41 protein-coding genes, 1 tRNA gene and 2 pseudogenes are annotated in these 47,688 nt (G+C 69.9%); 22 read left to right on the top strand and 22 right to left on the bottom strand.

Annotated elements, in window-relative coordinates:
- Positions 1-92: 92 nt before the first annotated feature.
- Together A5728_RS06140 and A5728_RS13490 are read right to left on the bottom strand one after the other, a co-directional pair.
- Positions 93-947, bottom strand: coding sequence for a hypothetical protein (locus tag A5728_RS06140; protein WP_156523394.1), 855 nt, complete (start codon positions 945-947; stop codon positions 93-95).
- Between the two features lie 350 nt (positions 948-1,297).
- Positions 1,298-2,458, bottom strand: a complete 1,161-nt coding sequence (locus A5728_RS13490; protein ID WP_082943279.1) for a TatD family hydrolase — start codon at positions 2,456-2,458, stop codon at positions 1,298-1,300.
- A gap of 170 nt (positions 2,459-2,628) precedes the next feature.
- Here A5728_RS13490 and A5728_RS06125 point away from each other — a divergent pair, with 170 nt between their 5' ends.
- Genes A5728_RS06125 through A5728_RS06115 form a run of 3 tightly spaced genes read left to right on the top strand, consistent with a single transcriptional unit; the run spans position 2,629 to position 7,663 of the window.
- The gene (locus A5728_RS06125; protein ID WP_064846193.1) at positions 2,629-3,579 is read left to right on the top strand and encodes a MoxR family ATPase; all 951 of its coding nucleotides are present in this window, start codon (positions 2,629-2,631) and stop codon (positions 3,577-3,579) included.
- Positions 3,576-5,162: a DUF58 domain-containing protein gene (locus A5728_RS06120; RefSeq protein WP_231885540.1), complete on the top strand. Its 1,587-nt coding sequence runs from the start codon at positions 3,576-3,578 to the stop codon at positions 5,160-5,162. The genes A5728_RS06125 and A5728_RS06120 overlap by 4 nt, the downstream gene beginning before the upstream one ends.
- Positions 5,159-7,663, top strand: coding sequence for a transglutaminaseTgpA domain-containing protein (locus A5728_RS06115; RefSeq protein ID WP_231885539.1), 2,505 nt, complete (start codon positions 5,159-5,161; stop codon positions 7,661-7,663). The genes A5728_RS06120 and A5728_RS06115 overlap by 4 nt, the downstream gene beginning before the upstream one ends.
- A 151-nt stretch (positions 7,664-7,814) precedes the next feature.
- On the opposite strand, the gene rsmI is transcribed toward A5728_RS06115, so the two are convergent.
- Positions 7,815-8,705 (bottom strand): 16S rRNA (cytidine(1402)-2'-O)-methyltransferase, encoded by an 891-nt coding sequence (gene rsmI, locus A5728_RS06110; RefSeq protein ID WP_064846192.1) that lies wholly within the window; start codon positions 8,703-8,705, stop codon positions 7,815-7,817.
- A gap of 81 nt (positions 8,706-8,786) precedes the next feature.
- Here rsmI and A5728_RS06105 point away from each other — a divergent pair, with 81 nt between their 5' ends.
- Entirely contained in the window at positions 8,787-10,412 is a 1,626-nt protein-coding gene (locus A5728_RS06105) for a dolichyl-phosphate-mannose--protein mannosyltransferase (RefSeq protein ID WP_064846191.1), read from the top strand.
- On the opposite strand, the gene A5728_RS06100 is transcribed toward A5728_RS06105, so the two are convergent.
- The 4 genes from A5728_RS06100 to A5728_RS14755 all read right to left on the bottom strand — a co-directional run bounded on the left by A5728_RS06100 (position 10,396) and on the right by A5728_RS14755 (position 13,725).
- Entirely contained in the window at positions 10,396-11,115 is a 720-nt protein-coding gene (locus A5728_RS06100) for a TIGR01906 family membrane protein (RefSeq protein ID WP_064846190.1), read from the bottom strand. The genes A5728_RS06105 and A5728_RS06100 overlap by 17 nt on opposite strands.
- A 9-nt stretch (positions 11,116-11,124) precedes the next feature.
- Complete coding sequence (locus A5728_RS06095; protein WP_064846189.1) at positions 11,125-12,414, bottom strand: Ig-like domain-containing protein; 1,290 nt, start codon at positions 12,412-12,414, stop codon at positions 11,125-11,127.
- Positions 12,415-12,490: 76 nt separating this feature from the next.
- Positions 12,491-13,150, bottom strand: coding sequence for a DUF3499 family protein (locus A5728_RS06090; protein WP_231885538.1), 660 nt, complete (start codon positions 13,148-13,150; stop codon positions 12,491-12,493).
- 5 nt (positions 13,151-13,155) lie between these two features.
- On the bottom strand, positions 13,156-13,725 hold the full coding sequence (locus A5728_RS14755) for a WhiB family transcriptional regulator (protein ID WP_064846188.1): 570 nt from the start codon (positions 13,723-13,725) through the stop codon (positions 13,156-13,158).
- A 233-nt stretch (positions 13,726-13,958) separates the two neighbouring features.
- On the opposite strand from A5728_RS14755, the gene A5728_RS06080 reads away from it, so the two are divergent.
- Positions 13,959-14,663: a TIGR03089 family protein gene (locus tag A5728_RS06080; RefSeq protein ID WP_064846187.1), complete on the top strand. Its 705-nt coding sequence runs from the start codon at positions 13,959-13,961 to the stop codon at positions 14,661-14,663.
- 98 nt (positions 14,664-14,761) lie between these two features.
- Here the strand turns inward: A5728_RS06080 and A5728_RS06075 are convergent, their stop codons facing one another.
- Positions 14,762-15,394 carry a GtrA family protein gene (locus A5728_RS06075; protein WP_064846186.1) on the bottom strand — a complete coding sequence of 211 codons (633 nt, stop codon included), beginning with the start codon at positions 15,392-15,394 and terminating at the stop codon, positions 14,762-14,764.
- A gap of 238 nt (positions 15,395-15,632) precedes the next feature.
- On the opposite strand from A5728_RS06075, the pseudogene A5728_RS15100 reads away from it, so the two are divergent.
- From A5728_RS15100 to A5728_RS06055, 5 genes and pseudogenes are all read left to right on the top strand, one after another.
- A pseudogene (locus tag A5728_RS15100) lies at positions 15,633-16,754 on the top strand (5-(carboxyamino)imidazole ribonucleotide synthase); the annotation flags it as partial.
- A gap of 12 nt (positions 16,755-16,766) precedes the next feature.
- Positions 16,767-17,363 carry a 5-(carboxyamino)imidazole ribonucleotide mutase gene (gene purE / locus A5728_RS15095; protein WP_318541281.1) on the top strand — a complete coding sequence of 199 codons (597 nt, stop codon included), beginning with the start codon at positions 16,767-16,769 and terminating at the stop codon, positions 17,361-17,363.
- A gap of 157 nt (positions 17,364-17,520) precedes the next feature.
- On the top strand, positions 17,521-19,233 hold the full coding sequence (locus A5728_RS06065; protein ID WP_064846199.1) for an LCP family protein: 1,713 nt from the start codon (positions 17,521-17,523) through the stop codon (positions 19,231-19,233).
- A 40-nt stretch (positions 19,234-19,273) separates the two neighbouring features.
- Positions 19,274-20,266, top strand: a complete 993-nt coding sequence (locus A5728_RS06060) for a peptidoglycan bridge formation glycyltransferase FemA/FemB family protein (protein WP_064846184.1) — start codon at positions 19,274-19,276, stop codon at positions 20,264-20,266.
- A complete protein-coding gene (locus A5728_RS06055; protein WP_064846183.1) occupies positions 20,263-21,018 on the top strand; it encodes an SDR family oxidoreductase in 756 nt (251 codons plus the stop codon). Before A5728_RS06060 ends, A5728_RS06055 begins: the two co-directional genes overlap by 4 nt.
- A 173-nt stretch (positions 21,019-21,191) precedes the next feature.
- Here the strand turns inward: A5728_RS06055 and A5728_RS06050 are convergent, their stop codons facing one another.
- Together A5728_RS06050 and glpX are read right to left on the bottom strand one after the other, a co-directional pair.
- Complete coding sequence (locus A5728_RS06050; RefSeq protein WP_156523393.1) at positions 21,192-22,745, bottom strand: hypothetical protein; 1,554 nt, start codon at positions 22,743-22,745, stop codon at positions 21,192-21,194.
- Between the two features lie 75 nt (positions 22,746-22,820).
- Positions 22,821-23,831 carry a class II fructose-bisphosphatase gene (gene glpX, locus A5728_RS06045; protein ID WP_064846181.1) on the bottom strand — a complete coding sequence of 337 codons (1,011 nt, stop codon included), beginning with the start codon at positions 23,829-23,831 and terminating at the stop codon, positions 22,821-22,823.
- Positions 23,832-23,971: 140 nt separating this feature from the next.
- Here glpX and A5728_RS06040 point away from each other — a divergent pair, with 140 nt between their 5' ends.
- The 6 genes and pseudogenes from A5728_RS06040 to A5728_RS06020 all read left to right on the top strand — a co-directional run bounded on the left by A5728_RS06040 (position 23,972) and on the right by A5728_RS06020 (position 30,626).
- On the top strand, positions 23,972-24,649 hold the full coding sequence (locus tag A5728_RS06040) for a DUF4245 domain-containing protein (RefSeq protein WP_064846180.1): 678 nt from the start codon (positions 23,972-23,974) through the stop codon (positions 24,647-24,649).
- 123 nt (positions 24,650-24,772) lie between these two features.
- Positions 24,773-25,423 carry a carbonic anhydrase gene (locus tag A5728_RS06035; protein ID WP_082943280.1) on the top strand — a complete coding sequence of 217 codons (651 nt, stop codon included), beginning with the start codon at positions 24,773-24,775 and terminating at the stop codon, positions 25,421-25,423.
- Between the two features lie 148 nt (positions 25,424-25,571).
- Positions 25,572-26,978, top strand: coding sequence for a class II fumarate hydratase (locus A5728_RS06030; protein ID WP_064846178.1), 1,407 nt, complete (start codon positions 25,572-25,574; stop codon positions 26,976-26,978).
- Between the two features lie 640 nt (positions 26,979-27,618).
- Positions 27,619-29,361: a pyruvate dehydrogenase gene (locus tag A5728_RS06025; RefSeq protein WP_064846177.1), complete on the top strand. Its 1,743-nt coding sequence runs from the start codon at positions 27,619-27,621 to the stop codon at positions 29,359-29,361.
- 394 nt (positions 29,362-29,755) lie between these two features.
- Positions 29,756-30,253, top strand: a pseudogene (locus A5728_RS15090) (sugar-binding domain-containing protein); the annotation flags it as partial.
- Positions 30,249-30,626 carry an FGGY-family carbohydrate kinase gene (locus A5728_RS06020; protein ID WP_082943276.1) on the top strand — a complete coding sequence of 126 codons (378 nt, stop codon included), beginning with the start codon at positions 30,249-30,251 and terminating at the stop codon, positions 30,624-30,626. The pseudogene A5728_RS15090 and the gene A5728_RS06020, both read left to right, overlap by 5 nt.
- A 117-nt stretch (positions 30,627-30,743) precedes the next feature.
- Here the strand turns inward: A5728_RS06020 and A5728_RS06015 are convergent, their stop codons facing one another.
- Together A5728_RS06015 and A5728_RS06010 are read right to left on the bottom strand one after the other, a co-directional pair.
- Positions 30,744-31,211, bottom strand: a complete 468-nt coding sequence (locus A5728_RS06015; RefSeq protein WP_064846198.1) for an NUDIX domain-containing protein — start codon at positions 31,209-31,211, stop codon at positions 30,744-30,746.
- Between the two features lie 41 nt (positions 31,212-31,252).
- Positions 31,253-31,792 (bottom strand): A24 family peptidase, encoded by a 540-nt coding sequence (locus A5728_RS06010; protein WP_064846175.1) that lies wholly within the window; start codon positions 31,790-31,792, stop codon positions 31,253-31,255.
- Between the two features lie 79 nt (positions 31,793-31,871).
- Here A5728_RS06010 and A5728_RS06005 point away from each other — a divergent pair, with 79 nt between their 5' ends.
- Positions 31,872-32,642: a hypothetical protein gene (locus tag A5728_RS06005; RefSeq protein ID WP_064846174.1), complete on the top strand. Its 771-nt coding sequence runs from the start codon at positions 31,872-31,874 to the stop codon at positions 32,640-32,642.
- Positions 32,643-32,801: 159 nt separating this feature from the next.
- On the opposite strand, the gene A5728_RS06000 is transcribed toward A5728_RS06005, so the two are convergent.
- Positions 32,802-34,157 carry a PhoH family protein gene (locus A5728_RS06000; RefSeq protein WP_082943275.1) on the bottom strand — a complete coding sequence of 452 codons (1,356 nt, stop codon included), beginning with the start codon at positions 34,155-34,157 and terminating at the stop codon, positions 32,802-32,804.
- A 142-nt stretch (positions 34,158-34,299) separates the two neighbouring features.
- Positions 34,300-35,061 (bottom strand): isoprenyl transferase, encoded by a 762-nt coding sequence (locus tag A5728_RS05995; RefSeq protein WP_064846173.1) that lies wholly within the window; start codon positions 35,059-35,061, stop codon positions 34,300-34,302.
- Positions 35,062-35,196: 135 nt separating this feature from the next.
- Between A5728_RS05995 and A5728_RS05990 the strand changes: the two genes are divergently transcribed.
- The gene (locus tag A5728_RS05990) at positions 35,197-35,910 is read left to right on the top strand and encodes a hemolysin III family protein (RefSeq protein ID WP_064846196.1); all 714 of its coding nucleotides are present in this window, start codon (positions 35,197-35,199) and stop codon (positions 35,908-35,910) included.
- Positions 35,911-36,024: 114 nt separating this feature from the next.
- Here A5728_RS05990 and A5728_RS05985 read toward each other — a convergent pair whose 3' ends face one another.
- The 3 genes from A5728_RS05985 to mca all read right to left on the bottom strand — a co-directional run bounded on the left by A5728_RS05985 (position 36,025) and on the right by mca (position 39,644).
- Positions 36,025-38,169, bottom strand: a complete 2,145-nt coding sequence (locus A5728_RS05985; RefSeq protein WP_064846172.1) for a thioredoxin domain-containing protein — start codon at positions 38,167-38,169, stop codon at positions 36,025-36,027.
- 192 nt (positions 38,170-38,361) lie between these two features.
- A complete protein-coding gene (locus tag A5728_RS14750; protein ID WP_064846171.1) occupies positions 38,362-38,730 on the bottom strand; it encodes a hypothetical protein in 369 nt (122 codons plus the stop codon).
- The gene (gene mca / locus A5728_RS05975; RefSeq protein ID WP_094067098.1) at positions 38,727-39,644 is read right to left on the bottom strand and encodes a mycothiol conjugate amidase Mca; all 918 of its coding nucleotides are present in this window, start codon (positions 39,642-39,644) and stop codon (positions 38,727-38,729) included. Before mca ends, A5728_RS14750 begins: the two co-directional genes overlap by 4 nt.
- 160 nt (positions 39,645-39,804) lie before the next feature.
- Between mca and A5728_RS05970 the strand changes: the two genes are divergently transcribed.
- The 3 genes from A5728_RS05970 (at position 39,805) to A5728_RS05960 (ending at position 41,449) form a co-directional block, all read left to right on the top strand.
- Positions 39,805-40,305, top strand: a complete 501-nt coding sequence (locus tag A5728_RS05970) for a DUF4307 domain-containing protein (protein ID WP_064846195.1) — start codon at positions 39,805-39,807, stop codon at positions 40,303-40,305.
- Between the two features lie 260 nt (positions 40,306-40,565).
- Complete coding sequence (gene greA, locus A5728_RS05965; protein WP_064846169.1) at positions 40,566-41,063, top strand: transcription elongation factor GreA; 498 nt, start codon at positions 40,566-40,568, stop codon at positions 41,061-41,063.
- Positions 41,064-41,233: 170 nt separating this feature from the next.
- Positions 41,234-41,449: a hypothetical protein gene (locus A5728_RS05960; RefSeq protein WP_064846168.1), complete on the top strand. Its 216-nt coding sequence runs from the start codon at positions 41,234-41,236 to the stop codon at positions 41,447-41,449.
- 30 nt (positions 41,450-41,479) lie between these two features.
- On the opposite strand, the gene ilvA is transcribed toward A5728_RS05960, so the two are convergent.
- Both ilvA and A5728_RS05950 read right to left on the bottom strand, forming a co-directional pair.
- Positions 41,480-42,727 (bottom strand): threonine ammonia-lyase, encoded by a 1,248-nt coding sequence (gene ilvA, locus A5728_RS05955; RefSeq protein WP_064846167.1) that lies wholly within the window; start codon positions 42,725-42,727, stop codon positions 41,480-41,482.
- A 150-nt stretch (positions 42,728-42,877) separates the two neighbouring features.
- Positions 42,878-44,302 carry an AI-2E family transporter gene (locus tag A5728_RS05950; protein WP_064846166.1) on the bottom strand — a complete coding sequence of 475 codons (1,425 nt, stop codon included), beginning with the start codon at positions 44,300-44,302 and terminating at the stop codon, positions 42,878-42,880.
- A gap of 72 nt (positions 44,303-44,374) precedes the next feature.
- Here A5728_RS05950 and A5728_RS05945 point away from each other — a divergent pair, with 72 nt between their 5' ends.
- Positions 44,375-44,977, top strand: a complete 603-nt coding sequence (locus tag A5728_RS05945) for a hypothetical protein (RefSeq protein ID WP_231885537.1) — start codon at positions 44,375-44,377, stop codon at positions 44,975-44,977.
- Between the two features lie 105 nt (positions 44,978-45,082).
- Here A5728_RS05945 and A5728_RS05940 read toward each other — a convergent pair whose 3' ends face one another.
- The 3 genes from A5728_RS05940 to A5728_RS05930 all read right to left on the bottom strand — a co-directional run bounded on the left by A5728_RS05940 (position 45,083) and on the right by A5728_RS05930 (position 47,518).
- On the bottom strand, positions 45,083-45,886 hold the full coding sequence (locus A5728_RS05940) for a Bax inhibitor-1/YccA family protein (RefSeq protein ID WP_035963708.1): 804 nt from the start codon (positions 45,884-45,886) through the stop codon (positions 45,083-45,085).
- Positions 45,887-45,998: 112 nt separating this feature from the next.
- A tRNA-Leu gene (locus A5728_RS05935) sits at positions 45,999-46,072 on the bottom strand.
- Between the two features lie 60 nt (positions 46,073-46,132).
- Positions 46,133-47,518: an NAD(P)/FAD-dependent oxidoreductase gene (locus A5728_RS05930; RefSeq protein WP_064846165.1), complete on the bottom strand. Its 1,386-nt coding sequence runs from the start codon at positions 47,516-47,518 to the stop codon at positions 46,133-46,135.
- Between the last annotated feature and the right edge of the window lie 170 nt (positions 47,519-47,688).

Here is a 47,688-nt window from a genome sequence, read left to right as displayed (position 1 = left end):
CTCACTCCCCCATACCCGAACCTTCCCTCCCACCCTCATTGGGCCCCGCGGCAATCCCACTGCACAACACGTGTGCCCCAGAACGACACCGATCACGGGATATGGATGCCTTTTCGGGACACGGATGTGCGAGCGCGAGATCCTGCTGCCGGGAAACGGGACACGACCCAGAGTTGGCGCCCCAACCAGGTGCGCCACTCGACTGAGCGGGCGGGATCTCGGAGATCGTCGAACACGATGATGCGAAGTTTCCACCCCAGATCTCGGAGCACCTCGTTGCGATACATCTCGTTCTTGTATGCGTGGTGGTTCTCGCTGTGCACCCGCCCGTTGAACTCAATGGCTGTCTGGTGTTCAGGCCACGCGAGGTCGAGCAGGCTGTAACCCAGGCGTGTGTCCACCCGAAAGTTCATAACGGGACACGGCAGGCCACACGCCAACAGCATCAACCGCGTCAAGGTCTCCATGGGAGAAAGCGTGGGAAATTGCGTGCTCTTCAATGCCGTGCGCACCGCCATGACCGCACGGGATGTGGGAGGCAGCGTCTCCAATGCCGAGTAGATGTCCGCCAGCGAGAGCGGCTCCCCACAGGATTGAGACGTCCACGCGGGTGTCGAGTCCACCGGCCTCAGATCACGATGCACCAGCAACGCATCCAGTGCGGCGGTGAGTGCCCAGCGGGACATCATGGGCGCGGGATGACACAGCGCCCGATCCGCCCATCGATAGTGGGGTCCGATCGGAATCCCAAGGACTTGTAGCGCGGTGATCCCCGTGATGCGGACGGACGATCCAGGGCTGTTGAGATGACGTTGCAGCAACATGGCCCGTTGCACGTGATCCGGGGGCGAATCGGCGCGGCACCACAGCCCGTGGGCCAGTTGACGCATCGAAGGATCACGGGTCAGCTGGTGTTTCCGCCGACCCAGTTCACCGGAAGTGGCCACGAGAGGTCGTGGGCCTCGGTAAGTGGCAGTGATTCGTGAGTCCATGCCAGGAATCTAGGAACGGACGACCTAAAAATCGGAGGGCCTGGACTGGATGGGGAGTGCGGATGACCTCACGCCCCCGATCTCGCAAACATCTGTGCCCCGAAACGACACCGGATCTGCCTCGCTCCTTGCTTTTTCGGGGCACAGGTGTGGTGCAGCCCGGTTGCCGCGGTGGGGAGGTGGGTGGGCTGGTTGTGGGAGCACGCATGAGAAACCAAGTGGGCGCAGGGTGTGGGTGGGCACGGTGGATGGGGTGCGGGGCGGGGTGGGAGCCCCTCAGAACTGCCCGCACACCCGCTCCGAATTCAGAACTGCCCGTACACCCGCTCCGAGTTCTCCCAGATCCGCCGGCACAGCTCCTCGAGATCCGCGTCCAGGATCTCCGCCATCCCCCGCACCGTGTAGTTGACCATGTACGGCGCATTGGGCCGGCCCCTGAACGGGTGCGGCGTGAGGAACGGCGCATCCGTCTCGCACAGCACGAGCCCCGGATCCGCTTCCCGCAGCGCTGCCTTGAGCGGTGCCGCGTTCTTGAACGTCACGGTTCCCGCGAACGACATGTACCACCCGTTCTCGTTGCACAACCGCGCGAGCTCCGCGTCCCCCGAGAAGCAGTGGAACACCGTACGTTCGGGAGCCCCGGCATCACGGAGGATGCGCACCACGTCCTCGTGTGCCTCACGGTCGTGGATCTGCATGGCCACCCCGTGCCGCTTGGCTATCTCGATGTGCGCCCGGAACGACTCCTCCTGCACCGCTAACCCCGACTCCGGGGTGTGCACACGATCCATTCCCGTCTCCCCGACGCAGCGCACCCTACGCTGCCCCGCCAATTCATCGATCACCGCGAGCGCTTCGTCCAGCGAGCGCCCGCCCGTTGAACCCGCGTCGCGTGCCCTCGTGAAACGCCCAGCCGCGGAAACTTCCCCTGGTCCATCGGACTCGAAGCGCCCCGCTCCGGACCCCTTCGCCGAGCCGTCACCCGCCGGAGCCGGTGCATCCAGGTCTCCGGAGACACCCGACCCGGCCAAGGTAGGGGCCTCGTTCGGGTGCAGCGCCACCGCTGCCAGCACCCTCGGAACCGTCTGCGCCGCTGCCACCGCGAATCGCGACGACTCCACGTCGCACCCTGCCTGGACCACCCCGCACACGGAGGCGTCCCTGGCCGTGGCCATCGCATCCACCACGGACACCCGTACCAACCCGTCCTGCATGTCCAGGTGGGTGTGGTTGTCCACCACGGGGTGCGGCAACGGCTCCGGCAGCGCAGGGAACGTGAGATTGCGACGTCGTCCTTGCGCATCCGTGTGCGCACGACGCTCCGTGCCCTCACCGTTGGGCACGTCGTCACCGGAATCGGCGACCGCGTACCGCTCCACGGTGTACGCCTCGGGCGTCTGTCCCGCCACGGGCTCGGGTCGGGCTGCGTGGTCCCACACGGATTCGGATACGGGTGTCTCGATCACCCCTCCACGATAGATGACGCGCTCCCGCCCGGCCCCGGGCAACCGCATCCGTGCGCCGCTCGGTGAGGAAGGGGCCCCGACCCCGTTCGCAATGCACCCGCACCTGGCAAATACCTGCGAACATGGGGACAAACACCCCCGGATCCCCCTGCCCGTGAGACGAGGAAATAATGGAGCAGTTCGCCGCCCGCACCAAGGCCATCCTTGACCGCATGAACTCGGTCATCGACGGCAAACCCGCCGAGACCCGCACGGCCCTGCTGACCCTGCTGGCCGGCGGCCACCTGTTGGTCGAGGACGTCCCGGGCGTGGGCAAGACCATGCTGGCCCGTACCCTGGCCGGCGCGGTGGGTGGGACGATCAACCGGATCCAGTTCACCCCGGACCTGCTCCCCACGGACATCACGGGTGTGTCGGTGTACGACCAGACCCGCAACCAGTTCGAGTTCAAACCCGGCCCGGTGTTCGCGAACGTGGTGATCGGGGACGAGATCAACCGCGCTTCGGCCAAGACCCAGTCCGCGCTGCTGGAGGCCATGGCGGAGGGCCAGGTCACGGCGGACGGCACCACGTACCGGCTGGCCGAACCGTTCATGGTCGTGGCCACCCAGAACCCGGTGGAGATGGACGGCACGTTCCCCCTCCCGGAGGCCCAGCGAGACCGGTTCATGGCGCGGATCTCCATGGGCTACCCGGACGCGGACGCCGAGGTCGCCATGCTGCGCGATCACGGCGCAGGCTCCCCGTTGACGGGTCTCGGGCCGGTCGTGGACATCGAGGAGGCCCGCGACCTCGTACGCCACGTGGCCTCGCTGCACGTGTCCACCCCGGTGCGCCGCTACGTGGTGGCACTGTGCCAGGCCACCCGCACGCACCCGCACCTGCGCCTGGGCGCGAGCCCCCGCGCGGCCCTGCAGTTGCAGGCGGCCGCCCGCGCGCAGGCCGCCCTGGCCGGACGCGACCACGCGCTGCCGGACGACGTCAAGGACGTCGCGGTGGCCGTACTCTCCCACCGCCTGCTCCTCGAGCGTCGCTCGGGTGCGGACAGCGCCCAGGACATCGTGCGCACGATCCTCTCCGACGTCCGCGTCCCCACCGAAGACGCCCCCCAGACCCGATGAAGGCCGCCGCTCCCGAGGCGCGGGTGGACTCACGCGCCAAGTTCACGGTGCGCGGGTGGTGTTTCCTGGCGGCAGCCGTGCTGTGCCTGGCCGCCGCCACGTGGCTCGGCCGCAAGGACGTCCTGGCGCTGTCCCTGTTCCTGGGCATGGTGCCGCTGCTTTCCTCCCTGGCCATGTGGCTCGTCAAACCTCGCGTCCTGCTCAAACGTTCGGTGGACCCGCCGCTCGTCACGCTCGGCGACGCCGCCCAGGTGGCCCTGCGCGTACGACGTCGCTCCGCCTTCTCCGCGCGCAACCGTACCTCGGGTGCCGGTCGAGCAGGCTCCACCCACGACCCGGTGGACCCCGCGGTCCACGATATGGGCACGGCAGGAGGCGGCCTGACGGGTGGCATGGGCGATGGCCCGGCGGATGCCGCGAACCCCGGCCGCGGGGCAGGCCCGGACACCACCGACGCGGACCGCAGGGGCACCCTCCGCTCGGGCCGCACGAGCGCCGTCGCCGCCGTGGACGTGCACGAGACCGTGGACCCCCTGCTGGGCCGGGACCAGGACGTCTCGGTACCGGTGTCCGGGGCGCCGGTCACGTACACGGTGCGCCCGCGGCGTCGGGGGATCCACGAACTGGGTCCGGCTACGGTGCGCGTGGGCGACCCGTTCGGCGTGGTGACCGAACTGCTGGACGTGGCCGAGCGGACGTCGCTGTACGTGGCCCCGGAACCCGAGGACCTCACCGAGCACGGGGTCACCATGGCGCGTGAATCCGGCAACGACCCGTCCCGGCGCGCCCAACCGCAACCGGGACCCGACAACGTGATGACCCGCGAGTACCGCCACGGTGACCCCATGCGCCGGGTGCACTGGGCGGCGTCCGCCAAGCACGGCCAGCTCATGGTGCGCCAGGAGGACCCGCGCAGCACGCGCAGCGCCGTCGTGGTCCTGGACTCCGCGGCCGAACACTGGCCGGGCGCTCGTGTGTGGGCCGGTGTGCTCGAATCCACCGAGGAGTTCGAGTGGGCGGTGCGCGCGGCGGCGTCCGTGATCGAGCACCTCACGCGCCGCGAGACCGTGGTGCACGCGCTCGACGACCAGGGCCGCGCAATGCCCCGCGGCGAGGCACCGGTGGCCGACCTGCGGGACACGGACGTCACCGACGACACCGCCACGGAAGTCGTCCACGGCCTCTCCCGAGCGGCCCTCGTGAGCCGGCCCGAATCCGAGGCGTCGACCGATCCCCTGACCGAGCGCCTCGAACGGGAGGGGCTCTCCCACCCGTTGTTGCTGCTCACGGGCCGACTCTCCCCAGCGGCCGCGCGGCGCTACGTCACGGCAGCGGCGGCGAGCACGGTGTGTTCGGTCATCATGGTGATCGACGCCCCCGCGCACCGCCCCGACAGCGCCGCGGTGTTCGAGTCCGCGGGGTGGTCCGTGGTGTTGGTGACGCGCTGGACGGACGTGGACGCCGCATGGCTCGCGACCACCCGCGGGGCCACCCTGCTGACTCCGCCGCCGCCCGACCCCGGTACCCGACAGCTGCGCATGGACGAGATGATGGGCCACGCCCGAGGGAGGGCCACCGCATGAGCGCCCCCGATCCCACGCCCCACGCGGACCACGACGCCACCTCCGCGGGGGCCCCCGCCGCGGCTGCGACCGCCACCGCGGCACCCACGGCTCAGGGCCGCTCGGTGACCCCCGACGCCACCGGCCTCCGGGCTGCTCAGGACGGCCGGAGCTCCGCCGGCCACTCCCGCACTCCGCACGATCAGCACATCCAGGGAGCGCGTCCGCCCCGGCCCCGCGTGATCGAACTCAGTCTGCTTCTGCTCGCCGCGATCGCCCTGGGCTGCGTGGGCATGGCCGGTGCGTTGAACGGCCTGTGGTGGCTGCCCTCCGTGGCGGCCACCGTGCTCACGGTGCTCGTGGTCACGGGCGCGGCCCGCTGGTTGCGCGTGCCCTCACCGCTCGTCACGGTCCTGGGCCTGGCCGCCCTGTTGCTCGCGTTGACCGTGGTGCACCTGCCTTCCCACGCCCTGCTGGGCTTCATCCCCACCGGGGAGACCTTCACCGCGGCCGGTGAGCTGTGGCGTTCCTCCGGCGACTTCATCTCCCGCGACGCCGCCCCCTACGGCCCGAACCCCGGGCTGGCCTTCGTGCTGTGCACCCTGGTGGGGCTGGTGACCGTGTTCATGGAAACCGTGCTCGTGGGCCTACGCATGGCCGGGCTCGCATGCCTGGGGGTCCTGGCGCTGCTCGTGCTCCCCGCGCTGACCCTGCCGGGCAGCGTCACTGCCCTCGGTCTGGCCGCGGCCGCGCTCGCCGCCCTGGCGCTGCTGGCCGGTTCACGGTTCTGGGGTGCCACGCGCGCCCAGCGCATCGCCCCGACCCCGGGAGGACTCCCCCGCGCCCTGCTCGTCATCGCCGGTGTACTCGCGGTGGTGCTGTTCATCCCCGCGGTCATGCCCGGATTCTTCAACGGGGCCTTCCCACAGGGCAGCTCGTTCACCGCCGAGCGCGCCTCCGGGGTGGGCCCGCTGCGCGCGGTGGGTCAGGACCTGCGCTCGGACGAGCACACCCGGCGGTTCTCCTACACGACCTCGGACGACCAGCCCCAATACATGCGGTTGCTCACCCTTTCCGATTTCGACCAGGACGAGTGGTTCCCGGACGTCGAGAACCTGGACGGCGATCTCTCGGGTCTGGCCGACGCCGCGCGCAACCCGGTCCCCCGCGGCACCGAGGTCTCGGCCAAGGTCATGTTCGACGACTTCTCCGAGCACTGGCTGCCCGCACCCTACGCCCCGGTGGCCGTGAGTGGACTCGGTGACGAGGGGTGGGCGTGGAATCCCCGCGACCTGTCCATCTTCAGCGAGTCCACGGGAATGTCCGGGGCCGAGTACACGATCACGTTCGCGCTGTCACGAGCCACCCCGGAGGCACTGCGGACGGCACCGTCGGCAGCGTCGGACCCGCAGCTCAGCGACTACCTGCGGCTGCCCGCGAACCGCCCGCAATCGGTCGCGGACGCCGCGCGCACGTTCACCGAGGGTGCGGACACGGACTACGACCGTGCCCTCGCGATCCAGAACCACCTGCGCGACGACTTCCGCTACGACGTGACCGCGCCGCTCGCCCAGGGCTACGACGCCGGCGGGATGGGATCACTCGACGAGTTCATGCGCACCCGCACGGGGTACTCGGGGCATTTCGCCCCGGCCATGGCCCTCATGGCCCGGGAAGTGGGTATCCCCGCGCGGGTCGCCGTGGGTTACCTGCCCACCGCCCCGGTCGAGGACCCGGACGGCGGCCGTTCCTTCCCCGTGAGCACGGGCGATTCCCACGCGTGGCCCGAGCTGTACTTCGAGGGCGTGGGCTGGGTCCGTTTCGAGCCCACCCCCGGGGTGCCCAGCACCCCCGATTACGCGCCGGATTCGGCCCAGGACCAGGGTGGGGAGGGTTCGCAGACCCCGGAGGAGACCGCGGCGCCGAGCAACGAGCCCGAACAACAGCCCAGCGAGGAACCCTCCGACCAGCCGTCCGATCAGCCGAGTGAACAACCCAGCGAGCAACCGGGGGACGACCCCTCGCAGGAGCCATCACCCCAGGACGAGGCGGCGCCGACCACCGCTGCGGTGCCGTGGTGGCTCGTGACCGGGGTGCTCGGTCTGCTCGCGCTGCTGGCCCTCGCGGCGACGCCGCGGGTGGTGCGCGGGCGGCGTCGTCGGGCGCGACTCGCGGCACTGCAGGACGCGTCCCTGACCCCGCAGCGCCGGGCCAACGCCGCGTGGGACGAGTTCCGCGCGCTCGCCGAGGACCACGGCGTCACCTCCCCCGCGTCCGACACGCCTCGCGTGCGGGCACGCCGGCTCGCGGCGGGGCTACCGGGTGCGCAGACCGCCGTGGATCACCTCGTCGCGGACCTGGAATCCGCGAGCTACGGCGCCCCGGACTCCCGCTGGACCCCGCGGACCACGCCGGAGGACCTCACGCTGGTCCGGGACGAGTTCCGGAAGCGGGCCTCGCGCGGCGGGCGGCTGCGCGCCGACTGGTGGCCGGCGTCGCTGTGGAGCGGCCCGCGCGGGTGACCACGACGCCGCGCGGGGGGGGCCACCCCCCCCGCGCGGAGGCCGGGGCCGCGCCGTCATCACTGCACGGAGACCGGCAAGTCCGACCCGAGGGGCACTCGTCGGCGAGACGGTCGTCCTACATATCTGCGCGCCATTACCGCGGGTCGGGTCAGTTCTGACCGCGCGCGGTGATCACGGCGTCGTAGAGCTTGCGTGTGCTCACCCCGTGCTCGGTGGCCACCTCGCGCGCGGCGGCCTTGAGCTTGACGTCGCTCGTGGCCACGAGGTGCTCGACCTCCTGAACGAGGTCCTCGGGCTCGGGAGCCACGGCCGGTGGGGCACCATGCACGACCACCACGATCTCCCCGCGCACCTGGTTGTTCGCGGCCCACTCGACCAGACCCGCGAGGTCATCGCGCAGCACCTCTTCATGCAGCTTGGTCAGCTCGCGGCACACGGCCGCGCGCCGGTCCGCGCCCAGGGCTTCCCGCAGCGCGGTGAGCATCTCCGCGAGACGGTGCGGGGACTCGTAGAAGACCATGGTGCGGGGTTCGTCCCGCAGGGTCGCGAGGTGGGCCGCACGCTCGCCCGTCTTACGCGGCAGGAAGCCCTCGAACGTGAACCGGTCGGTGGGCAGCCCGGAGACCGCGAGCGCCGCGAGGACCGCCGAGGGCCCGGGGAGCACACTCACGGGCAGGTCCGCCTCGGCCGCGGCGCGCACGAGCGGGAACCCGGGGTCGGAGACCGTGGGCATGCCCGCGTCGGAGAGCACGGCCACGGTACGACCGCGGCGCACCTCGTCCAGCAGTTCGCCGGTGCGCGCGTTCTCATTGTGTTCGTGGTGGGTGACCACCCGCCCGGTCACGGTCACGCCGAGCCCGGAGGCCAGGCGGTGCAGGGTGCGGGTGTCCTCCACGGCCAGCACGTCCGCGGTGTGCAGGACGTCCTTGAGCCGCTGGGACGCGTCCGAGAGGTTGCCGATGGGGGTGCCCACGACCACCACGGCACCGGGGCGGTGGTCCTCGGTGCCGGGGGTGGTCGTCGATGTCTGTGAACTCACCCGTCCACTCTACGAAGGTCCGTCGGTCGAACGCGGTGACGCCACCGTGGCCGGGCTGAATCTCCAGGGGTGCACCCTACGATGGGATCCGTGCCCTCGACTGTCTTCTCCCCCGCCTCGACCGCACCCGTGGCCCCCTCCGTGCGCGACCGCCTGCTCCCCGCGGTCACCCGGTTGCCCCGGTACTGGTGGGTCCCCCTGGCGCTCGTGACCCTGCTGGGCGGGGTGCTGCGCTTCGCGCACCTGTCGTGGCCGCACGCCGTGGTCTTCGACGAGACGTACTACCTCAAGGACGCCTACTCGCTGCTGCTCCACGGCACGGAGCAGCAATGGCCCGAGGGCGCGGACGAGGGTTTCGTCTCCGGGAACATCCCAGACACACAGGGTCACCCCTCTTTCGTGGTGCACCCGCCCCTGGGCAAGTGGCTCATCGCGATCGGGCTGTGGTTGTTCGGCGCGGACGACCCATTCGGGTGGCGCTTCTCCGCGGCCCTGTTCGGCACGGCGTCCATCGCCGTGATCTGGTGCGCGGGATGGTTGTTGTTCCGCTCGGTCACCCTGGCCACGATCGCCGGTGTGCTGACCTCCCTGGACGGGCTGCACCTCGTGGAGTCCCGCCTGGCCCTGCTGGACGTCTTCCTCATGTTCTTCCTGTTGCTCGCCTTCGTCTTCGTCCTGTTGGACCGCGACGACGGTCGACGCCGCCTGCTCGCCCGCGGCCCCGGCGGCGTCCTGGGCCCGTGGTTGGGCGTGCGGTGGTGGCGGATCGCCGCGGGCGTGGCGTGCGGTGCGGCCGCGGCCGTGAAGTGGAACGCGCTGTTCAGCATCGCCGCGCTCGGGATCCTGGCGGTGCTGTGGGACATGAACGCGCGGCGGATCGCCGGGGTCAAGAACTGGTTCGCCGGTGCGGTGCTCAAGGACGGCCCGTGGGGATTCCTGAGCATGATCGGCGTGGGCGCGGTGGTGTACGTGATCACGTGGACCGGGTGGCTCACCACGAGCACGGGCTACAACCGCAACTGGGCCGAGCTGAACCCGGGCGACGGCCCGCAGTGGCTCCCGCCCGCCCTACGTTCCCTGTGGGAGTACCACGTGGCGGCCTATTCGTTCCACGCGGGGCTGTCCTCGCACCACACGTACATGGCCGGCCCGGCCACGTGGCCGGTCATGGCCCGCCCCACGTCCTACTTCTACGAATCCCCCGGACGAGGCGTGGACGGCTGCACGGTGGACTCGTGCAGCCAGGCCATCCTCAACCTGGGCAACCCCGCCGTGTGGTGGGTGGGGATCCTGGCGGTGCTGCTGGGACTGTGGTTGTGGGCGGTGCTCCGTGACTGGCGCTTCGGTGCCCTCGTGGGCGTGTACGCGGCCGGTTACCTCCCGTGGTTCCTCTACCCGGAACGCACGATGTTCTTCTTCTACGCGCTGTCCTACTTCCCCGCCATGGTCCTGCTGATCACGGGGGCGATCGGGGTGCTCACAGGCAAGCTCGCGGTCCCCCGCCTGGGTGCCACCGCGGGCACGCCGTCCGCCGCGGTGCACGAGCAGGTGATCTCACCGGTGTGGGCGCGACGCTGGCGCAGGGTGAGCCTGGTGTTCCTGCTGCTCGTGGTGGTGCTCGCGCTGTTCTTCTGGCCCGTGTGGACCGCCCAGACCATTCCCTACGAGCACTGGCGCTGGCGGATGTGGTTCACCTCGTGGATCTGAAGGAGCGTGCTGCCCGCATCCGGCGGGTCGTGGCGAGCATGACCACGAACGCCCCGATGAGCGCCACGAGCGCCACGGCGATCGCGGCGTCGATCCAGAACTGGGTGGGATAGAGCCGGATCAGGGTGTCCGAGATGCTGAAGGTCCACGTCCCGGAGCTGAAGAACAAGGAGTGGAACGCCGCGAAGAAGCTCTGCCACCCCACCACCGCGAACACGGCCGTGAGCAGCAACAGGATGACGGTGAGCCATGAGCCCGCGAACCACGCGGAAGAGGCGGTCCCCGGGGTCGCCCGGTGCAGGTACCAGGCCGCCAGGACGCTCAGCACGAGCAGGACGAACGCGATCAGCAGCCCCCAGTACATCACGTGCTGGACGTCCCGCATGTGAGAGACCTCCGCCGGGGTGAACGCCATGCCACCCTCGCTGCTCACCAGGCCGCCCAAGTACTCGGGCGGGGCCAGGTTCATGATGTAGTCCATCCCGTAGGAACCGAACGTCATCCGTTCCTGCGTGCTCATCCCCCAGTGGTCAGCGGGGAAGCCGGGGCGGTGGTACTCGAGCCACAGGAAGACCGGGGTGGCCACGAGTCGTACCCCCAGCGCCACGAGCAGGACGGGCAGAGTGAGTGCCAGGAATCCCTGGAGGATGCGCTGCACCGCGGTGGGGCGGGGCCAGGGGCCGCGTGGGATGGAGGAGCTCACCGGGCTGTATCACCAGTTTCCGTGCCAGTCCTCGTCCGAGTAGTGCTCGAACGGGATGTTCCAGTCCCCGTAGCCATCGTCGGGATCGGCCTGGGGGTAGTCAGTGTTGACCACCTCCACCATGTCACCCGGGCGGAAGGTCTCAAAAATGTAGGCCGCACCCTCCGGCGGCATCCCCACGCACCCGTGGGACACGTTGGCCACGCCCAGCACGGGCATCGCGGACGGCAGCGCCTGGTGGATGAACTCGCCGCTCCACGTCAGCCGGGACACGTTGGACGCGTCGAACGGCGGGTAGTAGTGGGGGTCGCCGGGCTTGAGGTTCAGCGACGACGCCTTGAACTCGTAGGAGGCCGCTTGCTCGATGATGACCTTCTTGCCCGTGGTGGACGGCCAGTCCGGGTTGCCCAGGGTCACGGGCCAGCGACCGGTCTCCTTGCCGTTCACGTAGGCCACGAGGGTCTTGGTGTTGTTGTCCACGAACACCCGCTGCTCGGCACCGGTGCTGAACGACACCGTCTCGTTGCCGTTGCCGATCATCCCGTTGCCCAGATCCTTGCCCAGGATGTTAACGGTGACCGTGACCTTGGAGTTCGGGTCCCACGGTTGCTCCGGGCGGAAGCGCAGTTTGCGGTCCGAGTACCACCGGAACGCGCCGTCGCGGTGCGCCCCGTCCACGGTCACGGCCTTCTCGACCTCGTCCTTGTTCATGACGGGCTCGGAGAAGTTGAACTCCACGACCTGCCACACGCCGTAGGTCTGCCCGTCCTTGACGTTGAGGGCCACGTCCGCCTCGTGGGCGGCGTCCACCGTGCTGAACACGGACTGCCCCGTGCTGTCCCGGTCCCCGGAGCGCGCGGTGTAGTCCACCGTGTAGGTCTCGTCGAACGCAAGGGGCGCCTTCGAGCGCCACTCGTGGCCGTCCTGCGCGAGTTCGCCCTCGACCCGCTCCCCCGAGCCCGCGGCGCTCACGGTCACGTCCGTGAGTTCCCCGCCGTCCGCTGTGACGACCACGGGGTCCACGGGGTTGACCATGCTCGTGTCGGCGGCCGGGCTCACCTCGACCCGCACGGTCCCGAAACTCTTCGTGGGCGCGGGGCTCGATGGAGCGGCGTCGGCGGACGACGGCGCTGCCGGGGTGGCGTCGTTCCCCCCGGCGCACGCGCTCAGGCCCAGGAGCCCTGCGAGAGCGAGGCACGCGATGCCCGGACGACGACGCCGCGCGCTCGCCCCGGCGGGACGCGCGGGCTCGCGCGGTGTCCCGGGCAGCGGATCGCGGTGGCGGGAAGGGAGTCTCATGGGCACCTCACATCGGGGGGAGAACGGCGGCCGTGGGAATCACGGTCTCGCAGCCCACCCGGACGGGGCAACCGGGTTACGGCCGCCGCCAGTGCGGGGTGCGCAGGGCTGCGGGGAGGGGGACGAAGTCCATGCGCTGCCCCACCTGCGTATTTGCGTTCGCAATTGTACGCGTCGCTACAGAATAGCCGGTATTCACCCCGGAACGGCCCATGGGAACATGACGCGCCGGGCGCACGCCATTGGCGCCCGCGGAGCCCTCGGAACGGGGCATTTCGGCGGAACCGGAATCGCCCGCGGGGCCGGAGGAATCGGCGTCGGCCCGGGATTCGTCATCGCGGCCCTGGTAGGAGACGTCGCGCAACACGGGACCCCGTGACAGGGACGGGCCCGAGGGTCGCGCAGCCCCGGGCGGTCGCACGGCGCCCAGGAACGTACCGCGCGCCGTGCGGTGGGGTGCGGGATCCTCGTCCGGTCGGACGGCTTCCACCACGGCGTCGAGGTCGTCGTGGTTCCAGCCGTCCGGTGACTCCAGGCGCACCACGCGCCAGCCCTTGGGTGCCGTCAAGGAGTCCGCGTGCACGGGGCACAGGTCGTACGCGTGCGGTTCCCGCCGCGCGGACAGGGCACCGATCACCGCGGTGGAATCGGAATAGACATAGGTCAGGGTGCACACCGCGTCACGGTTGCACATCTGCTTGGAGCACGTGCGCCGCGGAGTCTCGGGAGCGGCCACGGGGTTCAGCGTCCCCGGCGACGCAGCCTGCGCCGCTCGCGCTCGGACAGGCCGCCCCAGATCCCGAACTTCTCGTCGTTGGCCATGGCGTAGTCCAGGCACTTGCCGCTCACGGGGCACGCCTCGCACACGCGCTTGGCGTCCCGGGTGGACCCGCCCTTCTCGGGGAAGAAGGCCTCGGGATCGGTCTGGGCGCACAGGGCGTCGGTCTGCCACGCGAGCTCACCCTCGGCGTCACCCTCGCTCACGGAGTACAGCCCGGCCACGGCCTGCCACACGGAGGCGTCCACGCTCTGTACGTCGTGGACCTCGGTGGTGCTCAGGTCTTGGGGGGTGCTCACGGGGGGTTGCGGTTCACGCGGCTTCTTGCGGTCGGAACGCAGGAGCACGTCCCCGGCGACCTCGGGGTGTGCGGCCAGGAAGGCCGTGGCGAGATCGTCCAGTGTGGTCACACCCGAGTCCCCCCGGGCTTGATCCACGGGATCCACGAACCAGTCCACGGGAGCTGCACCCCCGGTCGACCCGGGTTCGTAGTCCTCCCGAGCATCGATCTGGCGGCGTGCGGCCTCTCCCATGTCACTCCTTCCGTCCCACGCGTTCGCTGTTCAAATGTCCTCAACCAGCCCGGTTGTCCCGACCGAAAACGAGTCCGCCGCGTAGGGGCGTACACCGTCGATATCCCGGTGGATCCCCTAATTACACGCGTGTAAGTCCTATTGAGTCAAGCCGAGTATCCTGGGCTTCCCGGGTCCACCGGCGCGCCGTCCGGGAACCCATGGTTCCGTCACATACCCTAAGGAGTTTCCTCGTGGGACGCACACCGACAGACCTGACCCAGGCCCTGCAGACCGTGGCCGAGCGCCCCACCCCCGCTCTGATCTGGCGCGACGGCGCCGAACGGGTCGAGCTGTCCGGGCGGGTCCTCGTGAACTGGGTCGAGAAGGCCGCCGGGCTGCTCGTGGACGAGCTCGACGTCGGCGCCTCCGACGTCCTCACGATTTCCCCCGTGCCGCACTGGCGACTCGCGGTGCTCACGTTCGCGGCGTTACGCGCGGGTGCGCGCGTGGACTTCACGCGTCATCCCGAACCGGATTCGGTGGTCCATGCGTACCCGGAGTCTCACCCTGACGACGACGCCGCGGCCCAGACCCTGCTGGTGGTCGCCGAACCCGCACTGGCCTTCGAGTGCTCGGGGCCCCTGCCCCAGGGCGCGGTGGACTTCTGCGACGAGGTCCGGGCCCAACCGGACATGTACGGGGGTCTCGAGAACCCGGAACCCGACAGCGTGGCCCTGCCGTCCGGGGTGACCCACGCGGAGGTACTGCCGCGAGCGTTGGAGCTCGCCGGAACCGACGAGGGCACCGTGTACCTGCCGCTCACCGAGGGTTGGGGCGAGAACGCGGCCCTGCGGACCCTGGGGATCATCACGGCCGGTGGGGCGGTGTTGCTGACCGCGCGTCCCGAGGACGCCACGGCCGCTGTCCTGGACCAGGAGCGCGCAACCCGCGGTTGACACCGAAACACGGTGGCGCCTGCACCGGGCCGCGCGACCGGCGGTGGTCCGGCCGGCGTTTGTCTGGTGCAGGCGCCCTGTTCGACGGTCCTCGCGGATCAGGACGCGCGGCGCACGTCCTGCTCGGGAAGGGTGTTCGCCACCGTGTCCTCGGGCCGCGGCGCCGGGTTCCCGTGGTGGGATGCCGGGTCGTCGTGTCGGGGCGTCTTGTCCTCGCGCTGCGGGATCACGGGGATCTGCCCGGTGATGAACGCGAGTTCCTGGTCCGGGCTGCTCGCGAAGTCCGGGTCCTGGTCCAGCTTGGTGCTGAACACCCAGAAGCGGTAGGCGAAGTAGCGGAAGATCGTGCCCAAGATGGTACCGATGATCGTGCCGGAGATGAAGGACGCGGTCGCGGAGGTCAGGCCCAGGACGTAGTAGCTGACCCCGAGGCACCCGAGTTCGATCCCCATGCCGATGCCGTTGGCCACCAGGAACTGCACGAGTTCCTTGCGTTTGTCCTCTTGGCGCTTGTCCCGGAAGGTCCACAACCGGTTGGCGACCCACGAGAAGATGATGGCCACGACCGTGGCGACCACTTTGGCCTTGATGTGGCTTTCCGCGAAGTACTGCGTGTGCATGAGTACCCAGACCAGGCCCGCGTTGATGGCGAACGCAGCCGCACCCACAACCCCGAACTTCGCGAGTTCTTTGACGAACAGATTCCACAGCGCGTGTGCGCGATCAAACATTTTGTTCAAGATTCGATCCCAATCTGACGCTCGGGGAAGAGGGATGGGTGGCCGCACCGGCGTGGCCCGCCGCCGACCCGTGGCCCGCCACGACACGGATGATGTGGCCTCCGCAGGAAGATTGAGTGCATCGTACTCCGAAATGGCTGAACGTCCGCTGTGGCGCTAGCCTGAAACCGTGAATTCTCCCATTACCGGTCCTGTCATTGGTGTGGTGGGCGGCGGGCAGTTGGCCCGCATGATGGCCCCCGCCGCCGTCGCTCTCGGCGTGGAACTGCGCGTGTTGGCCGAGGGCCCGGAGGTCAGTGCCGTGGCCGCGGTGCGCACGGCACCCACAGGTGACTACACGGATCTCGAGACCCTGCAGCGTTTCGCCGCGGACGTGGATGTGCTCACGTTCGACCACGAACACGTTCCCACCGAGCATCTGCGCGCGCTCGAGGCGCAGGGTGTGGCGGTGCGTCCGGGGCCGTCCGCCCTGGTGCATGCGCAGGACAAGCTCGTGATGCGCCGCGCCGTCGCCGAGCTGGGCTTGCCCAATCCGCAGTGGCAGGAAGTCTACTCCCCGCAGGAACTCGTGGCGTTCGGCGAGCGCGTGGGTTGGCCCGTGATCCTCAAAACCCCGCGCGGCGGGTACGACGGCAAGGGCGTCCTCAAGGTCGACGGCCCGCAGGACGCCGGCACCGGCACCGCCGCCGAGTGGTTCGAACGCGCCACCGGCCAGGACGACGGCGCCGGGTTGCTCGCCGAGGAAGCGGTCGCGTTCTCGCGGGAACTGTCCGCGATGGTCGGGCGCCGGCCCTCGGGGCAGACCGTGGCGTGGCCCGTGGTGGAGTCCATCCAGGTGGCCGGGGTGTGCGACGAGGTCATCGCCCCCGCCCCCGGCCTGGATCCCCAGGTGGCCCACGCGGCACAGGACGCCGCGGTCCGGCTGGCCGAGGAACTGGGCGTGACCGGAGTGATGGCCGTGGAGCTGTTCGAGACCCCCGGGACGGACGCGGGTTTCGCGGTCAACGAGCTCGCCATGCGCCCCCACAACTCGGGTCACTGGAGCATGGACGGATCCGTCACGGGACAGTTCGAGCAGCACCTGCGCGCCGTGCTGGACTGGCCCCTGGGCGCCACGGACGTCGTGGCCGGGGCGGCCGTGATGAAGAACTACCTGGGCGGGGACAACCAGGACCTCTTCGCCGCGTATCCGCAGGCACTGAGCGCGGAACCCCGCGCCAAGATCCACAACTACGGCAAGTCCGTGCGCCCGGGGCGCAAGATCGGTCACGTCAACGTGGTGGGCGGCGCCCACGAGGTGCAGCGGCTGCGGGAGATCGCGACCCACGCGGCGAGCATCCTGCGCGACGGCGAGGACCGCGGGGTGCGACCCACCGACGTGAGCGATGCTCCCGAGCGGCAACCGTGGGGTGCGGTCCCGTCCGGTCAGGACGAGGCCCCGCGCGTGGGTCTCGTGATGGGCTCGGACTCGGACTGGGCCACCATGCGGGCCGCGGCCGAGGCCCTCGAGGAACTCGGGGTCCCGTACGAGGCGGACGTGGTTTCCGCGCACCGGATGCCCACCGAGATGCTCGAGTACGGCCGTACCGCCCACGAGCGTGGCCTGCGGGTCATCATCGCCGGGGCCGGCGGTGCCGCCCACCTGCCGGGCATGCTCGCGTCCGTCACGCCGCTGCCCGTGATCGGGGTGCCCGTGGCGTTGAAGACCCTGGACGGCATGGATTCCCTGCTGTCCATCGTGCAGATGCCCGCGGGGGTTCCCGTGGCCACGGTGTCGATCAACGGCGCCCGCAACGCCGGTCTGCTCGCCGCCCGGGTGCTGGGATCGGCGTCGGACGCGTCCGGGCAGGACCTGCGGGAACGACTGCGGGACTTCGCACAGGAGCTCTCGGAAGCGGCGCACCGGAAGGGCTCCGTGCTGCGTGACGCCGTGAGCCGCGGAACCGCCTCCCAGGACTGAGCGCCACCCCCTTCGGGGTGCATTGTCGGCCCGGACCCAGGCGGACAAGGCACAATGATCGGGTCGGGATCCGTTCTCCTCTGATGGATCCCGGCCCGGCGGGCCCGCACCCATGGCCCGTCGCAACACCGACTTCCCCTTCAGCACGGAGTTGCACGTGAACGGATCCAGCGACCGGCCCGACGACGCCGCCCCCCATCCCACGGCCACCAAGGCCTACGAGAGCGTGGCGTCGGGCTCCCACACCGCATCGGACGAGCCGCCCGCGGGCGCCACCGCCGAGCGTCACCCGGGCGACGGGCCGCGACGATCGCGTTCCCGCGTGGGGGATCCCCTCAGGAGTCCCCGGTTCGCTGCACCCGCCACCCGCACCAAGCGGGCCTGGTGGCTGCTGGGTACCACGCTGCTCGTGCCCGGTTCCGCGCAACTCGTGGCGGGCCGACGCGGCCTGGGGCGGATCGCCGTGCGCGTGACCGCCGTGGTGTGGGCGCTCGTGCTCGCCGCCCTGTTGTTGTGGGTCGTGTGGCGCAGCGCGCTGATCTGGTTGCTGACCAACACCGTGACCTCCGCGGTGCTCATGTACGGCCTCGTGGCGCTCGCGATCGGGTGGGTGCTGTTGTGGTTCGACACGCTGCGCCTGATCAGACCCGGGTTGCTCGGGGACGGGATGCGCCGGGCCGTGGTGCTCGTGACCGTGCTCGCGATGCTCCTGACCGGAGGGGGACTCGGCTACGCGGCGCACCTGGTCTCCGTGGCCCGCAACGCGGTCTCGGACATCTTCGGCGGGGGCATGCCGTTCGCCCCGGCGGACGGGCGCTATAACATCCTGCTCATGGGCGGTGACGCCGGTGACGACCGCGAGGGCCGCCGCCCGGACTCCATGACGGTGCTCAGCATCGACGCCTCCTCGGGGCAGACGGTCACGATCTCCCTGCCCCGCAACCTGCAGAACGTCCCGTTCCCGGCGGACTCCCCCATGAACGCGGTCTACCCCGAGGGGTTCAATTGCGGGGACGAGTGCATCATGAACGCCGTCTACACGGACGTGATGCAGAACCACAAGGACCTCTACCCGGACGTCGCCGATCCCGGGGCGCAGGCCACCAAGGAGGCCGCCGAGGGCGTCACGGGCCTGAAGATCCAGGCGTACGCGCTGATCGACATGGACGGCTTCGCGTCCCTCGTGGACGCGCTCGGCGGGATCGACATCAACGTGGGTGGCCGCGTACCGATCGGCGGCGGGACCAACCTGGACACGGGGCTGAAGAACCCCATCCTGGGGTGGATCGAGCCCGGGACCCAGCACATGGACGGCTACCACGCCCTGTGGTACGCCCGCTCCCGCGAGGGCGCCACGGACTACGACCGCCAGGCCCGGCAGCGTTGCGTCCAGGCCGCGATGCTCGCGCAGCTGAACCCGGTCGCGGTGGCCACCAAGTTCGACGAGCTCGCGAGCTCTGGCCAGCAGATCCTCGAGACGGACATCCCGCAGTCCTCGATCGGCTCCATGGTCACCGTGGCCACGAAGGCCAAGGACCACGAGCTGCAGGCGTACGCGGCGGGTCCTCCCTACTACGACCAGTCCTTCCCCACCTATCCGGACTACGCGCAATTCCAGTCCGACGTCTCCCGGGTCCTGGCGAACGCGAACGGCGACGACGCCCAGGCCGCCGGGGGCGCGCGCGGCGACGCAGCGGTGCCGTCCGCCGACACGCCCGGCACCGTGGGTTCCCAGGGTGCGGCGCGAACGGGCGGGGTGTCCGCGCTGGGCGGCGGTGCGGGCGTCGGGACGGCCGTGGTCGTGCCCGCCGCGCTCAAGGTACCGGCGCAGGAGCAGTTGTCGCCGAACGGGACGTGCTCGGTCCCCTGACCCGGCACCCCGGACCCGCGCACTCGGTACAGTTGGGGGCGTGGCGAACATCCTGCAGTCCCCCGAATGGGCACGGTTTCAGCAAAGCATCGGACACCGCGTGATCCAGGCGAATGGGCCGGGCTGGCGGTACCTCGCGACCGTCGAGGGCGGGCGCACCGGACGGTACCTGTACTGCCCGTACGGCCCCGAAGCGGACTCCCCGCACACGTTCGACGCCGCTCTGGCGGACCTCACGGCGCAGGCCGAGGCGCACCGGTGCTGGTTCGTACGTGTGGAGCCGATCAACGGTCACCCGGTGGACGGTCTGGAGACCCCGGAGGCATCGCTCAAGCGGCGAGGCATGAAGCTCGCGCCGCGCCAGGTGCAACCGGGACACACGCAGCTGATCGACCTGCGCAAGGACGCCAAGGACCTGCTCAAGGACATGAAGTCCACCAACCGCAATCTCTACCGCAACATCCACAAGAAGGGCGTGAGCATCGAGCGCTCCGAGGATCCCGCGGACGTGCGGTACCTGCTGACCTTCCTGGACGCGACCGCCAAGCGGCGCAACTTCAATCGGCAGCATGACGACTACCTGCGGGCCGTCGCGGAATCGCTCATGCCCGCGGGTGCCGCGAGCCTCTACCTCGCCAAGCTGGACGGTGAGCCGATCGCGGCCTCGCTCGTGTACGACTCCGAGGACACCCGCACCTACGCGCACGCGGCCACGGACCAGACCCACCGGAAGCTCTCGGCGGGGATCCCGCTCGTGGTGACCATGATCATGGACGCCAAGGAGAAGGGGCTCACGTGGTTCGACCTCTTCGGCACCGCTCCCGAGGGCGCGGGGCCCGAACACGAGTGGTACGGCTTCACGTCCTTCAAGAAGTCCTTCGGCGGCGAGCCCGTGTCCTACCCGGGGACGTGGGACCTGCCGGTCTCCCGCGCGGGCTACACCGCCTACGGTGCGGTGCGTGCGGGCCGTGAGACCCTCGGGGCGGCCCGGGGCAAACTGCGCACCCTGCGCGAGCGTAAGGTGGGCGCATGACTCGCACAGCCCTGATCACGGGTGCCACCGGTGGCATCGGACGTTCCTTCACCCATGCCCTGCACGAGCGCGGCTACGGCCTGATCCTCACGGGCCGCAGCACCGAGAAGCTCACGGAACTGTCCCAGACCGTCACGGGCGGCACCGCGCAGATCGTCGTGGCGGACCTCGGGACCACCGAGGGGATCGACACCATCGTGGACGTGCTGGAACGCAACCCCATGGACCTGCTGATCAACAACGCGGGCTTCGGCAGTCACGGCGAGTTCGCCCACCTGGACCTGGACCACGAGATCGAGGAGCTCACGGTCAACGTCCGGGCCCTCATGACGCTGACCCACACCGCCCTGGGTGCCATGACCGCCGCGGGGCACGGCGCGATCGTGAACATCGCGTCCGTGGCGGGCTTCCAGCCCCTGCCGTCCATGGCCACGTATAGCGCGTCCAAGGCGTTCGTGGACCGCTTCAGCCTCGCCGTGGGTGTGGAGGCCCGCAAGCACGGCGTACACGTGTTGAGCGTTAACCCCGGTCCCGTGGACACCCAGTTCTTCACGGTCGCCAATGCGCAGGCCATCGAGCTGGGCCGTTCCGCGAATCCGGACGACCTCGTGGCCGCGACACTCACGGCACTCGACAAGAAGCGGTCCCGGCTCGTGTTCCCGCGCGCGTACTACGTCCTGGACGCCCTCACGGGCGTGCTCCCGCGGTCGCTGGTCGCGCGTGCCGCGAACGTGGTCTCGGGCCGCAAGTAGTCCCACCCCGCGCCGGCAGAGTTCGTCCCGGGCGGGCGGGGCTCGTCTCCCGGGCGGGCACGTCTCGTCCCGGCCGCGCCGTGCGGCCAGGCACGGCCCTCTTCGCGCCGCGCGCCTCGGCTCGCGCGAGTCGTCCACACCGTCCACGGCGTGCGCCGCAGGTCAGGACCCGTTCACCAGCGGGCGGCGTCGCGGACCGCCGCCCGGCCCTCCTCGACGGCGCGACGCAGCAGTCCGGCGGCCGCGCTCTGACGCCGCGAAGCGCTCTGCGTGTCCCCGTCCGTGCTCGGGGTTCCGGTGACCGGTGTGCCGGTGGACTGCGCGGTCCGCTTGCGGCGGGCCAGCGGGCCCGGAAGCATGCCCGTGATCATGCCGCCCCGCGCCGAGCGTGGTGAACGGGCCGCCCCGGAGTCCTTCGATGTACCGCCCGGGAGCTGATCCGCGGAGCGCACCAGATCCGGATCGGCGTCCACCCCGGGGCTCGTCCGGGAGGACGGCGCGGCGTCGTCCTCACGGGACCGCGCTGCGGTAAGACTGTCGGATGGCTCGACGGGCGAGCCCTCGAAAGCCGCGGACCCGGCAGTCGCGTTCCCGGCGCGTGCCGGCTGGGGCACGTTGTGGGGGGCCGCGGCCGACGTCGTCGGCTCGGGTGCGGCGTCGTCGCGGACCGCGGGCTGCTCCGGCAACAGGTCGTCGGGGGCCGCGTTCTTCGAGCGTCTGCCCAGGAACCGGCGCCGGGTCTTCTCCACACGGCCGGCCACCTGGAACTCGCCGAGCAGCGGGTACTCCCACGTGCCGGGGGCCTCGTGCTCCTCGGTCGCGAGCTCGCGCAACACCATGGGTTGCGAGGGCCGGTCGGGGTCCCCCGCGAGCACCTTGTGCACCTGGCGCTGCTGCAGTTGGACCAGGCCCGTGAGCAGGAGGGCGTCGTCCACGCCCAGCTGGCGGGCACGATCGGTGAAACCCAGCCGGTAGATCATGGCGGATTCCCCGGTGTGCACGAACCACAGGTACCCCAGGGCGGTCTCCGTCCCGTCCTCGAGGTGCTCGGTGGCCACGAGGAACACGGAGTTCTCCCCCACGGCGCGTAACAGTTCACGGATGTACTCACTGCGCAGACCCACGTTGGACAGATCGCGGTCCGAGGCGCGCACCCGGCGCACCCGCACGCCGGAATCACGCAGCCCGGCGCGGCAGCGCTGCAGCGTGTCATCCGACAACCGCTTGGACAGCTCACCCTCGGTCTCGCCCAGCCGCACCACGAGGTGACGCGGTCCGGCCTCCCCCTTGCGGGGCTTGTCCGCGCGGCGGTAGCCCGCGCCGGTGAGCAGCTCGGTGAGTTCGGGGGTGGCGTCGGTGTCCGGGCTCACCCGTAACACGGCGGCCTCGTGTGCCGTGCGGGCGTGGTCCTGCAACGCGGCCAGGACCTCCGTGAGGTGGCGCGGATTCTTGACGTGCAGGGACCGGGCGTCCACCACCGTGTGCAGGTCCTCCCGCAGGATCACCAACTGGCTGTAGCCCACGGTCTGCTGACCCCGATCCACGGCCACGCGTTCGACCCTGGCGTCCTGCGCGGTCAGGGCCTCGGCGTCACCGATGCCCCACAGCAATTCGGGGTGTCCGCCCGTGACACGGACCCGGGCGTCCCAGGTCTTCCGATTTCCGCAGGGGGTCACGCTCAGCGCCACGGGGTTTCCTCTCCTCAGGCCCACAACGCGTTCCAGCATAGCCGGGCACATACCGCGCGCGTGCCCTCCCCGACCGGGGTGAACACGCGCGCGGTGTGTAGAGAGTGTCGGGGATCAGCCCTGGTTGCGCTCGTACTTCTCCCACTTCTTGGCCAGGTGCTCGGCCTCGACCATGCGCACCGTGCCCGAACGCGAACGCATCACGATGGACTGGGTGGTGATGGTGCGCCCGCGGTAGCGCACACCGCGCAGCAGGTCGCCGTCGGTGATGCCCGTGGCGGCGAAGAAGCAGTTGTCGGACGTCACGAGCTCGTCCGTGGTGAGGATCCGATCCACGTCGAGTCCTGCGGCGGCGGCCTTCTCCCGCTCGGCGTCGTCCGTGGGGGCCAGCCGGCCCTGGATCACACCGCCGGTGGCCTTGACGGCGCACGCGGTCACGATGCCCTCGGGCGTGCCGCCGATGCCCATCATGATGTCCACGCCGGTGCCCTCACGGCACGCGGCGATCGCCCCGGCGACGTCCCCGTCGAGGATCATGCGGGTGCGGGCACCGGTCGCGCGGATCTCGTCCACGAGGCCCTGGTGGCGGGGGCGGTCCAGGACGCACACGGTGACCTGGTTGGCCTTGACACCCTTGGCCTTGGCCACGAGGTGCACGTTCTGCTTGACGGGCAGGCGCAGGTCCACGAGATCGGCGGCCTCGGGGCCCACCACGAGCTTGTCCATGTAGAACACCGCGGAGGGGTCGAACATGGAGCCGCCGTCCGCCACGGCGATCACGGCTAGCGCGTTGTTCATGCCGAGAGCGGTGAGCCGGGTGCCGTCGATGGGGTCCACGGCGACGTCCGAAGCCGGGCCCTTGCCGTCGCCCACCTGTTCGCCGTTGAACAGCATGGGGGCCTCGTCCTTCTCGCCCTCACCGATCACCACGGTGCCGTTGAAGTCCACGGTGGAGAGGAACGAACGCATGGCGTCCACGGCCGCGCCGTCCGCGCTGTTCTTGTCACCGGCGCCCACCCAGTGGCCACCCGCGATCGCGGCGGCCTCCGTGACCCGCACCAGTTCCAAGGCCAAATTCCGGTCCGCCACATTGCCCGCTCTGCTCTGCTGGGTCGCTTCTGCCACGTTGTTCCTCACATTCGAGTTTCGGGTCGCCCCGGTGGCCGCCTGCCGGGCCCCGGCGGCACCACCATGACACGTACGTCCAGCATATCCTCGGGTTCCCAGGATTGGGCCGGTCCCCGGGAGCACGGCACAATGGGTCCGTGAGTTCTTCCGCTTCCGGTCCCGGTGCCGGGTCCTCCCCCGATCCCCGCGACGCGCACGCCGCGCCCGCCTCCGCCGCGGCCGACGACGCCGCCACCCCGGACGCGGGTCAGGCGCCGGTCCCGCAGCTCACCCGCAAGCAGGCCTCGCGGATCAACGCACCCATCCGCGGCATGGTCATCTCCATGCTCGTGCTCATCCTCCTGTTGTTGCCGTTTTTGTGGTTGCAGCCCAAGCCCGATGCCCAGCCCTACCGAGCACATGTGGACGTGAGCGAGGAGGCGCGCTTTGCGGGTGACCAGGCCCCGTTCACCCCCGCGGCCCCGGCGTTGGGGGACGGGTGGAGCGCCAACTACGCGCGCTGGGAGGCGCAGTCCCAGGACGGCGTCCCCCTGTGGAACGTGGGTTTCCTCTCCCCCGGTTACCACCTGGTGGACATGGCGCAGACCGCCCGGTCCAATCCCACGTGGCTCGCGCAGCGCACCCAGCTGATCCCGCCCACGGACGAGCGCACGGTCAATGGGATCACATGGCAGATCCATCACCGTGACGCCTCGGGCAAGCAGGACGAGTTCACCGCGTGGGTCGGTGAGCTCAAGGACTCCACGGTGGTGCTCAGCGGCCAGGCCCCGAGCGCCGAGTTCGAGCACGTCGCGGGGGCCGTGTCCGGGCAGTGACGCCGGGCAGCGGGACCGGGCGCAGCGACGTCGTCGAACCGAGGTCCCGGAACCGGGGCTAGTCTAGGACCCGAGCGAGCCGACCCGGCCCAGCCATCGTGCCTTCGAGATTTGGAGATCAGCGTGAGCACTCAGCCGTCTGCCGTGGAGAACACACCCCGCACCCCGTTGGGGGCCTGGCGGAAACTGCGGGAGGGCAACGCCCGGTTCATCTCGGGTGACACCCTGCACCCCCACCAGGACGCCCAGCGCCGCAAGGACCTCGCGCAGTCCCAGAAGCCGTTCGCGGTGATCTTCGGGTGCTCCGACTCCCGCCTGGCCGCGGAGATCATCTTCGATCTCGGGCTCGGCGACGCCTTCGTGATCCGCACCGCGGGCCAGGTGATCGACAACGCCGTCCTGGGCACGCTCGAGTACGCGATCGAGGTCCTCGGCACGCCGCTGATCATGGTGCTCGGCCACGACTCGTGCGGCGCCGTGACCGCGACCAAGGCCTCCGTGGAATCCGGGGAACTGCCCCGCGGTTTCCAGCGGGACCTCGTGGAGCGCATCACGCCGTCGGTGCTCGAGGCCCGGAGGCAGGGCCACACGGACCTACAGGACATGGTCGTGGAGCACACCAAGCAGACCGCGGCGCGCATGCTCGACCAGTCCGCGGCGATCTCCGGCGCGGTCTCCCGGGGCGAAGCCGCCGTGGTCGGCGTGTTCTACCACCTCTCGGACGGCCAGGCGGACCTCGTCTACAGCAACGACCCGGCGTTCCGGGACGCGTGAGTCCCCCTCCCGGATCTCACCTCCCATGCCCTGCTGAATGACGACGACGCCGCGCGCTCCCGGGCACACGGCGTCGTCGTCCTCCGCACCGCGGTAGTACGGCGACCGCGAAGGCTGAGGACGGGGCCGTGGGCCTAAACTGTGGGCCATGGCAGAAAACACCGAGTACCGCATCGAACACGACACCATGGGTGAGGTCCGCGTCCCCAAGAACGCGCTCTACCGAGCCCAGACCCAGCGCGCCGTGGAGAACTTCCCGATCTCCGGCACCACCCTGGAACGCGAGCACATCAAGGCGCTCGCGCAGGTGAAGAAGGCCGCCGCCACGGCCAACGAGGAACTGGGTGTCCTCGACGCCCAGCGCGCCCAGGCCATCCGCGACGCCGCGGACGCCGTGGCCTCTGGCCAGTACGACGAGCACTTCCCGATCGACGTCTTCCAGACCGGCTCGGGGACCTCCTCCAACATGAACACCAACGAGGTGCTCGCGACCCTGGCCACGCGCTCCCTCGAGTCCGAGGGCGTGGAGGTCCACCCCAACGACCACGTCAACGCGTCCCAGTCCTCCAACGACGTGTTCCCCACCTCGGTGCACGTGGCCGTGACCAACGCGCTGATCAACGACCTCAAGCCGGCCATGGACGTGCTCGCGATCTCCCTGGAGAAAAAGGCCTCGGAGTTCAAGGACGTCGTGAAGTCCGGGCGCACGCACCTCATGGACGCGACCCCCGTGACCCTGGGTCAGGAGTTCGGCGGCTGGGCCGCCCAGGTGCGCTACGGCATCGAGCGCATCGACGCGTCCCTGCCGCGCGTGGCCGAGGTGCCGCTGGGCGGCACGGCCGTGGGTACCGGGATCAACACCCCGGACGGCTTCTCCGCGCGTGTGATCGAGCTGCTCTCCGAGGAGACCGGTCTGCCCCTCACGGAGGCCCGCAACCACTTCGAGGCGCAGGCCAACCGCGACGGGCTGGTGGAGGCCTCAGGACAGTTGCGCAACATCGCGTACTCGTACATGAAGATCATGAACGACATCCGCTGGATGGGTTCCGGGCCGAACACGGGCCTGGGCGAGCTGCACATCCCCGACCTGCAGCCGGGATCCTCGATCATGCCGGGCAAGGTCAACCCCGTGATCTGCGAAGCAACCATCCAGGTGGCCGCCCAGGTGATCGGCAACGACACCACCGTGGCGCTGTCCTCCACCAACGGCGCGTTCGAGCTGAACGTGGGCATCCCCGTGATGGCCGCGAACCTGCTCGAGTCCATCCGTCTGCTCGCCAACTCCTCCCGCGTGGCCGCGGAGAAGATGGTGGACGGGCTGCAGGCCAACGAGGATCGCTGCCGCTTCCTGGCCGAGGCCTCCCCCTCGATCGTGACCCCGCTGAACAAGGCCATCGGCTACGAAGCCGCCGCGAAGATCGCCAAGCACGCCGTGGCCAACAAGGTCACCGTGCGCGAGGCCACCATCGAGCTCGGCTACGTGGACGGCGAGAAGCTCACCGAGGAGCAGCTGGACAAGGCCCTGGACGTCACCACGATGACCGGCAAGCACTGATCCGCTCGTCCCGTATGGCGCTCACCGGCCCCCGGTGAGCGCCCCGGGAAACAGGGGCGTGCTCGCGGCACCCCGTCAACGGCAGAACTCGGCCACCCGTTCACCGGGTGGCCGAGTTCTTCGTCGCGGCGGGGACCTCCTGACCGCCGAGCGGTCGGGGAGGTCCTACGGAAGGTCACGCCTTCCGGGGTGAGGAGGCCGCGCACCGGGAGACCCCGGTGGCGCCGGCCACGGCGCAGGAACGCTGCGCCCGTGCCACGGTTCGAGCACCCGCACCCGGGTGTTCCCCCACCGCCCCGCTGATGCGCGACATAGCCCGAGGCGCTCCCGCGTTCCCGCGGCCGCTCAGATGCACGTGGAACTGCGGCGCCGTGGTCCCCGCATGGGACACGGTGGGCTCACGATCGGACGGGGTAAGTGTGCGAATGCTCACGGGCTCCATCATGTCATGTACGGGGCGATCGCGCGGCGGCGCGGGACCGAGCGGCCGCGGGGCCCTCGTGGGACGCCGCACGCACCGGTGTTCCGTTGCCCACAGATCTCTTTGACCGCAAGGATCCGGGACTACCCTGGGTGGCAGAGACATTCGTGATGCCAGCCCGGGTGCTCCCGCGGCGGGCCGTTCCCCCGAGGAGACAGTGTGAAACTTGCAGAGCAGATCGTCCAGCAGCTAGTGGAAGCAGGTGTGGAACGGATCTACGGCGTGGTGGGCGATAGCCTGAACCCCATCGTGGACGCCGTGCGCCGCACCGGCGGCTCCGCCAAGGGTGGGATCGACTGGGTGCACGTGCGCCACGAGGAGGCCGGTGCGTTCGCAGCGAGCGCCGAGGCTCAGCTGACCGGCAAGCTCGCCGTGTGCGCGGGCTCCTGCGGGCCGGGCAACCTGCACCTGATCAACGGGCTCTACGACGCCAACCGCTCCGGTGCGCCCGTACTGGCCATAGCCTCCCACATCCCCTCGCAGTACATCGGCTCCGAGTACTTCCAGGAAACCCACCCGGACCGGATCTTCACCGAGTGCTCCGTGTACTCGGAGCTGGTGAGCACCCCGCAGCAGTGCCCCGCCGTGGTGAGCTCCGCGATCCAGTTCGCCGTCACCAGCCCGGGCGTCTCCGTGGTCACGCTGCCGGGCGATCTCGCGGACTCGGACGCCGCCGTGGAAGCCCGCCCGTTCGCCGTGCCGGCACCGAGCGCCGTGGTCCCCTCGGACGAGACGGTCGAGCGCATGGCCCAGGCCCTGAACTCGGCCAAGAAGGTCGCGATCTTCGCGGGCATCGGCGTGGCCGGCGCCCACGACGAGGTGATTGCCCTCGCAGACACCTTGAAGGCGCCCGTGGGCCACTCGCTGCGCGGCAAGGACCAGATCCAGTACGACAACCCGTTCGACGTGGGCATGACCGGGCTGCTGGGCTACGGCGCCGCGGCGGAGGGGCTGCACGACGCGGACGTGATGGTCATGCTCGGCACGGACTTCCCGTACGACCAGTTCCTCCCGGACGTCACCACCATCCAGGTGGACACCGATCCCACCGTGATCGGGCGCCGGACCGGCGTGGACATCCCCGTGCACGGTGACGTGAAATCCACGATCCTCAAGCTGCTACCCGAGCTCACGGTCAAGTCCGACCGCTCGTTCCTGGACAAGACCCTGGCCAAGCACGACAAGCTCATGAACAAGGCCGTGGGTGCGTACACCCGCAAGGTCGAGAAGATCACGCCTATCCACCCCGAGTACGCCGCGTCCATCCTGGACCAGGTGGCCGCCGAGGACGCCGTGTTCACCGCGGACACCGGTATGTGCAACGTGTGGAGCGCCCGCTACATCAACCCGCTCGGCACTCGTCGCATCCTGGGCTCCTACCTGCACGGGTCCATGGCCAACGCCCTGCCGCAGGCGATCGGCGCGCAGCTGGCCGATCCGGGACGCCAGGTCATCTCGATGTCGGGCGACGGCGGGCTCTCCATGCTCATGGGCGAGCTGCTGACGCTGGCGACCTACAATCTGCCCGTGACCGTGGTGGTGTTCAACAACTCCACGCTGGGCATGGTCAAGCTGGAGATGCTCGTGGACGGGCTACCGGATTTCGGCGTGGACGTACCCCAGGCGAACTACGCGCAGATCGCAACCGCCATGGGCATGCAGGGCATCCGGGTGGAGAAGCCCAAGGACCTCGAGTCCGCGTTCACCACCGCACTCGCCCACCAGGGCCCGTCCGTGGTGGAGGTCATCACCGACCCCAACGCCCTGTCCATCCCCCCGGAGATCAAGAAGGACCAGGTCTTCGGCTTCGCCACAGCGATGTCCCGCATCGTGCTCAACCGCGGCGTCGGTGAGGCCGTCTCCATGGCCCGCTCCAACCTGCGCAACATCCCGCGCGGCTGACCGGCGGCCGTCGCCCTCACGACGGCGCACGCGGATGGGGACCCGGTGGCGCGCTGCCACCGGGCCCCCATTGCCGTAGCGGGCCATACCGCGCCGGTGCCGCCGGGTGCCGCGAGGCCCCGGAAGCGTGTGACCCGGACCATATAGGATCACGGGAGCAGTGACCCTGTTCGCTCCCGTCAGGATTGGAGGCGGTGTCCCATGACCGCCGAGGACCCCTGGCCGCCCACCGACCCCGGGCGGCGTCGGCACCTGCTCGCCAACCTGGCACACGGCTACTTCGTGGAGGGCGCCTCCAAAATCTCCCTGGGCAAGCGGTCCGGGCTCTCCCGGTTCCAGGTGGCCCGCCGACCGGGACGCCCTGGGCCGGGCCGTTCCCCGGGAGATCACGCGGGTGCCCCGGGACGGGGACACCCTCGGGATCTCCTGGTCCGACGCCCTGCAGCACGCGGTGAAGCACCTCCCCAAGCTGCCGCACAACGATATCGTCCAGCTCGCCGGTGCCCCGCGCACGGACGACACCACGGAGAACGAGTCACCGCGCCTGTTCGCCGAGCTTCGCAGCCGCACCGCGCGGCCCCTGTGGGCGCCCCTCGTGGTCGACCAGGCCGCGGCCCTGAAGAAGTCTCCCGAGATCGACGTAGCGCTGAGACGGGCGGACTCGCTCGACGTCGCCGTGCTCGCCATCGGCGGGTGGTCGCCGGGCACCTCGACCGTGTGGCCGCGTGTGAGCGAGGACCTGGCCCGGGCGGCGGCGCGGGCCGGAGAGGTGGCCGAGGTCTCCGGCCTCCTCCTTGACGAGTCCGGCCACGAGCTGGACACTCCAATCGCGGGGCTGGTCGTCTCGGCAAGCGTCGCGCTCCAGCGCCTCCGGGCGGCTGGGCGGGATGACGCGCGCGTCGATGACCCGCGAGAACCTAGCGCGCTCCGCGGTGCTGTCCGTGGCGGACTCCCTGGCGGACTGCCTGGATATCCTGCGCGGCGTGGACGTGGTCCAGCACGTCCTGCTGATCGGCGGAGGGGCGAAGTCCGACGCGCTGTGCAGCGTCTTCCCGGACACCCTCGGCATGCCCGTGACGGTGCTGGAGACCGGCGAGTACGTGGCGCTCGGCGCCGCCCGCCAGAAGGCGTGGGCCGCGGGCGAGTTCCCGCGGTGGTCACGCTCCGCCAGCCGGGAGCTGCGTCCCTCCGACGACGCCGGTGTGCGCGAGTTCCGCCGCCGCTACGGCCTGGTACGACGGGCCACGGAGGCCGAACTGGCCTGAGCCACCGGTGCCCGACGGCTCCCTGGGGGGGCGGGTGATCTGCTTCCGCGCCCCCCTCGCCCCGGGTGCACCGCCGGGGCGTCTCACGTGCCCGATTCTTTCGGCGCGGCCGTGACGTCAGCACTCGAAGCCCGTGCGCCCCGTGAACTCCAGTGCGGCCCGTAGCCGGTCGGCCTGGTGCTCCGGCATGGGAGGCAGCTCGTCCACCGGGTACCACCCCACCTGGAGGGACTCGTCGTCCGCCACCCGCGCCTCGCCGGAGACGTAACTGCATAGGAACGTGTGGTCCAGGAACTGGCAGCGGTCCCCGTTGGGGAATTCGACGACGTCCCCGGCCTTGACCCGCACGAGGTCGTCCACCGTGACCTCCACGCCGGTCTCCTCGAGGCACTCGCGGCGCGCGGCGACCCCGGGGTCCTCCCCCGGTTCCACGATCCCGGTGATCAGTCCCCAGTTCCCGTTGTCCGCGCGCCGCCCCAGCAGCACCCGGCCCTCGTGCAGGACCACGGCGGTGCACCCGGGCAACCACAGCAGGTCGTGATCGATCTTGAGGCGCAGGTGGGCGATGAACTCGGGAACGGGCACGGGTGTCTCCTCCTGGGTGGGTACGACTGCGCGGGTGGCGTTCACAGGAACGCCACGACACCCAAGCTTCCCACGATCATGAACGGCCCCAGGGGGATGCGACTGCTCGCCCGGGCGCGGCACAGGATCAGCAGTACGGCGCAGAACAGCCCGGCCAGCACGAACGTGGCCGCGAGCGCGAGCACCGTATGGGTCACGGACGAGAATCCTGTGAGCAGCCCCAGGACCCCCGCGAGCCGCACGTCCCCCATTCCCATGCCGGCGGGGTTGATCAACCGCAGGGCCAGGAAGAGTCCCTTCATGATGAGCAGACCCCACAGCATCCACCACAGGCGCACGGTGTCGTGGGCGAGGACGGCGGAGGCGCCCAACAGGAGGACGGTCACGGGATACAGCGGGCGCACCACCCGCCCCGGCAGGCGGTGGTATCGGATGTCGGTGGCGGCGAGCCACACTCCTGTGCATGCGAGCACCATGACGGCCAGGGCGCAGGCCACCGCGGCCAGCTGTGCGCCGACCGTGGCTTCCTGCAGGTGCGCCCCCACGAACCCGCCGATGCCCGCAGTGTCGGGCTGAAGCATGAACTCATCCTAGGCACCCCGCTGTGGTGCGGGTCATGGATTGCGAGCCGTGTGGAGAACGGGTTCGTAGACTGGGCCCATGATCGCTCCCTGGCAGAACAGGTCCGCCCGATCGACCGTGTCCGAGGAGTCCTTCGCCGCGCTGTGCCGGTCCTCCCCGTGGCGTTGGGACACGGTGCGGTTCACGCTGTACTGGGTGAGCGAGGATCCGGACACCGCCGCCCACCCCGTGCGCGTGTGGCTGCGCCGGCCCTCCGATGTGCGCGTGGAGACACTGCAGGGCGACGTGCTGTACGCGAGTACGTCCCTCGAACGCTCCCGGGACGACTTCTACGTCACGGACACGTCCCGCTCCTGGTTGCTGCCTCCCGCGCTCGTCTCACCGGTCTACGACGACGACGGCCTCGTGCTCCGCCGCCCCGAGGCCGCCTACGGGGACCCGATCTTCGGGGGCGGGCGCTGGCAGGCGATCCTGGACCCCGTGGAATGCGTGGGCCCCGCGCCCACCCCGCCCTACCTCCCGGAGCAGCGCCCCTCGCAGTTGTCCTCCGTGGTGGCCGGGGCCTTCGCCAAACGCCGGGTGTGGTGCGCGACCGTGGAGCCCACCGTGCGCTACCGGCCCGTGACCGCGAACCACCCGCTCGCCCCGGGTCCCACGCGGATCGCGGTGGACACCGCGACCGGCGTCTGCGTCTACTCCCACGTGCTGCGCGGACCGTACGCGGGTCAGGGCCACCGGCTCGTGATCGAGGCGGTGGACGAATACCAACTGGACGACCTGTTCACGCAGCAGGACTTCAACCTCACGGACGTCTCCCGTCACGTGCCGTGGCCCGTGCTCCCGGCCTGAGCCGCCGCCCGCGATCCGCACCGGGCGGATTCCCCAGGGGCCGCGTTTCTCGGGTGTCCAGGGCGCGCAGCCCGTTCGGACCTGACGACGATGCCGCGGGCTCGGGACGACCAGGCCGGGCGGGGGACGACGCCGCCCTCCCGGCCCGGCGTCGTCGGGTCACACGTCCTGGCGCTCGAGCAGGTCGGTCACGAGGGCCGCGATGGGTGAACGCTCGGAGCGCGTGAGGCTCACGTGCCCGAACAACCGCTGACCCTTGAGCGCCTCGACCACGGCCATGATGCCGTCGTGACGTCCCACCCGCAGGTTGTCCCGCTGGGCGACGTCGTGGGTGAGCACCACCTTGGAGTTCTGCCCGATCCGGGACAGGGCGGTGAGCAATACGTTGCGTTCGAGCGACTGCGCCTCGTCCACGATGACCCACGCGTCGTGCAGGGACCGCCCGCGGATGTGGGTCAGGGGCAGCACCTCGAGCATCCCGCGCGCCACGACGTCGTCCACGACCGCGGGTGAGACCACGGAGGACAGCGTGTCGAAGACCGCCTGACCCCACGGGTTCATCTTCTCCTCCTCGGTGCCGGGGAGGTAGCCCAGGTCCTGGCCACCCACCGCGTAGAGCGGGCGGAACACCATGATCCGGCGGTGCTCCCGGCGTTCCAGAACGGCGTCGAGACCCGCGCACAGCGCGAGCGCGGACTTGCCCGTTCCCGCGCGACCGCCCAGCGAGACGATGCCCACGGCGGGGTCGGTCAGCAGGTCGATCGCCAACCGCTGTTCGGCCGAGCGTCCCTGCACCCCGAACACGTCCCGGTCCGCGACGACCAGGCGCGCCTGCCCGTCCGGTTCGGTCCGGGCGAGAGCGCTGCCCGCGGACGAGCGCAGGACCAGACCCGTGTTCACGGGAAGCTCCCGGGCGCCCGGCACTTCCGTGCGGCCCTCGGCGTAGAGGACGGAGACGACGTCGTCCGCGACGTCCAGGTGGGCCACCCCCGTGTACGCGTCGTCACCACCGATCCACTCACCGCGGTACTCCTCCGCGGCGAGTCCCAGGGCGGAGGCCTTGAGCCGCATGGGCAGGTCCTTGGACACCACACACACGTCGTGACCCTCGCCGGAGAGGTTCGCGGCCACGCTGAGGATGCGTGAATCGTTGTCCCGCAGCCGGAAACTCTGGGGCAGCACCGTGTCCGCGACGTGGTTGAGCTCCACCTGCAGGCACCCGCCGTCCGCGAGGTCCACGGGCCGGTCCAGGCCGCCGTGGGTCACGCGGAGGTCGTCCAGCAACCGCAGCGCCTTGCGCGCGAAGTACCCCAGTTCCGGGTCGTGACGCTTGGCCTCGAGCTCGGTGATCACCACCACGGGCAGCACCACGCGGTGCTCGGCGAAGCGGAACACAGCGCGCGGGTCCGAGAGCAGCACGGACGTGTCGATCACGTAGGTGCGCACACCGGCCGCGGAGCCGTCCTCCTCGAGCGCGCCGGATCGGACGGGGGTTACGGGGGTGTCGATGCTCATGGGGCCCTTTCCCTGCGAAGTCCTTGGCCGGTGTGTCCGGCACCTCTCACGCTAGGGAGGCCGATCAAGGGTGGCGCGCCCCACCGGTGAACGGCGCGTGAACATCCGCCACGGGCCCGTGAGCGGGACCGCTAGGGCCCGCTCAGCTCCCGAATCGGCGCTGACGGCGCGCGTAATCGCGCAGGGCCCGCAGGAAGTCGACCCGGCGGAAGTCCGGCCACAGCGCTTCGCAGAAGTAGAACTCGCTGTATGCGGACTGCCACATCAGGAAGCCCGAGAGGCGTTGTTCGCCGGAGGTGCGGATCAGCAGGTCGGGATCGGGTTGCCCGCGCGTGTAGAGGTGCGCGGAGATGTCCTCCACGCTGAGCTCCTGCGCCATTTGCGCGAGCGACGCACCGCGGGCGTCGGCGTCGGTGAGCACCTCGCGTACCGCGTCCACGATCTCCTGCCGCCCCCCGTACCCCACGGCGATGTTCAGGTGGGGGCCGGGATTGCCCACCGTGCGCTGTGCGCTGTTCAGCAGTTGCTCCTGGAGCTTCTCCGGGAGGGTTCCCAGGGCACCCACGGGCTGGATCCGGCAGATCCCTTCCTCCTGCAGTTCGCACATCAGGTTGGTGATGATCTCCAGCAGGGCCGTGAGTTCCTCGCGCGGACGGTTGAGGTTCTCGGTGGAGAGGATGTAAAGGGTGACCACCTGGATGTTCAGCTCGTGGCACCAGCGCAGGAACTCCACGATCCTGCGCGCGCCCGCCCGGTGGCCCTCCTCCGTGGTGGCGCCGAACTGGCGCGCCCACCGGCGGTTGCCGTCCACGAGCACACCCACGTGATGCGGCAACTCGTCCGCGGTGAGGGTGCGCGCCAAGCGGTGTTCGTAGAAGGAATACATGACACGGGGAAGTTTCACAGCGTCATTCCTCCCCTGAGTCGGCCCGGTCCACACGGATTCACACCCCTAAACTACCTGTAGGGCAGACCCAATCCAGTAGCACCCCCGAGCTCCGTGTCCGCGGGGCACCCATGAGAGGCAGTGGTGTCCACCATGTCAGACGAACGCACCGAGAAGCGCACCGTTCCCGGCCCGGTGACGATCGTGCGTCACACGCGTAACGGTCCCCTCACGGTGGAGAAGAAACCGTCCTGGCGAGGGTGGATCCACGCGGGTTTCAGCCCGGTGGCCGCGGTGCTGGGTGTGGTGGCCATCGTCGTGGCACCCACGGTGGAGCTGCGTCTCGCATGTCTGGTCTACACCATCACGGCGATCATGCTGTTCGGTACCTCGGCCGTATACCACCGCTTCTACTGGGGCGCGCGCATGAACGCGGTGCTGCGGCGGATGGACCATTCGAACATCGCCCTGATCATCGCCGGGACGTACACGCCCCTGGCCGTGAGTTTCCTCCCGGTGCGGGGCGCCACGATCCTGCTCGGCGTGATCTGGACGATCGGTGCCCTGCTCGTGATCTTCCGTGTCTTCTGGATGAGCGCGCCGCGATGGCTCTACACCCCGCTCTACGTGATCATGGGGTGCCTGGCCCTGCTCTACCTCCCGGCGTTCTTCGCGGTGAACGTCCCCGCGACCGTCCTGCTGATCTGCGGCGGCGTGTTCTACATCGCCGGTGCGGTGTGTTATGCGACCAGGCGCCCCCGGTTGCTCCCGGCGACGTTCAGCTTCCACGAGGTCTTCCACGCGTGCACGATCGGCGGCTTCGTCTGCCACTACATCGCGATCATGTTCGCGATGTTCGCCGCGTGAGCGATGTGTGACGCCCCGGTCAGAGGCCCGACGGCGCTCGGCGTGCGGGGACCGCTCGGCGCGGTGACGTCTGCGTCGTCCACGCGATGCCGACGACGCAGCGCCCCGGTGCGCTCAGCCCCGCTCCGCGCGGATCCGGGTGACGAGTGCGCTCACGTCCGGCATGGAATGGACGGGAAGTTCGCAGCGCCCGTCCCGGCACAACCACACCGTGTAGCCGGGTTCCGATGCCGCAGGAACCCCGTACGGCGCCGCACTCCGGTCCAGGACCAGGACATCCAGCATACGTGCCGCACCGACCGCGTCGAGCGTCTCGCGCCACTGCTCGGCGCTCGCGTCCACGACCTGCAACAGGGCCGGGGGGTGCTCGTCGGCCAGCACGGCCGACACCATGCCCCCGGCCGTCGTGGGGGCCTTGAGGACCACCCCGGTCGCGGGCGCGGTCACGGCGTCGACCACCTCCCGGGCCTGGCGCTCACCGATCGTCGGTTGGGACAGCTCCGTGAGCCACCGGGAGAGCACCGCGGAACTGGATGCGGCGACGTCGTCGAACGGCTCCGCACGGCCCGTGGCCCCGGCCGCCGCGAGGGTGGGATCCACCTCGGCGGACTCGAGCACGGTACTCCCGCGCACAAAACGCTTCACGGCGACCTCGGCGAGCGCGCGGCTGCGCTCGTACCACGCGGTCTCGCCCGTGGCCCGGTACAACGCGAGCAGCCCGGCGCCGAAGCGCGCGTAGTCCTCGAGCTGGCCCTCGTGGGGGTCCACGACGCCGCCGCGTGACGTGCGCGTGATGCGTCCCGTGGCGGAGTCCCGGTGCCGTTCCCACAGGAAACCGGCGGCCGTGGCGGCCAGCTCGATCCACTCGGGATGCCCCAGCAGCACACCCGCGTCCGCGAGTCCCGTGAGCGCCATGCCGTTCCAGGCCGTGACGATCTTGTCATCCAGGTGGGGTGCCGTGCGGGTGACCCGCCGCTGCCACAGCTCCTGCCGCACGGACTCGTCCAGGATCCCCGTGACCGCACCCGCCTCACCCCAGGCCGCCGTGGCCGGCGCGGGGCGACCCCCTGCGGGGCTTCCGGCGTGACCCGAGAACGTGTAGTAGGCGCCCTCACGTTCGGCATGCGGCTCGTCGGACGCGGGATCGCTGTCCGCGTCGAGGGATGCGGCGAACGCGCCCTCGGGGGTGATCATCTCCCGTTCGAGCCACTCGACCAGCAGCTCTGCGGCCCGGCGGTAACGGGCCGCGCGAGTGGCGTCCGTGCCGGTGCGTTCCAGCAGCGCCACGGTGCGCGCCAGCACGCCGAGCAGCTGGGCGTTGTCATAGAGCATCTTCTCGTAGTGGGGCAGGGACCAGTCCGGGGTCACCGAGTACCGGAAGAACCCGCCGCCCACATGGTCCTGCAGCGCCCCCGTGACCATCGCGTCGAGCGTGGCGCACAACAGATCACGTGCGGTGCGCGCGTGCTGCGCCGCGGCGTCGTCGTGGCCGGAAGCAGCGTCCGCGCTCGCCGACGCGGGATCCCCAGCCAGGGCATCGCGGTGCGCAGTGCTCGCAATGCGCGTGAGGGCGTTCAGGGTGGGCGAGGGCGGGAACTTGGCGCCGGTTCCGAAGCCCTCGTGGGCGGCGTCCCGGGCGACCTCGAGGCCGTCGAGCCAGGCTCCCGTGAGTTGTTCCACGGCGTCCTCGGCGGCCTCGCCACCCTCCACGCGCACGACCGACGGACCCGCGTCGGCGAGCATCCGGTCCACGAGTTCGGGGTGGCGGGACAGCGCATCGTAGACCTGTTCGGCCCCGCGCAACACCTCGTCACGGCGCTCGGTCCAGGCATCGGTGACGGCCCGCAGGACCTGCATGAAGGACGGCCGCCCCTGCACGGGACGCGGCGGGTAGTAGGTCCCGGCATGGAACACCCTGCCCTGCGGGGTCAGGAACGCGGTCATGGGCCAGCCGCCCTGACCTGTGAGCAGCTGGGTGGCCGCCATGTAGATCGAGTCCACGTCCGGGCGTTGTTCGCGGTCCACCTTGATCGCCACGAAATGTTCGTTGAGGTAGCGCCCCACCTCCGGGTCCTCGAAGGACTCGTGGGCCATCACATGACACCAGTGGCACGCGGCATAGCCCACGGACAGCAGGACGGGCACCTCCCGCGCGTGGGCCTCCTCGAAGGCCTCGGGGCAGAACTCCCACCAGTCCACGGGGTTCTCCGCATGCTGCAGCAGGTAGGGACTCGTGGAGTGGGCCAGACGATTGGACATACCCCACGGTCTCACACGGGAGCGGGGATGACAGCCCGGGGGCTCACGGCTCGAGGGTCATGAGGCGCGGCTCTGGTCGCGGTTGCCCGCCACCGGGTGGTGCGTCGCTCCCAGGAGCGGGGCGCCCGTCGGAGTCTGGGGCGGGGCGGGGCGCCCGTCGGGTTCAGGCGCAGGACGGGGCGCCTGTGGCAGTCAGTCGCGGGGCGGACCGTCCCGGCGGTCACCCGCGCGAGGCGGGCGGGCGACGTCGCCCTCGCTCGACCCACCGGCGCGGGACGTGCGCGACGGCGACGCCGCGGCATCGTCCGCGTAGCCACCCACGTGATCCTCCGCGGCGCGCTGCTCGGCGTACTGGGCGCGGTAGCGCAGTCGCCGGTTACGGCGGTTGAAGTCCATCACGAGCAGGACCACGGCGGCGGCCAGCAGGAACGTCATGAGGAAGCCCACGAGGCCCGGCGAGACCTGGCTGGGGTCCAACCCCGGGCGCAGGGTGTTCTCCGGACTCGGGGCCGGCGTCGCGGCGGTCAGGACGGTCAGCAGCGTGGGCACGGGAAGGCTCATTTCCGGGGGGTCGAGGCGGCGTCGGTGACGCCCGCGAACAGATCCGTCTCGGGCAGGGAGGTCTCCACGCGGGACTCCGCGAGCGTGTAGTCCTCCCACGGCCACACTTCGGCCTGGGTCTCGGCGGAGACCGCGAAGAACAGGCCCTTGGGGTCCACCTGGGTCCGGTGGCTGCTCAGGGCCGCATCCCGGACGGTGAACTGGTGCGCGCACTCGATCTTGGTGGTGGTCTCGTGGCGCGGCATGGGCGGGCGGTGACCCTCCGGGTCCGACTCCTGGATCGCGGCGATGCGCTGGGCGTACGGGGACTGCAGTCCGCGGGCCTCGAGGGCCTCGTGCAGTGCGATGAACCGCTCCACGTTGAACGCGCGGTCGTAGTACAGCTTGGACGGGGTCCACGGCTCACCCGTTTCGGGGTACGCCTGCGGGTCCCCCGCGCGCTGGTATGCCTCCATGGCCACGTTGTGGGTCTGGATGTGGTCCGGGTGCGGGTAACCGCCGTTCTCGTCGTAGCTCAGGATCACGTGCGGGCGGAACTCACGCACCAGCTGCACCACGGGGGCCGCGGCGCGTTCGAGCGGTTGCAGGGCGAAGCAGCCCCACGGCAGCGGGGGCAACGGGTCCCCCTCGGGCAGACCGGAGTCCGTGAACCCGATCCACCGGTGCTCTACGCCCAGGGCCTTCGCGGCCGCGGCCATCTCGTGACGACGCAGCCCGGGCAGGTCACGCTCGGCCCAGACGTCCCCCTCCATCTCGGCGTTGAGGATCGAGCCGCGCTCGCCACCGGTGCACGTGGCCACCATGACGCGCGCGCCCAGCTGGGCGTAATGTGCCATGGTCGCGGCACCCTTGCTGGACTCGTCGTCCGGGTGGGCGTGGATGGCCAACAATCGAAGCTGTGAATAATCCGTCACCGAACGGATGCCTCCAAGACGTCATCGCGGGAAAAATGCAATCCCCGGTATCTTACGCCGCTCGTGCTGCCGGAGCTGTCGCACCCATCACGGCTGCCGCGCACCGCACGGCGACCGGCCTCCCAGAAACCGCACACGCGCGCTGGGTACAGTGGTCGCCATGAGTTCTGCGACGCCCCGGCCTACCTCCCGGCCGGAGACGGGCGCCACTGCCCCCGGCACCTCCGCGACCCAGCGGGCGCTCGCACAGCGCTACGGGACCGGACACCGCGCCGTCGCCCGCTCCCCCCGCCGCGGGCCCAGCACCCGTGGCTGGATGCTGATCGCGGCCGCGGCCACGCTGGTGGCGGCGCTGTTCGTGGTGTGGATCGTGTGGGGCAACTCCCAGCGGCCCGTGTTCAAGGACGTGAGCTTCCAGATCACGGACTCGGGGCACGTGTACGCGGACTTCGACCTCACCAAGGACCCCGACCAGACCGTCACGTGCGCGGTGGAGGCCCTCAACGAGCAGTATGCCGTGGTGGGTTGGACCGAGGTCACGATCGGCCAATTGCCGGACGACCAACTCAACGGCCGCACGAGCACCCACCGGGTGCCCCTGCGCACCACGAACCTGGCCACGACGGCGGGGGTCGACTCGTGCTGGGAGAGTGCTGGCTGAGCCTCCCGCGGTGGTCGGGTAATTCCTGACTGACCATCCGCGCAGCTTCGGACCGGCCACATCCGTGACGGCAACCATGACGTCGGATTGCACGACCCACCGCACCCCCGCACGCGCTTTGGGCCGCGGGCGCGGACTCCACTAGACTGGACGGAGATCACATCCCCGACCCGGACGCGTTGGGCCACTCGGCTCGCCCCGGGGCGGGGTTTTTCTACACGTGTCCGTCAGGGCGACGGACACCAGAGAACGGAGGCACCGTGGCTACTAATGAGGGAGCCTGGCTCACCCAGGAAGCCTACGACCGGCTCAAGAAGGAGCTTGACCACATCTCCGGGCCGTACCGCCAGGAGATCGTGGACCGGATCGAACAGGCGCGTTCCGAGGGGGACCTCAAGGAGAACGGCGGCTACCACGCTGCACGCGAGGAGCAGGGCAAGAACGAGGGCCGGATCGCCCAGTTGACCCAGCTGCTCGGGAACGCCCAGGTGGGCGAGGCCCCCGCGGACGACGGTGTGATCGAGGCCGGCATGGTCGTGACCGCGGAGATCGCGGGCGACGAGATGACCTTCCTCATGGGTTCCCGCGAGGTCGCCGAGGACCTCACCGGCGGTTCGGACCTCGAGGTCTTCTCCGAGCGCTCTCCCATGGGTGCCGCGATCAACGGCCACAAGGTCGGTGACACCGTGAGCTACAAGGCCCCGAACGGCAAGGACATCACGGTGAAGATCCTGAAGGCCAAGCCCTTCAGCCGCTGATCGACCCCGGTTCATCACGAAGGCCACCTCGCACGTGCGAGGTGGTCTTCGTCGTGCGCGACCCGATGCGGCCCAGGAGTCTTACGCGGCTCGACACGGTCCATGAGTCGCCCGGGTGTGGCCCGTAGGATCGAAGCACGCCCCGTCGAGCCTCGCTAGGAGTTTCCCCCGTGGTCACACACTGGAACCGGACCCCCAACTCGTGGACGGTCCCGCTGATCATCCTCACCGCGCTGCTGGGGATCGCCGCGATCGTCGTGCACTTCCTGGGTCAGGACGACCCCGCACTGAACGCGACCGGCGGCCTGCGCAACATCCTGTGGTTCGCCACCTTCGTGGCCGCGTTCGTCACGTACTTCACGGCCCGGCGCGGACGACGCCGCTGACGCACGCGCACCGCGCGGGTCACCTCCCGCTCAGTGCACCACCACGGGTCGGTAGCCGTGGGACTCCAGGGCGTCGATCACGTGATCGCAGTGCCCGTGGCCCTTGGTCTCCATGTCAATCGTGATGGACACGTCCCCCATGGACAACGAGCCCCCGATCCGGGTGTGATTCACCCCGGTCACATTGGCGTCCATGTCCGCGATGATCTGCGAGATCTGGGCGAGCTCACCGGGGCGGTCCGTGAGCATCATCTTGATGGTCATGTAGCGCCCCGCCGCGGAGAGACCCCGCTGGATCACCTTGAGCATCAGCATGGGATCGATATTGCCGCCCGAGAGCAGCACGACAGTGGTCCCCAGATCCGGGTACTCACGCTTGAGCGCCCCCTCGAGGATCGCCGCCACACCCACGGCACCCGCGGGTTCCACGACCATCTTGTTGCGCTCGAGCATGAAGATCAGCGCCTGGGCGAGCGAGTCCTCGGAGACCGTGACGACGTCGTCCGCGAGGTGGCGGATCACGTTGAACGGCAACTGTCCGGGCCGGCCCACGGCGATGCCGTCCGCGATGGTGGAGACCTTGGACAGCGTGACGATCGCGTCCCCGGCGAGCGAGGGCGGGTAGGCCGCGGCGTTCTCCGCCTGCACCCCGATGACCCGGATGTCCTTGCCCTGCTCCTGTGCCTTGGCCTTCAGCGCCACGGACACTCCCGCGAGCAGCCCTCCCCCGCCCACACCGGCGATGACGGTGTCCACGGTGGGCAGCTGGTCGAGGATCTCGAGACCCAGGGTGCCCTGGCCGGCGATGATGTCCGGGTGGTCGAAGGGGTGGACGAACACCGCGCCGGTCTCGTCTGCGTAGCGCTGGGCCTCTGCGAGCGCCTGGTCCACGTTCGACCCATGCAGCACGACCTCCGCACCGTGGTCCTGGGTGGCCGCGATCTTGGGCAGGGCCGCTCCGCGGGGCATGTAGATCCGCGCCGTGATCCCGAGTTTCGCCGCCGCGAGCGCCACGCCCTGCGCGTGGTTGCCGGCCGACGCCGCCACGACTCCCCGTCGCTTCTCCTCGTCGGAGAGCTGGGCCATGCGCACGTACGCGCCGCGGACCTTGAACGACCCGGCGCGCTGGAGGTTCTCGCACTTGAGGTAGACCTCGGAGCCGAGCATGCGGGACAGCGCCCGGGAGTGCGCGAGCGGCGTCGTCTCGATCACCCCGTCGAGCAGCTGCGCGGCGTGGCGGACGTCGGCCACCGAGACGGGCAAATCAGTGAGGCCCACAGAGAACTTCTTTCGTGGTAGTCGGCCGTTGCGGCTCGTTCGAAACGCGCGAACCCGGGGTGGATCACGACCTCGAGGCTCGGCGCGGACACACAGAACGCGGCGTCCGGGGTGAGGACGCCGCGTTCCATGGTATTACGCCGTGCGGGACTAGACGTTCCGGGAGTCCCCCGAACCCACCTCGTCCGCCTCGATGGACGCGTTGTGCTTGGTTTCCTTCTTGTGCTTCTCCTCGCGCTTCTTCTCCGCGTTCTGGCGCTCACGATGGCGCTTGCCGCGGAAACGCTGCAGCTGGGCCATGACCTGTTCGCGCGTGAGGTCCTGCTTCTTGGCTGCCTTCTTGATCTCCCACGGGTACATGAAGGGCTGCCACGCGATCTCCTCGTCCCGCTCCCAGGCGCGGCTGCCGAGGTAGCGGATGATCGTGTTGAGCATGGCCATCAGGGGCACGGCGAACAGCGCACCGGCGATCCCGAAGAGCACGCTACCGGCGGCCACCGCCAAGAACACGGCCACGGGGTGCAGGGCCACGGCCTTGCCCATCACGAGCGGCTGCAGGACGTTGGACTCGACCTGCTGGACGAGCAGCACCACACCGAGCATGGCGAGCGCGATACCGGGCCCGATCGCCACGAGGGCCACCAGGACGGCCACCGCACCGGTCACCACGGCACCCACGATGGGGATGAAGGACGCCAGGAACACCAACACACCGATCGGCAGCGCCAGCGGCACACCCAGCAGGAACGCACCAAGCCCGATACCCACGGCGTCCACGAACGCCACGAACACCTGGATGCGCACGTACTGCGCGAGCGAGATCCAGCCCTTGCGCCCGGCACCGTTCACGGCGGGGCGGGCGCGGCGGGGGAACAGTTTGACAAGGAACAGCCAAATGTTCTCGCCGTCCATGAGGAAGAACAGCAGGACGAACAGCATGATGATCGTGCCCGTGACGATGTTGGTCGCCGTGGAGCCGAAGGTCATCGCGCCGGAGAGGATGGCGTCCGAGTTGCGCTGCAGCGTGGCCCCGATGTCCGAGAGCCACTGGTTGATGTTGTCCGTGGAGATGTTGAGGGGGCTGTCCTCCAGCATTCCGATCAACTGCTGGAAACCGGCCACCGCGCTGTCGGAGAGCTGTGCGAAACCGGCGATCATCTGCTGACCCGCGAGCACCAACAGGCCCAGAACCCCCAGGATCAGTCCGAGCTCCACGGTGATCGCGGCCAGCGCGGACGGGAAGTGCTTGGAGCGCAGCCAGCGGACGGCCGGCGAGAGCAACCCCGCGAGCAGCGCGGCCAACAGCACCGGGATGAACACGGTGGTCACGTGGCTCAGCAGCCACCCCACCACACCCACACCGGCGATGATGAGCAAGATCCGCCACGACCACGCGGCCGCGATCCGGACCGGGGTCGTGACCATGGTCTGCGCGTCAGGGGCGTTGGGCCCCGTGGAGGGGGGCGACGCGCCGTCGTGCTGGGTGACGAGTTCGGAGGATGTGTCGGACTGGGGACGTTTGACCACGGGGTTCGGGGATGAGCCCGCGTGGGACGTCGTAACACTGGATGGCATGCCCTTATCATGACACCATCGCGCAACGTGCTGATACCGGCGTGCGGGGCCAAGGGTGACAAAATGGGCGTCATGTCCACCACACTGCTGCGCGTCCTGTCCCAACGCCGCCCCGCGAGCGTCCTGACACAGGAGGCCCCGCGGCGTGAGGAGCTCGAGGCCGTCCTGCGGGCCGCCGCCGGCGCCAAGTACGACGAGCGCCCCACGGGTTGGCGCGTGGTCGCGACGAGCGGGCAGGCCGCGTCCCTGCTGGCCGCGGCCATGGCGGGCCTCACGTCCGTCCCCGCCCTCTCGGGCCCCGTCCCCCGGTTGAAGGGTCGCAAGATCCGGGTCCTGGCCGCGTATCGCGGGAGCCTGCAGTGGGCGTCCCGGGGCGGGGTGGCCCTGGCCATCATCTTCCGCCACCACCCGGAACTGCCGCAGTCCAAGAAGGACCAGCGCGGGGACGTGTACGCCGCCCGCGGGATCCTCGAAGCCGCGTTCTACGCGCAGGGATGGGCCACCGTCTGGTCCCATCGCGAGCCCTACGACCGGGACGTGGTGCGCGAGTTCTACGGTCTGGACGAGCACGAGGAGATCCTGGGCTGGCTGTTCGTGGGACGAGCCGCGAGCAATAACATCCCCGCCCGCGCGATCAACCTGCCCCCGCGCGAACTCGAGATCCGCTACATGTGAACGATCCCCACAACGCGAGAAGCGGCGACCCACTGGGCCGCCGCTTCTCATTCCGGCGTACGTCACCGGGCCCTGAGGGCCCCGAGCGACGCGCGGGGATGGGAGTCAGTCGCTCATGGAGCGGATGATCGAGAGCACGCGCAGGATCTCCACGTAGGCCCAGATCAGGGTCACGGTCAGCCCGAACGCCGCGGACCATGCCGCCTTCTTGGGAATACCGCGCTTGACGCCGTCGCTGATGTTCTCGAAGTCGAGCACGAAGCTGTAGACGGCCAGCAGGATGGCGATCGCGCCCACGAACAGACCCAGCGGGATGCCGAAGATCGTGGCGTCGTAGCGCATGTTGTAGCCGCCCAGCAGGCTCGTGCCCAGGTTGACCAGGGCGAACAGTGCGTAGGCCAGCAGTGCGACCATGAAGAACTTGGTCACGCGCGGGGAGGAGCGCAGCACGCCCACCTTGTAGAGCACGAGTACGGAGACGAACACCGCCAGGGTGCCGATCACCGCCTGGACCACGATGCCCGGGTAGGCGCCCTCGAACATGCGGGAGATGCCACCCAGGAACAGGCCCTCGGCGAGCGCGTAGAGCGTGATCAACAGCGGGCTGGGCTCACGCTTGAACGCGTTGACCAGACCCAGCACGAGACCCACGATGGCGCCCGGCAGCGCGAGCACCGGGGCGACCCAACCCACCACGGCCGTGACGATTACGCAACCGAGCACGAGCGAGGTGCGCATGACGACGTCGTCGTAGCTCATGCGTCCGGTGCGGTCCGGACCCGCGGCGGGCGCGTTGTAGAGGTTCTCCAGGTTCTCGGGTGAGTAACGGGGGTCGCGGGAGATATCCGGGGTGGTCGCGGTGCCGTTCTTCTTGTTGAAGTCGCGTAGCAGTGGGTTTCCGCCGGCCATGGGACGTCCTTTCGAGGCGTGGGCGAGCTGTTCTTTCAGCCTAACATTGACGCGTCACAGGAACCTGGGAGTTTGTGCTGAGCGAACAGGGCCCCCGCGGGTGCGGAATCGGTGCCCCCACTGGGACTCGAACCCAGACTGAGCGGATTTTAAGTCCGCTGCCTCTGCCGATTGGGCTATGGGGGCGTGACCGAGCCGGTGAGTCCGCGCGGGTGCGCGGGCCCACCGGCTCGGTGCGATGGAGTGTTACAGGCTCGCCTTCTCGGCCGGGACGTCCGCGCCCGCGGCCTTCTGGAAGGCGCGGCGGGGGTCCCGCAGGTGACGCAGCGGGGTGGTGTCACGGCCGAAGAGCAGGTTCACGCCCCACTCCGTGAACACCCGCACCTTGCGCTCCACCGTGGGGATCGCGTACCCGTGGTAGAGGCGGTGCATGGCCCACGCCGGCAGACCGCCGAGGTCGATGCCGCGGATGGTGGCGGCACCCTTGTACAGACCCAGACCCGCCACGGACCCGAGGTTCTCGTGATAGTAGTCCTCGAGCGGCTCGCCCTTGTGCGCGGCCATGATGTTCTTGGCCATGGTCGCGGCCTGACGCACGGCGTGCTGCGCGTTGGGGACGCAGAACCCGCCGGGGCCGGCGCCCGTGAGATCCGGGACGGCGGCGATGTCACCGGCGGCCCAGGCACCCTCGAAGGGCCCGTCGTCGCCGGTCACGCGCAGGTCCGCGCCCACGCGCACGCGTCCGCGGTCGTCGATGGGCAGGTCGCTGTTCTTGGCGAAGGACGCAGCCTGCACGCCGGCCGTCCAGATCAGGGTGTCCGTGGCCATCTCGCCGGCCGGGGACTTGTCCTGCATGTTGATGAGCTTGACCAGGTCACCGTCCACCTCGGACAGGGACGTGTTCAGCAGCACCTCGATGCCGCGGGCGCGCATCTCGGCCACGACCTTCTCGGCACGATCCTCGGAGACCTCGGGCATGATCCGGCCCATGGCCTCGACCAGCACGAAGCGCAGGTCCGAGACCTTCAGGAGGTCGTTGCGCTGCACGGCCGAACGCGCCATGTCCTCGAGCTCGGCGATGGTCTCGGAACCGGCGTAGCCGCCGCCCACCACGATGAAGGTCAGCGCCTTGCGCTTCTCGTCCTCGTCGTTGGTGAGGGAAGCCACCTCGATGCGCTCGAGCACCCAGTTGCGCACGGACACGGCCTCTTCGATGGTCTTCATGCCGATGGCCTTGTCCGCGAGCCCCGGGATGGGGAACGTGCGGGTGTTGGAACCGCCGGCGAGCACGATCTCGTCGTACGTGAGCTCGAACTCGGGGCCCTCGTCGATGCCGTGGACGGTGACCGTACGGTTGGCATGGTCGATGCTCTCCACGCGGCCGGTGATCAACTCGCAGTCGGCCAGGTGCTGACGGTGCGGGATCACGGCGGAGCGCGCCTCGATGTTGCCGGCCGAGACCTCGGGCAGGAACGGGAGGTAGGTCATGTACGGGTTGGGGTCCACCACCGTGACCACGCCGCCGGACTCCTTAATGCGGGTCTGCAGCTTCTGCGCCAGTGTGAAACCGACGTAACCGCCACCCACGATGAGAAGGCGCGGACGGTCCTTAGCAAGTTGATTGAAAGCCATACCCGAAAGTTTACTCACCGTGGCACGGTTTTGCCGACGCGGTGTCAGCGGTCCGGTGAGCTGATCGTGAAATCAGCGCGAGAGCCTGCGGATGTGCAGGACCGCGGCTACGGTGAGGCCCGCGACGATCACCCCGAAGCTGACGAGGATCACCACGGGTAGCGCGCCGG

The organism is Kocuria sp. ICS0012 (assembly GCF_001665945.1).
Taxonomy (GTDB): domain Bacteria; phylum Actinomycetota; class Actinomycetes; order Actinomycetales; family Micrococcaceae; genus Kocuria; species Kocuria marina.
Note: the sequence above shows the minus strand (reverse complement) of the source record. Positions and strands in the feature narration are given on the sequence as shown.

Excerpts from the sequence above, each read along its gene's own strand:
- A5728_RS05940 (WP_035963708.1), bottom strand. The coding sequence starts at position 45,886 with ATGGCCGGCGGAAACCCACTGCTACGCGACTTCAACAAGAAGAACGGC.
- A5728_RS14755 (WP_064846188.1), bottom strand. The coding sequence starts at position 13,725 with ATGGGAGAGGCCGCACGCCGCCAGATCGATGCTCGGGAGGACTACGAA.
- A5728_RS06095 (WP_064846189.1), bottom strand. The coding sequence starts at position 12,414 with ATGAGACTCCCTTCCCGCCACCGCGATCCGCTGCCCGGGACACCGCGC.
- A5728_RS06055 (WP_064846183.1), top strand. The coding sequence starts at position 20,263 with ATGACTCGCACAGCCCTGATCACGGGTGCCACCGGTGGCATCGGACGT.
- A5728_RS06125 (WP_064846193.1), top strand. The coding sequence starts at position 2,629 with ATGGAGCAGTTCGCCGCCCGCACCAAGGCCATCCTTGACCGCATGAAC.
- A5728_RS06000 (WP_082943275.1), bottom strand. The coding sequence starts at position 34,157 with ATGAGCATCGACACCCCCGTAACCCCCGTCCGATCCGGCGCGCTCGAG.
- A5728_RS05945 (WP_231885537.1), top strand. The coding sequence starts at position 44,375 with ATGTCCACCACACTGCTGCGCGTCCTGTCCCAACGCCGCCCCGCGAGC.
- A5728_RS06020 (WP_082943276.1), top strand. The coding sequence starts at position 30,249 with ATGACGCGCGCGTCGATGACCCGCGAGAACCTAGCGCGCTCCGCGGTG.
- A5728_RS14750 (WP_064846171.1), bottom strand. The coding sequence starts at position 38,730 with ATGAGCCTTCCCGTGCCCACGCTGCTGACCGTCCTGACCGCCGCGACG.
- A5728_RS06050 (WP_156523393.1), bottom strand. The coding sequence starts at position 22,745 with ATGCTGGAACGCGTTGTGGGCCTGAGGAGAGGAAACCCCGTGGCGCTG.
- A5728_RS05950 (WP_064846166.1), bottom strand. The coding sequence starts at position 44,302 with ATGCCATCCAGTGTTACGACGTCCCACGCGGGCTCATCCCCGAACCCC.
- A5728_RS06120 (WP_231885540.1), top strand. The coding sequence starts at position 3,576 with ATGAAGGCCGCCGCTCCCGAGGCGCGGGTGGACTCACGCGCCAAGTTC.
- A5728_RS06115 (WP_231885539.1), top strand. The coding sequence starts at position 5,159 with ATGAGCGCCCCCGATCCCACGCCCCACGCGGACCACGACGCCACCTCC.
- A5728_RS06030 (WP_064846178.1), top strand. The coding sequence starts at position 25,572 with ATGGCAGAAAACACCGAGTACCGCATCGAACACGACACCATGGGTGAG.
- A5728_RS05990 (WP_064846196.1), top strand. The coding sequence starts at position 35,197 with ATGTCAGACGAACGCACCGAGAAGCGCACCGTTCCCGGCCCGGTGACG.
- A5728_RS06010 (WP_064846175.1), bottom strand. The coding sequence starts at position 31,792 with ATGCTTCAGCCCGACACTGCGGGCATCGGCGGGTTCGTGGGGGCGCAC.
- A5728_RS06075 (WP_064846186.1), bottom strand. The coding sequence starts at position 15,394 with ATGTTTGATCGCGCACACGCGCTGTGGAATCTGTTCGTCAAAGAACTC.
- A5728_RS05930 (WP_064846165.1), bottom strand. The coding sequence starts at position 47,518 with ATGGCTTTCAATCAACTTGCTAAGGACCGTCCGCGCCTTCTCATCGTG.
- A5728_RS06105 (WP_064846191.1), top strand. The coding sequence starts at position 8,787 with ATGGGATCCGTGCCCTCGACTGTCTTCTCCCCCGCCTCGACCGCACCC.
- A5728_RS06005 (WP_064846174.1), top strand. The coding sequence starts at position 31,872 with ATGATCGCTCCCTGGCAGAACAGGTCCGCCCGATCGACCGTGTCCGAG.
- A5728_RS05985 (WP_064846172.1), bottom strand. The coding sequence starts at position 38,169 with ATGTCCAATCGTCTGGCCCACTCCACGAGTCCCTACCTGCTGCAGCAT.
- A5728_RS05970 (WP_064846195.1), top strand. The coding sequence starts at position 39,805 with ATGAGTTCTGCGACGCCCCGGCCTACCTCCCGGCCGGAGACGGGCGCC.